Raw genomic sequence first — 57,671 nt, forward strand, 5'->3', positions numbered from 1 at the left:
CTGGTGGATGAAGGTGCATGTGCCGGCCAACTTCATCGGCTACGGCGGCTTTGCCATTGCCGCCATGCTGGGCGTGGCCTACCTGATGCGGGCTCGCGGTGAGCGCCGTCGCCCCGATGGTCTGCTGGCCACTCGTCTCCCCGGGCGGCAGGTTCTTGACGATGTGATGTACAAGTCCATTGCCATCGGCTTCGCCTTCTTCACCATCGCCACGGTCCTGGGGGCCATGTGGGCCGCGGAGGCCTGGGGCGGTTACTGGTCATGGGATCCCAAGGAGGTCTGGGCCCTGATCGTCTGGCTCAACTATGCGGCCTGGCTACACATGCGCTTCACCAAGGGATGGCGCGGAGTGCCCATGGCCTGGTGGGCCATCATCGGCTTGTTCCTCACCACTTTTGCCTTCGTGGGAGTGAACATGTTCCTCGGCGGGCTGCATTCTTACGGGGCCATCTGATCCATGGCACCGGTGCTTGCCGAGCGATACCTTGAACGGCTGGGGCTGGATCATCGTGACCAGCCCGGGATCACCCTGGACGGTCCCCTGGCTTCCAGTCTCTCCATGGGGCCGAGCACGCCGCCGGTCCAGGGTCAGCGGCTGCGCATTCTCAGCTACAACGTCCAGGTGGGCATTGCCTCGGGCCGCTTCCACCATTATCTGACCAACAGCTGGAAGCACGTCCTGCCCTACGGCGGGCGCATGGGCAACCTGGACAGCATCGCCCGGTTCATTGCCGGCTTTGATCTGGTGGGCCTGCAGGAACTGGACGCTGGCAGCCTGCGCAGCAACTTCGTCAATCTGGCCGAGTACCTGTCCCGCCAGAGCCAGCTGCCCTACTGGTACAGCCAGACCAACCGTAATCTGGGCAAGTTCGCCAAGCACAGCCTGGGGTTGTTGTCCCGCTATCAGCCCCACTCGGTGATGGAGCACCGTCTGCCCAGCCGAATCCCGGGCCGGGGGGCGCTGGAGGCCCATTTCGGGGCCGAGAGCGGCGAGGATTCCCTGGTGATCATGCTGGTGCACCTTTCCCTGGGGCGCAAGACGCGCATGCGTCAGCTGCAGTACATCGGTGAAGTCCTGCGGGATCACGAGCACGTGGTGGTGATGGGGGATCTGAACACCCCGACCCATTCAGACGAAGTGCGCCGGCTGGTGCGCAACACGCGCCTGCAGGAGCCCCTGGACAGTGCCAAGACCTACCCGAGCTGGCGACCCATGCATGCCTTCGACCACATCCTGGTCACGCCGGGCCTCGGTCTTGAACAGGTGCATGTCTATAACCTCAACTATTCCGATCACCTGCCGGTGGGCGTGGAGCTGGTCATTCCGGATTCCGTGAAGCTGGCCCAGTTCCACGCTGAGGGTCAGGCGGGCGGACACGTGAGAAGAGGCCCTGTGGGTGAACACTGATGAGGCACGCCGCAAGTGCCTGGAGACCATTCGGCAGCTGGAACAGGAACTGGATGATCGGGCAGTCCTAGAGGCCAATTTGCGGCGCCTGCTGAACCGTTTGTGCATGGCCGCCGAGGGCGGACATCCGCATCTGGACCCGATCCTCAACCGCCTGCAACTGGATGTGCAGGCGGAAGCCGCGCTCACACCGGCGCAGCTGGAGGCCTACCTGAACGAGTTGTCCGGTCTGTTGCATGACCGTGTTCGAGGGGGCATTCCGGCGGCCCACCTGTCCCCCATTGCCGGCGATGCGGCGGAGATTCGCTCCCTGGGTCTGCAACTGCTGGTGGAACTGGCCTCGCTGCCCCGACTGCAGGATGCCATGAATCGTCTGCGCCAGGAATTGCGTGTGAGCGAGCGTGTGCCCCCCTGGTCGGAATGGGTCTCCCGCGTGGCCCAGGCAGTGCATCAGTGCCTGAGCGACCTTCATCATCAGCGGGAGGAGATGGAAGACTTTCTGCAGGATATCACCCGGGAACTGGCCAGCTTCGATGGCTATCTGGCCGGCCAGGGCGACCACCTGCGTGACTCGCAACGCAACCGCGAGGCGTTCCAGGGCAACGTGGAGCGGGAGATGTCCCGACTGGATAACGGATTATCGGACGGGACCCTGGATCTTGCCCATCTCAAGGAACTGGTACGGGGGCGCATTCGGGCCATCGGCCAGCACATGGAGACCTATCGGGAACAGGAGGGCCTGCGGGACCAGGGGGCCCGCATCGAGGCCGAACGCCTGCGTCAGCGGGTGGCAGACCTGGAGCAGCAGTCAGCGCAGTTGCGCGAGGCCTTCCTTTGGCAGCAGCGCCGTGCCCACCTGGACAGCCTGTCCGGCCTGCCCAACCGTGAGGCCTTCGATGAACGCATTCGTGATGAACTGAGCCGCTGGGCCCGCCTCGGTACTCCCCTGAGCCTGGTGGTATGGGACATCGATCACTTCAAGCAGGTGAACGATACTTATGGTCATAGCGCCGGTGACCGGGTGATCACGGCCGTGGCCCACTGCCTCAAGGAGCGCGCCCGGCGCACCGACATGGTGGCCCGTTACGGAGGCGAGGAGTTCGTCATGATCCTGGTGGGCACGCCCGCCACCGAGGCATTGGCCTTCTGCGACTCTCTGCGCCAGGTAGTGGCCGATCTGGGTTTTCATTTCGACGGCGATCCGGTGGCCATCACCCTGTCCGCCGGTGTGACTGAGGCCCGGGTAGGGGATACCCCGACGACCCTGTTCGATCGTGCCGACAAGGCGCTCTATCAGGCCAAGCACCAGGGGCGCAACCGCTGCGTGCAGGGTTGACCGGCCTGGTCGGCCACTTGCCAAGCCCTTTTCGCGCTGGGTAACCTCGAAGTCTTCCACACCATCGCAGGAGGCCGACGTGACAGCCAATCCCGAACCCGTGATCTTCGGGGAAGTGCTCTTCGACTGCTTTGCAGAACGCTCCGTGCTGGGCGGCGCTCCCTTCAATGTGGCCTGGAACCTCAAGGGGCTGGGGCGCGATCCGTTGTTCATCGGCGCGGTGGGCGAGGACGAACTGGGTGTGCGGGTGCAGCAGGCCCTGTCGGCCTGGGGAATGCGCCCCGAGGGCCTGCAGGTGGAGCCGGATCACCCCACGGGGCAGGTTCAGGTCACATTGAGCGGCGGCGAGCCCCAATACGAGATTCTGGCGGATCAAGCCTACGATCATGTGGACGTGACGCACGCCCTGGGGGGGCTCCCCCGCGGCGGCATCCTCTATCACGGCAGTCTGGCGCTGCGCGAGCTGGCGTCGCGCCGGGGCCTGGAGACCCTGCGGGATCACATGGGTGCCCGGGTCTTCATGGATGTGAATCTGCGCGCACCCTGGTGGGAGCGTGAAGTGGTGCATGACCTGATGGGTCGAGCCACCTGGGTGAAGCTGAATCAGGATGAGTTGTCGGCATTGGCGCCCGAGCCTGCGGACGATCCGGAAGTGCAGGCGCGCCTGACCCTGGCCTGTTTCGATCTGGAGGCCATCATTGTCACCCGCGCTGCTGACGGGGCCATGGTACTCACGCGTGACGGTGCCGTGCACGCCATGCACGCCCCGAAGGTTGAGGGGCTCAAGGACACCGTGGGGGCAGGGGATGCCTTCAGCGCGGTCACTTTGCTGGGGTTGCTGGAGGGGTGGCCGTGGGATGTGATCCTGCATCGTGCTGCCGGGTTTGCAGCCAGGGTGTGCACCCTGCATGGGGCCACCACGGAGGATGCGGGGTTCTATGCGTCGGCTCACGACGCCTGGAGATCCCCCTAGGGGGAGAAGGCCGGGGGATGAGGGGAAGGATCGCACCCAACCCCTCTCCCCAGGGGGGAGAGGGGCTTATGACCTCAGGGATGCCACCCCAGGGCCTCGGCCCGCTTGCGGGCCACTCGGGGAATGTCCTGGGCCACGAAATGACTGTGCAGCACCTGCACACCGATCATGTGGTTGATCACGGCATCCAGCTGCACCTGGGTTGAGGGGGTGGTGTCCGGCGCATCATGCAGGTCGAACAGGGCCTGCACGCCAGCCGGGTCCAGCAGGCCCGCCTCTTTCACCGCGTCATCCGACAGATACTGATCCGCCAGCGCCCGCATGGCCGCCCACTTCTTGGGGTCGGTATGGGCCGGCGGCGCCATGAAGGCGAACTTCTCACGCTCGTACAGCACCTTGGGAAGCAGTCCCTTCATGGACTCGCGCAGCACGTATTTCTCCGTGCGTCCCTTGATACGCATGGACGGGGGCAGCTGGGTGGCGAACTCCGCCAGGTGATGATCCAGGAACGGCGGACGGGCTTCCATGGAATTGGCCATGTCCACGCGGTCGCCACCCCAGGTGAGGATCTGGCCTTCCAGCATGGTCTTGATCCACACGTACTGGGCCTTGTCCAGCGGGTGACGGCCTTCGATCATGTCCCTGTCCAGTGCGTCGGCGATGGCCCGGCCTGGCTCATAGCCTTTCACCTGCTCCCGCATGTGGGGAGCCATCAGGCCCGGGGCGTGTTCGGCGCTGGCCAGCCAGGGCTGCAGACAGGAGGGCGTGAAACCCACCAGGGCGTCCAGGGCCGGATCGTGGAGTTCGTTCTCCGCCAGCATGGCCCCCTGGAAGAGCTGATTGCTCTCCGACAGCATTTGTTGCCAGCTGGCCCGCTCGGCTGGGGACAGGGTGTCCAGGCCGTGGAGGAACATGTCCCGGCGGAAGGAGGGGTAACCGCCGAACAGCTCATCGGAGCCCTCGCCGGTGACCACCACCCGGTAGCCGGCCTTGTTTACGTGGCGGCTCATGAGCAGCTTGGCCACGCCCAGGGTGTTGTAGATGGTGCGCTCGGCGTGCCACAGGGTCTCCACCAGGTTGTCGTAGAGATGATCCGCGTTCAGGGTCATCACGTCCTGATCGGCACCCACGCTTTCGGCCATTTCGGTGGCGATGGCCGTCTCGTCGTAGTCAGCATTGTCGAAGCCGATGGTAAAGGCCTTCACCGGGGATTGCTGATGGGCCGCCGACAGGCCCAGGGTGATGCACGAGTCGATGCCACCGGAGAGGTAGCAGGCCACGGGCACGTCGGCTTCCAGGCGCAACTGCACCGCTTCCATGAGCCTGTCGCGCACGCCCTCGATGTAATAGGACTCGTCCTTTTCCTCACCCCGCTCGGACATCAGCGGGAAGTCCATGTCCCAGTAGCGGTCGTCGCGGATCTCGAACTTGCCATGACGCCGCTCAATGGTGACCACATGACCGGGCTTCACCTGGTTGATGCCCTCGAAGGCGGTCTGACCGGGCACCATGGTCTGCATCAGCTGATGATAAAGACCCCTGGCCTCGAAGCGGCGCGGCACTTCAGGGTGGGCAAACAGCACCTTGAGTTCCGAGCCGAACACCAGGGTGCCATTGACCTGGGTCCAGTACAGGGGCTTCACGCCGAAACGGTCGCGAATGAGCATCAGGCGGTCGTGCCGGCGGTCGTACAGGGCCATGCCGAATTCACCCCGCAGATGCGGCAGCATGTCCTCCAGGCCCAGGTCCTGGTACAGATGCAACACCATCTCCGAGTCACTCTTGGTGCGGAACCTGGCGCCCCGGGAGGTGAGGTCGGTGCGGATGCGCTTGTAATCGTACAACTCACCGTTCACCGCCAGCATGAGGTTGTTGTCCGGCGACATGAACGGCTGCCGGCCGCGGTTCTCATCCAGGTCGATGATGGTCAGACGGGCATGGGAGAAGCCCACGCCGCGGTCGTCCTGCACCTTGTAGCCGAAGCCGTCGGGGCCACGGTGGTACTGGATGGCCGCCATGGCCACCAGGGTTTCGGGATCCACCGGTTGATGGGGATCGGCGTGCATGACGCCGGCGATGCCGCACATAGGAAACTCCTCGTTAATGAATTCGTATCAGCTGATGCCTGGGATCGAACGGGCAGGAAGCAGGTTCAGGTGTCCATCACTTCGCTCACACGGCGCACCATGCAGGTGAGCAGGGCCATGCGCACGAACACCGCGCCCCTGGCCTGGGCGAAGTACCAGTTGTGGCGGGTGGGGTCCAGATCCGTGTCCAGCTCCTTGCCCCGGGCAAGGGGGTGCAGGATGATGGAGTCCTTCTTCAAGGGGGAGGCGGTGGAGAGTTTCAGTTCTGCGCCCATCTGCTCGAAGCTGTCACCCACCCAGGCAATGGCGTTGATGTACACCACGTCCAGGTCGGGAAGCTCCGGTTCCAGCTGGTTGGACACGCGTACCGACAGCCCTGCCTCGCTCAGTTCCTCCGCCTGACCCTCGTCGAAGGGGGCCTCCTGGTCCGTGAAGATCACCACTTCCTCAATGGCCGTGTGAAAGCGTGCCAGCAGGAGCAGCAGACTGCGCACGGTGCGCATGCGATTGGGCACGCCGATGATGCCCACGCGGATACGCTTGTGGCGGGGCAGGTCCGGGTCCAGCAGCTCGGGGCGCCACTTGAAGATGGTATACACGTCCGCCATCGCCTGGGTGGGGTGCTCGTCAATGCCGTTGCCGGCATTGACGATGGGGATGCGCAGCGCATCCAGCATGTCGTAGACGGAGCGGTCCTCGTTGTTGCGCAGGACGATCACATCGCCGTAGTTGTTGAACATCTCGGCGATGTCCTGGATGGATTCGCCCTTGGCCATGCCCGTGCTCTTGGGATCGGTGATGGACATGATGTCCCCCCCAGGCGGTGCCAGGCACTCTCGAAGGAGAGGCGTGTGCGGGTGCTGGGTTCGTAGAAGGCACTGATCAGGATCTTGCCTTGCAGCGGCAGGTGCATGAGCGCCGGTGTGCTCTCGTACTGGGCCGACAGGCGGAACAGCTGGGTGAGGGTGTCCCGGTCAAACTGCCGCGAGGACACCACGTGCCGACTGGCCAGGGCCAGCAGCGGGCCGGGATCTTCGGGGATGCTCTCTGCCAGGGCTCGGGGCCGCTCGATGCCGGCGGTACCGTCCTTGGGGCGAAGCGGCTTTTGAAGCTGCGAGTCGACTACCATGACTAATGCCTCTTTGACTGGGAAAGACAACGGTTCAATCGGCGATCCCTTCCACCTTGGAGATCTCTGCCAGGGCCTGGTCAGTACTCATCACTCGGGCGTAGCGGTCCTTCATGGTGAGTATCGTGGCCCGCTGCAGTTCGGGGGTCACCGTGGCGCTGGCGTCTTCGATCAGGGTGACGTAAAAACCCAGGTCGCACGCATCCCGAATGGCCGTGGAGACGCATTCGTTGCTGTAAACCCCCACCACGAACAGGGCGGTTATATTGAGGTTGCGCAGCACATACTCGATGTTGGTGGCCGTGAAGACGCCACTGGCCGTCTTGTTGATGATGATCTCGTCACCCTGAGGCGCCACGATCTCAAGGAAATCCGCCTCCTTGGACCCCGGCGCCGCATGCAGGCCCAGGCGCTTGTGACCCGGACCCCGGTCCCGGCCGTCCTGGGTGAGGGACTGGATGCGGGTGTGGATCACCTCCAGGCCCAGGGAGCGGAAGCCGTCCTGCAGACGGCGCACATTGGGCAGGACCGTGTTCTCCAGGCGATCGAAGTAGTAGTCCTGGGACTCGGGGGGCAGACCGGAGCGTTCCGCGTCGGCAAACACCCCCCAACCCCGGGCGGCATCCAGATATTGCAGGTCAATGCAGAGCATCGCTGCATGGTGGGTGCCCAGGGCCCGGGTCAGGGCCCGGTTGGTGATGAGGGTCTCCCGGTACTGCTCGCGCAGCGGGTCGACGTTTTCGTAGGTGGCGCTGGGTGCCGTGTTCTGGGTCTTGTTATTGCTCACTTGAGTTCCCCTCCGCTCTCGGTGGCCAGCGACAGGATGGCCTGCAGCATCAGGTTGGCCCCGCGTTCGATGTCTTCCCAGTTGGTCCACTCTGCCGCCGAATGGCTGCGCCCCTCCAGGCTGGGCACGAAGATCATCCCGGTGCGGGTGAGCGAGGCCATGATCTGGGCATCATGGGCGGCGCCGCTGGGCAGGCGAAGGTCTTTCAGGTCCAGTGCGCGCGCCTTGTCCTCCAGCAGTTGCACCAGCGCCGGGTCGCAGCGTTGCGGAGGCAATTCCGAGAGCACTTCGAACTCGAACATCAGCGAACGTCGCCGGGCCATGGTCGAGAGGGTGCGACGGAAGGCATCCGCCAGGTTGGTCAGGGTGTCCGGGTCCGTATCCCTCACGTCCAGGGAAAAGCTGGTGTAGCCGGGCACGGTATTGGCGGCACCGGGCTTGAGTTCCACGCGGCCGATGGTGGCGCGGCTGTGGGGGCTGCCGTGTTCTTCCAGAATGCGTTCGATCTCGCCGGCAAATTCGGCCAGCCCCTGGAAGGTGTCGTTGCGCATGTCCATGGGGGTGGTGCCGGCGTGATTGGTCTGCCCCTTGAGTTGCACGTCCCACTTGAACAGGCCGGTGATGGCTTCCACCACGCCGACGCTGATCTTGCCGCGATCCAGTACCGGACCCTGCTCGATGTGCAGCTCCAGATAGGCGTGGATGGAATCCCTGGGTCGACGGGCGAACAGGGCGGCATTGGCATCCAGCCCCCAGGCGGCCATGGCTTCGGTGAGGGTGATGCCATCCAGGTCCCGGGCCGCATGGATCATGGCCGGGGTCAGTTGGCCCGCCACCGCCTGAGAGCCGAACAGACCGCCGAACCGACCTTCCTCGTCGGTGAAGTTCACTACTTCCAGAGGGTGGCGCAGGGGCAGGCCCGACTCCTTCACAGTGCGCAGCACCTCCAGCCCGACGAGTACACCCAGGGCCCCATCCAGGGGGCCTCCACCCGGCACGGTGTCCAGATGGGAGCCCATCATCACGCTGGGACGCTGACCATCCCAGTCCAGGCGACCATGCAGATTGGCGGCGCCATCCTCGTAGAAGTCCAGGTCCGCCTCAAGAATGCGCTCCCGAAACCACTGACGCCCGGCGAGATCCCCTTCGCTGAAGGCCATGCGATGAATGCCGCGGTCGGCATCCCGGCCAATGGCTGAAAGGGCCTCGATGTCGTGCTGCAGGCGTTGGAAATTGATTCGGATGGGCGTCATTCAGTCCCCTCTCTGCTATGCATATGACCTTTGGATGGTACTAGGCCGGGTGGCTGCAAGGCCAGCGATGCCCCGGGTCGAGGATGGCACCGTCAATCGTCGGCGATGGGCTTGAGTGCCGCCTTTTCGTCCGGGGTTTCCATGATCTCCAGCAGATCCCCCAGGCCCGCCTCCAGGGCGGCAAGGCTTTCGGCGGGCAGCGCCTGCAGGGCCCGGTTGAGTTCACCCTGGGCCGGAGCGGGGGCGTTGTCCAGCAGGCTTTGCCCCGCTGGCGTCGTGAACAGCCGGACCACCCGCTGATCGCGACCGGCCCTGCGACGCTCCAGCAGGCCCTTGCGTTCCAGCTTGTCCAGCATGTTGGAGGCCGTCGACACGTGTATGGAGAGTCGCTGGGACAGATCTCCCACGCTCAAACCGGGCTCCAGTTGAACCTCCCAAAGGGCCCACAGCTGTGCGGCACTGACGCCGCAGTCTTCCTGGATGCGTCGGGAGTGCCCCTGCAGCGAACGGAACAGCACCCGCAGTCGCTGGATGACCGCCTGCACGCGCATCTCTTCGGCGCGAACGCCGCTGCCATGCTGTTCGGCAGGTGGGGAGTGAACTCGTGTCTGAAGGCTGGCCATGGCATGTTCTTTTTGCACAAATCCTTTTTGTACAATAGCATTAAGGCGAACAGCCCACAAATGGGCTTGCCGGTCGGCCTTGCTACACTGAGCAGGCCACGTATCACCTGCCATCCGATGCGCACCAGGGGGACACAGCATGTTGGAAGCCTTGCGGGAAAACATTACCCAACACCGGGAATTCACCTACCTGTTGCTACGTCGCTATCAGAATTTCGGGCGCGCCTTCGTGCTGCGCTCGGACCTGCAGGATGCCTTCCGGGAACTGGAGGCGGAGCATGACAGCCCACCCCCGGACACCTCGGCCCTGGCACAGATGGTGGAGGATGTGCAGGAGGCGGTGATCACTCCGCCCTGGGTCGCGTTCTCCGTGCGCCCCCGCGTAGGCCGCTGGGTCTACCTGCGCATCCATGCCGATGAGCTGGCGGTGGAGCCGCTCAGCGTGAGCGAGTTCCTGGGCTCGAAGGAGCGCATGGTGGCCCCTCACCTGGAGGAAGACCGCCCCCTGGAGTTCGACATCGGTGCCTTTCAGCGCAACTTCCCCAACATGCGCGAATCCCGATCCATCGGCCAGGGCGTGGAATTCCTCAACCGCAAGCTCTCCAGCCAATTGTTCGACGGCCAGGGCCAGGGTTTCGACAAGCTGTTCCAGTTCCTGCGGGAGCATCGCTGCAACGGCCAGCAACTGATGATCAATGATCGGGTGCGGGATGTGGATGGCCTGCGCAGGGCCATTCGCTCCGCCGAGAAGATGCTCGCCCGCAAGGACCGACAGACCCCCTGGGCAGAGGTGGCTCACGCGCTGCAGGACCTGGGCCTGGAGGCTGGCTGGGGCAAGGACGTGGGCCGGGTGATTGAAAGCCTGCAACTGCTCTCGGAGTTGCTTGAGGCGCCCTCGCCCAAGACCCTGGAGCACTTCCTGGCGCGTATCCCCATGATCTTCAGCATGCTGATCCTCTCGCCCCATGGGTTCTTCGGGCAGTCCAATGTGCTGGGGCTGCCCGACACCGGCGGGCAGGTGGTCTACATCCTGGACCAGGTGCGGGCCCTGGAGCGGGAGATGCACGACCGACTGGCCGAGCAGGGCCTGGACATCCAGCCCCGCATCCTGGTGGTGACTCGCCTCATTCCCGAGGCCCGGGGCACCACCTGCGACCAGCCCGAGGAGATGATTTCCGGCACCCAGAACGCCAAGATCCTGCGCGTGCCCTTCCGCGGCCGCGATGGCGAAGTGGTGCCCCAGTGGACTTCCCGTTTCGAGATCTGGCCTTATCTGGAGCGTTTCACCAATGACGTGGAGACCCGGGTGCGTGCGGAACTGGGAGGGCGTCCCGATCTGATCGTGGGCAACTATTCCGATGGCAATCTGGTGGCCACCCTGCTGTCGGCGCGCATGCACGTCACCCAGTGCAACATCGCCCACGCCCTGGAGAAGACCAAGTACCTGTACTCGGATCTCTACTGGAAGGAAAACGAGGAGCACTATCATTTTTCCTGCCAGTTCACCGCCGACCTCATTGCCATGAACGCGGCGGATTTCATCATCACCAGTACCTACCAGGAGATTGCTGGCACCGATCACGCCATCGGCCAGTACGAGAGTTATGGTTCGTTCACCATGCCGGACATGTATCGCGTGGTGAATGGGATTGATGTGTTCGATCCCCGATTCAACATCGTTTCACCGGGGGCGGATTCCGAGGTGTATTTCTCCCATCAGAAAGGCGAGCGGCGCATGAAGGGGCTGCATGAGGAGCTGCACGAGATGGTCTTCGGCGGCCCGCACCCGGAGGGGCGCGGCGTGCTGGCGGAACCGGACAAGCCCATCATCTTCACCATGGCCCGTCTGGACCGCATCAAGAACATCACCGGCCTGGTGTCCTGGTATGCGGCCAACCCGGAACTGCGCAAGCGGGCCAACCTGGTGGTGGTGGCCGGTTACACCGATGCCTCCCGTTCCTCCGATCGGGAGGAGCAGGAGCAGATCGCGCACATGCATCATCTGTTCGATGAATATGGTCTGGAGGACCAGGTGCGCTGGTTGGGGGTGCGCCTGGACAAGGTGCTCTGCGGCGAACTCTACCGCTATATTGCCGATCACCGCGGCGTGTTCGTGCAGCCGGCCCTGTTCGAGGCCTTTGGTCTGACGGTGATCGAGGCCATGGTGTCGGGGCTGCCCACGTTTGCCACCCTCTACGGGGGGCCGCTGGAGATCATCGAGCATGGGCATTCCGGGTATCACATCGACCCGAACCACGGGGACGAGGCAGCCGAAACCCTGATGGAATTCTTTACCCGCTGCGAGCGCGACCCGGGCCACTGGAACCGCATCTCCCAGGCCGGTATGGACCGGGTGGAGGCCCGCTACACCTGGAAACTCTATGCCGAACGCATGATGACCCTGTCCCGTATCTACGGGTTCTGGAAGTACGTCACCAACCTGGAACGGGCCGAGACCCGGCGCTATCTGGAGATGTTCTACGCCCTCCAGTACCGGCCCCTGGCGGCCCGGCTGGAGGGGTGAAACTACGAGAAAACAGGTCGGATTATGAATGCCGACATCTGAAATCTCCCAAATACTGGCCCAGAAGCGGCGGGCTGTCCGAGGTTATCCCCTCTGTAAATCGCTCTGGGGGTGCCTCAGAACCGGCTCCACTCGATCTTGAGGATCTGCCCGTCGCTCACAGTGATGGTGTAGTTCAGGTCGTTGTGGCGGTAGAACCAGGTCTCAGAGACCCGCCATTCAAGGCAGCCGCGCCTTTCCTGGCGCACGCAGGTTTCCTGGCTGCTGCGATAGCGAGGCTCGCCCATGTGCTCCAGCAGCAGCCAGGCGGGACTGCCTTCGCGGATGAGCACACCGTCGAAGCGCAGGCTGGAGGCCTGGGATGTCGTGGCCACCAGGAGCAGTAGCAGAAGTAACCATGTCCAATGCTTGAGCATATGATCGCGGGCCTTGTGACGGGGGGTCGGATGACATCATAGCAGCGGACTGCGCTGCGTCCTCACCCCCACAGCAGCGGCGAAGAACCACAGCACCGGCAGGCACCTAACGCTCATGCATCACGGTGGTGAGTCACCCCAGATGATGAAAGATACGTTACAAGCCCTTCTCCCCCTCGGGGGAGAAGGGAGTGTCTGTAGCTGACCTGGTTCTTTCACGTTAAAGACGACAGATAGTCGACTTTTGTGCGGTGCCCGGGCGGGGCAGTATGACCTTGATCCGTGATCACGGCCTTCCGCCTCTGGGAGTTTCCTGCCTGCACATGGTCATTTCAGTCGCTACGGTGTCTTTCAAGCGTCCGGTCGCTGTCCTGCGCCTGGCGATGCTGTCCATGCTTCTGCTCTTTACCGGTACCGTTCAGGCACAGCCGGTACTGAGCATCCTGCCGGAATCCACCGGCTGTGTGTCGGTGCTGACCAGTCAGGCCGGCGGCTTGTATCGGGCCTGCGGACCGGACTGGCGCTTCCGGCGTGTCGCCGGTGCGCCCGATGCGTTGCCGGTGACCCTGGCCGAGAGCAACCGTTCACTGATCCTCGGCACACGCACCGGACTCTACCAGCGTCCATTCGACCAGACCGAGTGGCAACGACTCAGCGATCAGCCCACCGGCGCGCTGGCCTGTCACGGCACCCACTGCGTGGTCCGATCCTTCGGCCAGGGGCCGCAGCGGTTATCGGATGGCCGGCTCTCCCCGCTGCAGGTCCGGCGACTTCCGGATCAGCCCCTGCAACAGTTCGTCATCGCCGGAGACGGTGCCCTGTATGGCGCCGGCATGGGCGCGGGTGTCCTGTGGCTCAAGCCCGGCAGTGATACCTGGCAGCCCGTCGGCTCCGGTCTGGGCAACGGCAACGTGCTGGCTTTGGCTTTGGCGTTGGCGGATGACGGCACCCTCCATGCCGGAACCTATGGTGGCGGCCTTTACCGTCTGCGCCCCGGTGAGTCCCGCTGGCAGCGCCTGTCGGGTCTGCAGGCCATGCAGGTGACGGCCCTGGCGGTGTCCGCCGATGGTCGCCGGGTGCTGGCCAGTGTCGGTGATGGGGTGCGGGAATCGCGGGATGGTGGCGACAACTGGCGGGCGGTGCCTGAATTGGCGGGCATCCCTGTGCTCAGCCTGGCCTTCGATGGGGCGGGTCGGGCCTGGGCCGGGACCCGGGAGGGACGACTGTACCGCCGACAGGACGAGGCGTGGATGCAGGTCCGTTTCGGGGCTGACCTGATCGTCCACCAGGTGGCGTCGGCGGGGCAGGGCGGGTTGTTCATCCTCATGGGCGATCGGTTGTACCGTCGCTCCCATCCCGGCGCGGACTGGCAGCGGATCGAAACACCGTTTCCCCTCACCGATGGGTCGGCGTCCCTGGCCGTGGATGCAGTGGGCCGCCTTTATCTGGGCAGTGCACGGCAGCCGCCCCGGCGTGTGGACAGCCGGACCGGGGAGTGGCGAGTGTCGGCATCGGCATGGCCGGAGCCGGGTGGTGTACGTGCCCTGCGTACCGGCCCGGAGGGTGTCGTGTACGGGATACATGCCGACACCGGTCAGCTCCATCGCCTGGAACCGGAACAGGATCGCTGGAGGCCGGTCGAGATCGGCGAGGCCCGTCCGGGCCATCAGCTACGGGATCTGCGGCGGCTGCCGGGGGGGCATGGGGTGGCCTGGGGGGCGAATGTCCTGATGTGGCAGCGTCCCGGTGAGTCATGGCAGCACAACTGGTTTGCCCAGCTTGAACGTGGGGCGCCCGGACTGGACGCCGACGGGGTGTTGTGGACTCGTCGACAGGTGACGGTGTTTTCGCTGGCCCCCGGTGAGAACCGCTGGCGCGACGACGCCATCCGGCACCCTCTGTATGTGGAAGCCGTGGCCCTGATGGACGGCACGGAGCTGGCGCTGACCGAGGACGATCGTCTGGTACGCCTGCGGCGTCGGGAGGATGGCACCTGGGTGGAACGCAATGCCTACGCACCGCCGGGGCCGCCGCCTTACGCACTGACCGCCATGGGGGACAGAGTCTATCTGGGCACCCTGGACGGCCTTCATGAACTGGACCCGGTGCATGGCACCTGGCGGGACATCACCCCCACACACTGAGGCCGGCCATCGATATGTTGCTCATGTTTCGCAGTCTGATCGTTGCCGTGCTTGTGGCCGTGGGCGTTACCCTCTGGTGGTATCCCGCCGCCACCCTGGTGATGGTGGAACCGGTCGCCTGGGGGCAGCTGCACGAGCAGCAATATGCCCCCCGGGAGCGGGCGTCGCCATTCCTGTCTTCCGCCGTGATCGAGCAGTCCCGGCAGTCGCGTCCCTTCTTGCCGATGGCGGAGTTCATCCATGACCAGCTCGGCGGGGCGATGCGGGAGGTCGAGGCCGGTGACTGGAGTCGGGATCTACCGGGTCCCGGCGGCGGCCGTGCCTGGCTCACACCTGAGCGGGTGCCCGTCACCGATCCCCCGCGTGGCTGGCTGCATCTGGCCCTGCGGGACGGGGAGGCGCTGGATTTCTACCGCCTGCAATGGGTGGATCCGCTGCAGCGTCTGGGTGACATACCCCCAGCCCAGGCTCATCCTTTCCGGGGTGTTCCGCTGCTCTGGGTGTGCATGGGCATCGTCCTGGTGGTGATGCTTGCGCTGCCGGTTCGTGAATCGCCTGCCCAGGCCAGCAATCTGGCCCGGGGCATGCGGGCGGGACTGATCATGCTGGGCTTTTTCCTGCCGCTGACCCTGGCAGGCCTGTGGCTGTCTCAGCGTTCGGCACCGGATACGGTCTACGCCTTGATCGTGATCGGGGGCATGCTGGCAGTGGCCGGTCTGATCACGGCCCTGATCTTTGGTCGTCAGTATGCCTGGCTCAGGCGCCTCATGGCCGGCGAGGGGCTGCTGGCCCATTGGCAACTGGAACCCGGTCAGTGGCGGGATTTCCTGCAGCGGGACATGCAGCGCAGCCGGGGGGAGAAACTGGCCAGGCTGGTGATGGTGGCCGTCATGGCCGTGGTGGTGGGCCTGGGGTTTGTGCTGTTTGCACCGGACCGGGGCGCGGGTCTGGTGGTGGCGGGGGTGCTGGTGGGCATGGTGATGCTGCTTGCACTGGTCGTGCTGCTCCTGCCCCTGTGGACCCGTCGGCGCCTGTTACGGGCGGTGCCGGAGGTCTGGCTGGGGCCGGAGGGTGTCTGCATCGGCAATCAGGCCCATCACTGGTCGGGGCTGGGATCACGGCTTGAGTCGGCGCGATTGCGAAGGGGCAAGCAGGGCCTGCCTGCCCGGATCGAGCTGACCTATTCCGGATTGCGCGGTGTGAGCAGTGGTCGAGGGGTGTATGTCTATCGTGACCAGCAGAACGTGGTGGTACCGGTCCCCCCCGGCAAGGAAGCAGAGGCAGAAAGGGTCATCGCCGGGCTGCGAGCCGGCAAGGGGAAATGAGGATGGGTATGAACACCCTGTTGCTGTCCAGGCGCCGCGGAATGTCACGGCTTGTTGCCGGCATGATCGGTGCCTGCACCCTGTCCCTGCTCCTTGACTGCACGGCGCCCGCAAGGGCCGACACACCGGCTCTGGACCCGGAACTGCAGGCGCTGGCGGCCCAGGGCAAGCTGACCGTGCGTGCCCTGCGCGCCTGGGGGCTGTTGCCGGATGCCCATCAGGGGCTGGTGATGGCGCTGCATGCCCGTTCCCTGGACCTGCTGGCTGCGGATCAGGCGCAGGTTGAACGCTGGATCGAGGATGCCGATAGGGGGCGTCTGTCCTTGTCGCCGGATCAACTGGGTCATCTCAAGGACCTGCAGGCACTGATGGGTCGCATCACGACCCTGAGCATCGAGGCATCCGGTGCCGATTCCGCGCTGGCTGGTGCGCTGGATATCGAGCAGACCTGGACCCTGGAGGACTGGGAATCTCTCGACAAGGCCCCGGCCTTGATGCCGGGCGGGGCGTTCGGCGCTCTCCTGTTCGCCCAGGACCCGATGGAAGCGGCGATCCTGGCCCGGCTGGAACGCCCCGAGGGTTTTGACCCTCCGCTGCGTCTGGATGCCCGGGCCACCCGCGAGTTGCTGTTCCCACCAGAGAAGGACATCCCGGATGCCGCTGCCGCTGCCGCACCGACCCCACCCCCCGGCGTGCCTACCCTGCCCGAAGGGCTGATCCGCGCCGAATTGGCCCAGGGCGTCAATACCCTGGGGGATACCTACTGGGCAGGGCAGGTGATCTTTGCCATGCAGGGCATGCGCATGCTTTACGGCGTTCTGTCGGAAGCGGACGAGGCGGCCTTCAGCCGTCTCTGGGCGCCCTTGTTCGAGCATCCCAGTGAGACCGTGCTGGCCTGGCTGCAGGCCCTCAACCCCTTGTTGATGGAATTTCTGGCCGCACAGCAGGAAATGGCCGCCTTGCTGGAGGTGCTGGACGAGGCGGATTTTGCCGTGGAACTGGCCATGGCCTATGGCGAGGACGAAGACATTGACGCTGCCATGAATCGGGTGGGGTTGCTCAGCGCCCGTATCGGTGAAGTGAAGCAGCACATGGAACAGGTGGTGGCGGCCATTGATGCCCTTGGGAGCCCACCCGATGTGCGCCAGGAGCAGGAACGCGCCCGGGCCAGAACCCGTCAGGCCGTCGAGTTGGTGAAATCCCTTGCCCCGCCCACCGAGGTCCATCACGTCCCCCGCCCCGGCTGGTCGGCGGAAACGGCCTGCGGGTTTGCCGGTGGCTGCCCGCGTCACGAGGATTTCGGTGAATTGAGCAAGGTGTTCCACTACGCCTTCGAACATCGCCTTTTGCGTTGGGATGGTTCCATTTCCCGGGATCAGATCACCGCGCCGCTGATGCTGGTCTTTGTGATTCATGATTCGGTGCCGGCGGAGACGATCGTGCAGGGGCGCTGGGCCGGATGGCAGTGGATCGATGAATGGATGATTCCCCATTTCATAAGTCCGGACGCCGGTGACTGGGTCCGGACTGACCGGATGCAGGGAAGGTATGACGATGCCATGACCGGGCTGACGCAGACCACGGTGGATGGCCATCCCGCCTTGCGCTGGCCCTATCCATGGCTGTATCGCATTGAACTGGTGAACTATCTGATCCAGCCAGGTGGGGATGAAGATCCGCGCATCCTCGTGATCCAGGTGCCAAACTGGGCTGCCATCAAGAACGCCGATCTGAACCTTGATCTCATAGCACGCCACCAGAGCTTTGAACTCGATGCCATGATGCGCCACCTGCGGATCGGTTCCGATGAAGAAGGACATGATAGGCCCCCTGGTTTCCCGGACATTGCGCTGGAATACATTGAATTTCGCCAGCAGACCCTGGAGTGGCTGGCCGGGGTGGTGAGGAACAGTGAAGTGGTGCTGGAGGAGGAGCGTCGTGTCAATCTTCGGCAACTGGCGGAACGCGTCCTGTTGGAAAACAGGAATCGCATGGAGATCCTGCGCAGCGGGCGCTACCGTTGGACGCCGACATTCTTGAGTGAGCGCTGGGCCGAGCACGGATACGGCGATTCTGGTAGATACGGCCTGCGCGATGCCCGTCTTGGGCAGTCTCCGGAATCCTGGCTGCCCACGGCAAGGGTCGTGCTGGAGCCCGGCGCACCCCTGGATCTGCTGCCCCAGCCCATTGAGGAAGTGGGAGAATTTGCGCCTTGTGTCGAGTGTCGTGTGCTCATGCCCGAGGCGATACCGGGGCATCCCCTGAACGAACAGTATGAACATCGCACGGTGCGTGAACTGGTGGCCGCAGGCCGCCTGCGCCTGATGCCGACGGATCACGGCCTGCCGGTGGGTAATCTCTTCGGCGTGGGTGATCTGGATGTGGCGCGCATCGACATCCCGGCGGTTCCGGAGGGATCACCGGCCCCGGCGGACGATGATCCGCTGCAGGCCCGGGTGCGCTTCCACGAGAACAACATCGGCTGGCTGCAGGGTGATATCCAGCGCCTGGAGCAGGCCTTGCGCGGCAGCGGCAACGAGGATGAGCGCCGTTTTCTGGGCCATCAGCTCACCATCAAGCGGGCCGACCTGCAGGGAGAGCGGGATGCCATCACCACCCTGCGAACAGGTAACTTCGTCCGCACCCCCACCGCCTGGGACCAACTGGTCAAGGAGCAGATGCTGGCTCAGGGGCGGGAGATGGCGGCCCGGGTGGAGCGTTCACGGCGTAATCTGGACCGCATCGAGCACATGATGGATACCCTGCCGCCGGAAGAGCGCCGCGACCTGAGGGACTGGGTGGATCGTCAGTTGCGGGACGCCGGGATGGATCTGGAACGACAGGCGCAGGTGGGGCAGCTTGTGGCCAGGAACCTGCAGGCGCGGGCGGAACAGCAGCGTGCCGCCGCCCAGGAGGATGAGGCCTGGGCCCAACTGGCGGTGGACATCCTGGAGAATTATCAGCAGGCGGCCACCTACGCCATGTATGCCACCCCCTTCGTCAGCGGCGGCGGAGTGCTGTCGGTGGCCTACGGCATCACCAGCGGCGGCATCGCCGGTTATGCGGAGCAGGGTGATGTTCACGGCGCCATCCGGGGCGCGGCGCTCACCTCCCTGCGTTACTGGTCGCCCAAGGCGGACTATGCCCTGACCGCCTATGAAGGCTACCAGGCCGGCGGCGTCGAGGGCGCCGCCCGGCGCGTGGCCTCCACCTATGTGCAACGCAAGGTGGTTCAGACCGCCACCCAGGCCGCCCTGAACGTACAGGGGCAGATCCAGGCTTCCCATCGGCAGGCCCGCCGGGAGGCCTGGCGCGAGGCCCAGCGCAAGGTGAATTTCCGCGAGGAGCGGGCCGCGGGCCGCGCCCTGGCGGAGCAGCACCAGGCCCAGTTCGCGCAAGTCCGCCGTCTTGAACGGAGCATGCGGCAGCAGGGCTATATCGAAGTGGATGGCGTGCGCTACAGCGGTGACCTGATGTGGCGGACCCGCACCTGGACCGATACCAACCGGGCGCTGATGGACACCACCGCCGCCATCAAGCACTCCCCTCACGCCAAGTTCTGGATGAAGCGGGGTGCCGATCCGCTGGCCCAAAGGGACTACAACTTCACCGACCGGTTGCACACCCGCCAGGTGGTCAGGGATCTGCGTGCCGACCTGCAGGCCCAGGGGATTGCCCCCGATGCCCTGCAGTTTCGACCCATCCGCAACGCGGGCAATAGCTCGCCGGGCATGGACCTGGACCTGGCGATGCGTTTCACGGGCGATGCCAGTCATCTGCGGCGGATCGATCCCGCCACCGGGCAGGCGCAGCAACTGAGCCTGGCCGAGGCCAACGCCTTCGTGCAGGGGCGTTTCAATCGGGTCTACGCCCGCAATGCCGGGGGGCGAAGCGCCGATGGGTCCTGGCAGATGGTCACCAGCAGCGCCCACCCCGAGGCCTACCAGGACACGGCCTGGCTGCATGTGCGTGACATCGTGCGTTCCGGCGCAGATCCGAATTCGGTCATCAACCCACGGCATGCGGCCCAGGCAGGGGGCGTGACCGTGCACAAGGCCCATGAGATGCGCCGTTTCATCGGCATGGGAACGGATAACCAGAACTTCGAGATCTACCGCGGCACCGCCAAGGATATCGACTCCAAGGTGATCCCTCTGCTGCAGTCACGGGTGGAACGTGCTCCAACCCCGTCCCAGCGGCAGGAAGCCCGTGGGACACTGGATTTTTACCGTCACCTGTCACGGGCGATGAATCTGGCGGTGAACGATCCCATCAGTGCCGACAAGTCGGTACGACAACTCACGGGCATGGATACCCTGGGGGCGGTGGAATTGGTGGGTGGGGCTATCGAGGCCCTGGGGCAGGGACGATGATGTCCCTGCCCCGGGGGCATGGGTCAGTCGGCCTTCACAGTGACGTTCCGGCATCCGGTTTCCACCAGCCGCCAGGAGGCGAGGGTGGCCAGGGCGGCAAAGCCGGTGAGCAGCCACAGTCCGCGCTGGTAATCGGTGGCCGTGTACACGGGTACGCCGCCGCTCAACAGGCCCTCCCAGCCCAGGTCCATGGCCCAGCCGAACAAAGGCTGGAACAGCGCGGCCCCCAGGAACAGGCCGGTGTTGACCAGGGCGATGGCCATGCCCGAAAGGGCCGGGTCCGTCACCTCCTTGGCATGGGCGTAGGCCACCACAAAAGAGCCCGCACTCAGACCCATGAGGGTGAACAGGGTCAGTCCAGAGATCCCGGGACCCCAGGGCAGGAACAGCAGGCCCAGACAGACGCTCAGGTAGACCAGGGCGCCGGCCTGCAGCACGGGACGGCGCCGGCCCATGCGGTCGGAGAAACTGCCTGCCAGCAGGCAACCGACGGCAAAGGCCACCGTGGCCACGGTGGTGTAGATGGAGGCATCTCCCCGGCTCAGGCCATGCACGTCCCGCAGCAGGGGGATGGCCCACAGCCCCAGCATGCCGAACAGGCTGCCGGTGATGCCGAAGTCATAGACGAACCCCGGCCACAGTCGGCGGTTGGCCAGCACGGCCCGCAGGTCCTTGATCCAGTGCTGCTTTCTCGGCGCGTGGGGCGGCAGGCCTTCCATCTCCCGCACCGACGGGAACCCCATCTGTTCGGGCTTGTCACGCACCAGCCACCAGGAGAGCACGGCCAGGCCGATGGCGATGACTCCCAGGGCCACGAACAGGCTGCGCCAGTCCACCACAAGCAGCATCAAGGCGAGTGGACCGGTGGCGGCGATGGCTCCCAGGTTGCCCAGCAGCAGGGTGAGGCCGCTGATGCTGCCGTACTTGCGTTCGCTGAACCACACGGAATTGCTCTTCATGAGGCCGACGAAGACCACCGAGACCCCCAGCCCCACCAGGAAACGGCCCACGCTGGCGATGGCCAGCGTCTCCGCCAGGCCGAAGACGATGGAGCCGCACCCGGCCACTGCGTTGCCCAGCATCACCGCAAAACGCGAACCCAGGGTGTCCGCCAGCACGCCTGCCGGCATCTGCATGGCGGTGTAGATGTAGAAATACATGGCCGAGAGGGACCCCAGCGCCGCCGCCGTCACGCCGAATGCCTCGGTGAGTTCGCCGGAGACCATGGCCGGCGCAAAGCGGTGGAAGAACACCAGCATGTACGCTGCGATGAGCACGCTGTAGATGGTCCAGCGCGCCCGTTCGAAGCGGGCGGAATCGTAGGCTTGGTGCATGGGGAGTCCTGGGTCGGAGATGTTGTCGCCGGGGTGTTAAGTTACAGGGCCCGCGGTGCGAGGTCACGCATGGTGCCCGCCGCGCCCCCAGACCAGGACACACCGCTTCGTTCACAGGACTTGCCCTTGCCGACAAGGTAGAATCCCCCCATGCCACTCACCGAAAAGAACATCCTGCTGGGCGTCAGCGCCGGCATTGCCGCCTACAAGAGCTGTGAACTGGTGCGACTGCTCACCGGGGCCGGGGCGCAGGTGAGGGTGGTCATGACCCCCCGGGCCACGGAATTCGTCGCGCCTCTCACCTTCCAGGCCTTGTCCGGCCACCCTGTACGCACGGCGGTGTTTGATGCCGAGGCGGAGGCCGGGATGGACCATATCAGCCTGGCCCGCTGGGCCGACGCCATTCTGGTGGCGCCGGCCACGGCAGATGTCATGGCCCGCCTGGCACACGGCATGGCCGATGACCTGCTCAGCACCCTGTGTCTGGCCACCGAGGCCCCCGTCTGTCTGGCCCCGGCCATGAACCGGGTCATGTGGGGCCACGTGGCCACCCGCGACAATGCCCGCCTGCTGGTCTCCCGTGGCGTACACCTCTTCGGTCCGGGCACCGGTGGGCAGGCCTGTGGCGAGACCGGGGCAGGGCGCATGCTCGAGCCCGCCGAGCTGGTGCAGTCTCTCCGGTCCCTGTTCGAGGCCCCGCGCCTTGAAGGGCGCCATGTCCTGGTCACTGCGGGCCCCACCCGGGAGCCCATGGATCCGGTGCGCTACATCACCAACCGCAGTTCCGGACGCATGGGCTATGCCGTGGCCGCCGCCGCCGCGCTGGCCGGCGCCCGGGTCACCCTGGTGAGCGGTCCGGTGGCACTGGAGTCCCCTGTGGGTGTCGAACGCCTGATGGTGGAGACGGCCGAACAGATGCAGGACACGGTGATGGCCCACGTGGCGGGTGCCGACATCTTCATCGCCACCGCCGCCGTGGCCGATTACCGTGTGGCGCAACCGGCACGGCAAAAGATCAAGAAGCAGGGCGACACCCTGGACCTGCAATTGGTGAAGAATCCGGACATCCTCGCCCAGGTGGCCGCCTCCCCAAATCGACCCTTCACCGTGGGTTTTGCCGCCGAGACGGATTCCCTGGAGAAGCACGCACGCGCCAAGCTGGAGAACAAGCGCCTGGACATGATCGCCGCCAATGACGTGTCCGACGGTCAGGGGTTCGATGTGGACGACAACGCCCTGCGGGTGTTCTGGAGCGATGGGGGCTGCTCGCTGCCGCGACAATCCAAGATGACGCTGGCGCGGGCGCTGGTGCAGGTGATCGCGGATCGATTCCAGGTGGCCCGTGAACAGGACTAAGCCGAACATGCAGACCATACAGATCAAGATCCTCGATGCCCGCCTGGGCCGCGATTTTCCACTGCCCACCACGGCCACGGAGGGCTCCGCCGGGGTGGATCTGCGCGCCTGCCTGGATGCGCCCTTGACGCTGCTCCCCGGTCAGGCTGAACTCGTTCCCACGGGCATGGCCATGCACATCGCTGATCCGGGCCTGGCGGCCATGATCCTGCCCCGGTCGGGGCTGGGTCATAAACAGGGGATCGTGCTGGGCAACCTGGTGGGCTTGATCGACTCCGACTACCAGGGACCGCTGATGGTCTCCTGCTGGAACCGGGGAGCGGAGCCCTTCGTGATCTCGCCGGGGGAGCGCATCGCCCAGATGGTGGTGGTGCCCGTGGTGCAGCCCCACTTTCAGGTGGTGGAAGAGTTCGAGGCCACGCAACGGGGAACCGGCGGTTTCGGCTCCTCCGGCCGAATCTGAGACGAACCCATCCTCGCGCCGGCATCCATGGCCCCTGCGGTTTTGACAGGTCAGAGGTTTTAACAGGCCCAAGGTTCTCTACAGGGAGTACCCGCATGAGTGTTCAGGTGTCGCCTTCCATCTTCCGGGCCTACGATATCCGCGGGGTGGTGGAGGCTGGCCTGGACCCTGGGGTGGCCGAGGCGGTGGGCCGGGCCTACGGGGCCGAGGCCCGCGAGCAGGGCGGCAAGCGGGTTGCCGTCGGCCGCGATGGCCGCCTCTCCAGCCCGGCACTGGAGGCCGCCCTGGTGAAAGGACTCATGGCCACCGGTCTGGAGGTGATCCTGCTGGGATGCGTGCCCACCCCAGTGACCTATTTCGCTGCCCTGGAGCTGGCCGATGGCAACGGCGTGATGGTCACCGGGAGTCATAATCCGCCCCGGTACAACGGTTTCAAACTCATGCTGGGAAGGCGCACCCTGCACCGGGAAACGGTGCAGCGGCTGCGTCGCCGCATCGTCGAGGATCGCTTGCCCGAAAGCCCGGGTGGTCGCTGTGTCGAGGCGGAGGTGACCCAGGACTATCTGCAGCGACTCTGCAACGACATTCATCTGCACCGCCCCCTGTCGGTGGCCGTGGACTGTGGCAATGGTGCTGCATCGGGCATCGCTCCCGAGGTTTACCGGCGCCTGGGCTGCCGGGTGGAGCCTCTGTTCTGCCAGGTGGATGGTCATTTTCCCAATCATCACCCCGACCCCTCGCGCCCGGAGAACCTGGCCCACCTGGCCGATGTGGTGCGCCGGCGGGGCCTGGATCTGGGCCTGGCCTTTGATGGCGACGGCGATCGCCTCGGTATGGTGGACGGCCAGGGACGCATCCACTGGCCGGACCGCCTGATGATGTGTTTTGCCGACGATGTGCTGGCCCGTCATCCCGGTGCCGGCGTGGTATTCGACGTGAAATGCACCCATCACCTGGGCCAGGAGGTGCGTCGCCGGGGCGGAGTGCCGGATATGTGGTGCACCGGGCACTCCCTGCTCAAGGCGCGCATGGAAGAAACCGGGGCGTTGCTGGCGGGAGAGATGAGCGGGCATGTATTCTTCCGCGATCGCTGGTTGGGGGTGGATGACGCCCTCTACGCCGGGGCCCGCCTGCTGGAATGGTTGTCGCGGGATGATCGTCCGCCAGCGCGTGTGCTGGATGATCTGCCCCAGGGCTGTCACACCCCGGAGATCCTGGTGAGTCCCGAAGGGGTTGAGGATGCCCATGATGTGTTCATGGCCCGTCTGCTGGAGGCGGTGGAAGGGCAGGACGAGCTGGAAGGCGGGACGATCACCCGCATCGATGGCCTGCGAGTGGATTTTCCCGATGGCTGGGGCCTGGTGCGCGCCTCCAACACCACCCCTTGCCTCACCCTGCGCTTCGAGGGCGACACCCCCGAGGCCCTGGCACGGATCCAGGCCCGATTTCGGGCACTGGTTCACCAGGTGGATGTCACGCTCGGGTTGCCCTTCTGAGGCGGGCTGCCACCCATGTCACCCATATGTACATAGTATTGTCTTGATCTGTAAAACCGGAGAAATGCCCCATGTCCGAGTCCACCGCCATGGACCAAATCAGTGTGCACACCATCGCCCGGGTGCTGACCGAGGCGCTGCCGTATATCCAGCGGTTTTCCCGCAAGACCCTGGTGATCAAATATGGCGGCAATGCCATGGTGGACGAGGAACTCAAGCGGGGCTTCGCCCGGGATATCGTCCTGCTCAAGCAGGTGGGCATGAACCCGGTGGTGGTCCACGGCGGCGGACCGCAGATCGGCAAGATGCTGGAGCAGCTGGGCAAGGAGTCCCGCTTCATCGACGGCCTGCGGGTGACGGACCGGGAGACCATGGATGTGGTGCAGATGGTCCTGGGGGGGCTGGTGAACAAGGAGATCGTCAGCCTCATCAATCAGTTCGGTGGGCGCGCCGTGGGGCTGACCGGCAAGGATGGCGGTTTGATCCGTGCCAGGCGCTTGAGCCATCGGCGCGCGAAGGCAGACCCCGAGGCCTCGGAGATCATCGATCTTGGGCATGTGGGGGAGGTGGCCTCCATTGATCCGGCGGTGGTGCACATGCTGGACTCCGGGGATTTCATCCCGGTGATCGCGCCGGTGGGGGTGGGCGAGGATGGTGTGGCTTACAACATCAACGCCGACCTGGTGGCGGGCAAGATGGCCTCCGTGCTGGCCGCTGAAAAGCTGATCCTGCTCACGAACACCCCCGGCGTTCTGGATGACGCGGGCAATCTGCTCACCGGGCTGACTGCCCGGGAAGTGGACGAGCTGATCGCCTCGGGCGTGATCCACGGTGGCATGATCCCGAAGATCCAGTGCGCCCTGGATGCGGTCAAGTCGGGGGTGAAGAGTGCCCATATCATCGACGGGCGCGTGGCCCATGCGGTGATGCTGGAATTGCTGACCGATAAGGGGGTGGGGACCCTGATCCGTGGGTAACGGATCTGGGGCGGCGGACTCGGTTACAGGTGGTGCCTGGCTGTGTTAACGATGCCTAGGATGCAGGGTCCTCCCGCTCCTGACGCAATTGCCGCAGGCGTTGCAGGTCGCGATTGAAGCGCTCCACCAGGGCCTCGCGTTCCTGCTGGCGAGCGACCAATTGCTCCTCCTGGCGAAGGATCTGGCGCTCCAGCGAGCTCAGGCGCCGCTGCAGGTTCTCCGGCAATTCACGATCCTGGGCCTGGAGGCGCTGGGCCCGGCCAAGCGCCTCCTCGTGCTGTTCCTGGAGGGATGAGAGCTTGTTGCGGACCAGGTTGATGTTGCCATCCACCATGGCCAGGCGGTCATCCCGGGCGTGCAGCAATTCCCGTTCCGAGCCGAAGGACTGCAGCAGGATGCGATCCGCGCGGGCCTGCTCTGCCTCGCGGCGGGTGGTCTCGGCCTCCGCGGCCTGGCGGGCCTGCTCCCGTTCCCGCTCCTCGGCCGTCTGGGCACGCTCCAGTCGCTCCACCACCAGCCCGCGCCGATCCAGGACCTCGCGGTCATAGCGGCCTGCTTCGGTGGGCGGGGCGTCGCTGAAGTGCACCTGACCATCCTCGTCCACCCAGCGATACATCTGTGCCCCGGCTCCCGAGGCCATGGCCACCAGCAAGGAGCCCGCCAGCAGTTGTGTGGGCCATCGCGCGGGGTGGTGGATCACGGCGGTACCCGTTCCTAAATCCGGATCCCGAATTCCTTTCGATAGGCTTCCACGGCATCCCGATGCCGGGCCATGTCGGGCAGTTCGCCCAGGAATTCCACCAGGTCGGAGAGGGTGGCGATGGCATGCACCTGCAGGCCGAAGTCACGCTCCACTTCCTGGATGGCGGACAGTTCACCCTGCCCCCGTTCCTGGCGATCCAGCGCGATCAGCACGCCGGCGGGTTCGGCGCCGGCGGCGCGGATGATCTCCACGGACTCGCGGATGGCGGTGCCGGCGGTGATCACGTCGTCCACGATGAGCACCCGGCCCGTGAGCGGCGAGCCCACCAGGCTGCCTCCCTCGCCATGGTCCTTGGCCTCCTTGCGATTGAAGCAATAGGGATAATCCCGGTCATGTTGCTGCGCCAGCGCGATGGCCGTGGCAGCCGCCAGGGGGATGCCCTTGTAGGCCGGACCAAAGAGCATGTCGATGTCGGCGTTGGCATCCACCAGCGTGCGGGCATAAAACGCCCCCAGCCGGGACAGGTCCCGGCCGGTACTGAACAGGCCAGCGTTGAAGAAGTAGGGGCTGACGCGCCCGGACTTGAGCGTGAACTCGCCGAAGCGCAGTACGCCCCGCTCCAGGCAGAACTGCAGAAATTCAGTGCGGAATGTGTTCATGGGCTTGAAGTTACAAGGATCCCTTGGGGTTCACAAGGCCGGCGGGCGGCCCCTGTGGTAAGTTCGTCGGCTTGGCCTGAAACCTTCATCAAACCGATTCAGCTATGCGCATTGTCAATTTTAACGCCAATGGTATCCGTTCCGCCGCCCGCAAGGGCTTTTTTCAGTGGCTTGAGGCCTGTGAGGCGGATGTGGTGTGCATCCAGGAGACCAAGGCCCAGGTGCACCAGCTCAGCGATGAGATCTTTCATCCCCGGGGCTACCACTGCCACTACTTCGATGCCCGGAAGAAGGGCTACAGCGGCGTGGCCCTGTACGCCCGTCAAGCGCCCGATGAGGTGGTGATCGGTATGGAATCGGCGGAGTTCGACCCTGAAGCCCGCTATATCGAGGCGCGCTTTGGTGGCTTGTCGGTGGCTTCCGTGTATCTGCCGTCCGGCTCCTCCGGCGAGGCCCGGCAGCAGGCCAAGTACCGCTTCATGGATGCCTTCATGGAGCGCCTGCGCGGGGCCCGCCAGGATGGTCGCGAATACATCCTGTGTGGCGACTGGAACATCGCCCACAAGGCCATCGACCTGCGCAACTGGCGCAGCAATCAAAAGAACTCCGGGTTTCTCCCCGAAGAGCGTGCCTGGCTGGATCAGCTCTATGACGACGTGGGCTGGGTGGACACCTTTCGTCGAGTCAATCCGCAGCCCGATGAATACACCTGGTGGTCGCATCGGGGCCAGGCCTGGTCCAGGAATGTGGGCTGGCGTCTGGACTATCAGGTGGCTACCCCGGGGGTGGGGAACAGCGTGCGCGCGGCCTCCGTACATCGGGAGGATCGCTTCTCCGATCATGCTCCCGTGATCATGGATTACGACTGGCCCGCACGGCGCTGATACGGCTCAGGGTCGCCTCAGCGGGCGCTTTTGTGTTAGCTTTCTCGATGATACCGTGACACGACCCTCCCGAGGGTGCCAGGCTCGCCGCAAGGCGCTGGCCGACGCATCAAGACAAGAACAGCCGTCGGGAACGGGTTTGGAATCAGACGACCATGAGTGGTAACCGCCACGGCCCGTCGCGGCCGGGTTGGCCTGGCGGCGCCGAATGGCTCGTCAGGCCGGGTGCCTGAATCCCGGGCATGGACGTACTCAGGTGACCTGGGTGTCCGATGGCCACCCGTTGCCGGGCTGCGTCTGGTGTGAACGTCCGGCATGGGTGCCGGTGCTCAGAGCCAATTCAAACAGGAGGGTCCATGGCCGAAAACAATGATGCGTCAACGCGTCCGCCGCGTATGCAGATCAATCCGCCGGTGTTCATCGCTTCTGGGCTCATCGCCCTGTTACTGGTGTTGTTTGCCACCATATTCACCGATCTGGCGGGGGATGTGTTCAGTGCCGTCCTGGGCTGGGTCACCGATAAGGTGGGATGGTTCTATGTCCTGTCGGTAGCCGGGTTCGTGGTGTTCATGTTCGCCGTGGCCATATCCAGTTATGGAGGGATCAAACTCGGGCCCGACCATAGTGAGCCGGATTACAGCTATCTCTCCTGGTTTGCCATGCTGTTCTCCGCGGGCATGGGTATTGGCCTCATGTTCTTCGGCGTGGCCGAGCCGGTGATGCACTACGTGTCGCCGCCCACCGGCGACCCGGAAACGGTTCAGGCCGCCCGCGATGCCATGAGCATCACCTTCTTCCACTGGGGCGTGCATGCTTGGGCCATCTATGGTGTTGTGGCGCTCTCGCTGGCCTATTTTGCCTTCCGTCAGGGATTGCCCCTGACCATCCGTTCCTCCCTGTATCCCCTGATTGGTGATCGCATCCATGGTGGCATCGGCCATACGGTGGACACCTTCGCCGTGCTGGGCACCCTGTTCGGTGTGGCCACCTCCCTGGGCTTCGGGGCCATGCAGATCAACTCCGGCATCGAATACCTCTTCGGTGTGCCCAATACCCCCATGGTGCAGGTGATACTGATTGCCGTCATCACGGCCATCGCCACGGTCTCCGTGGTGCTGGGTCTGGACGGAGGCATCCGCCGGGTCTCCGAGTTCAACATCATTCTGGCCGTGGGTCTGCTGATCTTCGTGCTCGTGGCCGGCCCCACCGTGTTTCTCCTGCAGACCGTGGTGCAGAACACCGGCAACTATGTCTCCAGTGTGTTCAGCATGACCTTCAACCTCTATGCCTACGAACCCACGGACTGGATCGGTGGCTGGACGCTGTTCTACTGGGGGTGGTGGATCGCCTGGGCGCCCTTTGTGGGCATGTTCATCGCCCGCGTCTCACGGGGTCGTACCATTCGCGAGTTCACCTTCGGTGTGCTGCTGGTGCCGGTGGGTTTCACCATCATGTGGATGACCTTCTTCGGCAACACGGCCCTGCACATGATCATGGAGCAGGGCATCAGCGATCTGGCAGACCAGGTGTCTGCGGATACCTCCGTGGCCCTGTTCCAGTTCTTTGAGCACCTGCCGTTTTCCACCATCACCGCATTTCTGGCCACCCTTCTGGTCGTGACCTTCTTCGTCACGTCCTCGGACTCCGGGTCGCTGGTGGTGGATATCCTCACCTCCGGTGGCAAGGAAGACTCCCCCACCTGGCAGCGCATCTTCTGGGCCATCCTGGAGGGTGTGATCGCCGCGGCCCTGCTGCTGGCCGGCGGTCTGGCTGCCCTGCAGACGGCGACCATTGCCAGTGCACTGCCCTTCACCATCATCATGATCATCATGTGCTGGGGCCTGCTCAAGGCGTTGCGCATCGACCGGATGAAGAGGGTCAGTCTGCTGGAGGCCCGGGTCTCGCCGGTGGGGCCGCATGCGGCAGTGAGCTGGCAGCGGCGTTTGCGGTCCATCGTGCATCAGCCGCGGCGCAACGAGGTGATCCGCTACATCCAGGAAACGGTCAAGCCTGCGCTGAATGCGGTGGCCGAGGAACTGCGCAAGCAGAACCTGGATGCCGTGGTGGGCGAGCGTGAAGACGGTCGGTGCTGGGTGGAAGTGCGTCACGGCGAGGAGATCGACTTCTTCTACTCCGTGCGCGCCCGCGCCTATGAGCCGCCGTCCTTCGTCATGCGTGATACCCGCCCGAAACGGGCTGAGGCCCTCAAGTACTTCCGGGCCGAGGTGCACCTGAGCGAGGGTGGCCAGGATTACGACGTGGTGGGCTGGAGCCAGGAGGCCCTCATCAACGACGTGCTGGAGCACTATGAGCGGCACATGCACTTCCTCGACGCTGTGCGTTGAGGCCGTGACATGGCACAGGCCCGGGCTGCATGGCGGCCCGGGCCTGGCCTGAAGCTCACTGCGCCCCGAGCCTGAACAGGCATCGGGGCGCAGTGTTTTCATTTTTCCGAACTTTCACCGGTCCTTCGAGGGGCCCAGGCAGGACAAGACCTTGCAACCGAAAATCCAGGTAAAGAACGTCACCAAAGTGTTTGGCGACCACCCCGAACGTGCCTTGGAACTCCTGGACGAGGGCCTGGACAGAAAGGAAATCCTTCAACGCACCGGGCAGACCGTGGGGATCCAGAATGTCTGCTTCGATGTGGCCCAGGGCGAGATCCTTGTGGTCATGGGGCTCAGTGGCTGCGGCAAGTCCACGCTGATCCGTTGCCTCAACCGTCTCATCGAGCCCACCGCCGGCGAGGTGGTGATCGACGGTGAAGACATCCTCAAGCTATCCAACGATCAGGTCCTGGAGCGACGCCGTCGCAAGTTCGGCATGGTGTTCCAGAACTTTGCCCTGTTCCCCCACCGCACCATCATCGAAAATGCCGCGTTTGGGCTGGAGATCGGGGGCACTGACAAGGAAACCCGCGACGCCAAGGCCACCGAGGCGCTCAAGCTTGTAGGTCTGGATGGCTGGGAGCAGTCCTATCCCTCGCAATTGTCCGGCGGCATGCAGCAGCGCGTGGGCCTGGCCCGGGCCCTGGCGGTGGACCCGGACATCCTGCTCATGGACGAGGCCTTCAGCGCCCTGGACCCCTTGATCCGTCGCGATATGCAAAATGAATTGCTGGCCCTGCAGTCCCGGGTGAAAAAGACCATCGTCTTCATCACCCACGACCTGGACGAGGCCTTGCGACTGGGCGATCGCATCGTGCTCATGAAGGATGGCGTCGTGGTGCAGATCGGCACCCCCGAGGACATCCTCACGTCCCCCGCCAGCCGCTACGTGGAGCGCTTCGTCGAGGATGTGGACAAGACCCAGATCCTGACCGCCGGCGCCATCATGCATGATCCCCGGATCCGTGTGACGCCCAACGACGGGCCTCGCACCGCCTTGCACCGGATGGATCAGGAGAGCTTCTACAGCATCTTTGTCACCCAGCGCGACGGCACCCTGGAGGGCTACGTCTGGGCCGAGGACGCCGCCGAAGCGGTCAAGCGCAAGGAAAAGACCCTGGAGGGCATCATCCAGCGCGACCACTACGCGGTGAAACCCGACGAGAGTATTGGCACGCTGTTCCAGATGCTGGTGGATACGCGCATCCCACTCGCCGTGGTGGACGACAACGGCAAGTTGCTGGGTACCATCGTCAAGACCCAGGTCCTGGCTGCACTCGCCGATGCCCAGCCCGACAGGGAGGACGCCGAAGCCGGCAATGGCGAAGGCGAAACTGAACCCGCACAGGCCCAGGAACCCTCGGAAGCCAAGGTCGGCGCCTAACGGTATGTGTCTTCGGGTGCGGGCCTGTTGGGCCCCACACCCGGATGGCAAGGCCACTCCCATGACCCCCGTTCAAGCCCGGATCACCATACAATGAGTCACGATTTTCCCTTCGTAGGCAAGTTCCCGTTATCGGATTACATCGATGACGGCCTGGACTGGCTGACCACCACCTTCTCGGGTGTCACCCGAGCCATCAGTACCGTGCTCGGCAACGGCGTGGAAGGTGTGGTGGGTATTCTCAGCTTTCCACCCCCGTGGGTAGTCATCCTGTTGTTCGCCGCCCTTGCCTGGTATCTGGCGGGCCGGCGCGTGGGCATCGGCACGGCGGCCGGCCTGCTGTTCCTCTGGAACCTGCAGCTCTGGCAGGCCACCATCGAGACCTTCACCCTGGTCCTGTTCGCCACTGCGGTGGCCGTGGCCATCGCCCTGCCGCTGGGCATACTCGGCGGCCTGTCGGACCGCTTCAAGTCGGCGGTGATGCCGGTCCTGGACTTCATGCAGACCATGCCGGCCTTCGTCTACCTGATCCCGGCCATCCCCTTCTTCGGGCTCGGGCAGGTGTCCGCCATGTTCGCCACGGTGATCTTCTCCATGCCCCCCGCCATCCGCCTCACCATCCTCGGCATTCGCCAGGTGCCCCGGGAACTGGTGGAGGCATCGGATGCCTTCGGTGCCAACTGGCGTCAGAAACTTTTCAAGGTACAGATGCCGCTGGCTGTGCCCACCATCATGGCGGGCATCAACCAGACCATCATGCTGGCCCTCTCCATGGTGGTCATCGCCGCCATGATCGGTGCCGGTGGCCTGGGTGGCGAAGTCTGGCGAGCCATTCAGCGTCTGCAGCCGGGTAACGGCTTCGAGGCGGGCATCGCCATCGTCATCCTCGCCATGATCCTCGACCGGGTGACCCAGAAGATCGGGCAGCCCAAGAAGAAGCAGCAGTAGCATCCCCCCACACAGGAGAAACACGCCGATGAGCAGTACAATAAAGACGAGATCCGCCCGCTGGGTGGGCATCATCATGATCGTCGCCATGATGGCCCTGCCCCTGGGCGTGGCTGCGGGCGACAAGGGCCGCATCAGTCTGCCCTACGTGGAATGGGCCAGCGAAGTGGCCAGCACCAACGTGCTGCGGGTAGTACTGGAAGAGGCCGGCTACGACGTCCGCATGGTCTCGGTGAGTGCCGCCGCCATGTGGCAGTCCGTCGCCACTGGCGACCAGGATGCCTTCGTGGCCGCCTGGCTGCCCACCACCCACGGCCACTACCTGGAGCAGGTCAAGGACCGGGTCGAGGACCTGGGCCCCAACATGGAAGGCACCCGCATCGGCCTGGCCGTGCCCACCTACGTGGACATCGATTCCATCGAAGAGCTCAATGATCACCGCCGCCAGTTTGGCCGTCAGATCATCGGTATTGACCCCGGCGCCGGCATCATGAGCACCACCGAGGACGCCATCGAGGAATACGGCCTCAACCTGCGCCTGGTGGAAGGCTCCGACGCCACCATGACCGGCGTGCTGGCCAACGCCATCCGCACCAACGACTGGGTGGTGGTCACCGCCTGGACCCCTCACTGGAAGGAAGCCCGCTGGGATCTCAAGTACCTGGAAGACCCCAAGGGCATTTACGGTGGTGAAGAATACGTTCACACCATCGTCCGGGCCGGGCTCAAGGACGACAAGCCCGAAGCCTACGCCATCCTCGACAACTTCAACTGGACCCCTGAGCACATGGCCGAGCTCATGGTCATGAACGAAGAGGGCGGCGATCCTTACGACAACGCCAAGCGCTGGGTCGAGCAGAACCGCGACCTGGTAGACACCTGGTTGCCGTAAGCCCCACGGGTGCCCGGTGCAAAACCCGGGCACCCGCCGATGCCAAAGGCCCCGCCGGGGCCCAAGGCATCACCTTAGTCGTGCAACACCTTTGAAACCGGCACGCTCAGCGGGTCTGAACGTGCTTTTGATCAAAACCCCGCCCAGACGGGAAAACGAGTGAACACACACGCCATGAACAGAAAGACCTTGATCGCCACCGCCGTCACCGCCGCCCTGGCCGTGCCGGCCTATGCCCAGGCCAACGACCTGAACATCGACTTCTACGGCTCCGCCCGCATCGCCGTGGAAAACGTCCGCCCGGACAACCAGAACGAAAACGACGGTGGCCTGGATTCCTACAGCGGCTTCCGTGACGCCTACTCCCGCATCGGCTTCAACGCCGACTACCAGCTGGCCCCCGGCCTGACCCTGATCGGCCAGCTGGAACTGCCCATCGACATCGCCAACAAGGCGGTGCAGGATCCTTGGGATCAGGATGCCGACATCCGTGTCGCCCAGATTGGTGTGACGGGTGACATGGGTACACTGATGTATGGGCAGATGTGGATGCCTTACTACAATGCCATCGCCTTCCCGGTGGATATGTTCAGCAGCTATTACAGTGGCTTCGCGACGCAATCCGCTTTCCGCATCAGCGATACGCTGGCTTACTATAGCCCTGATATGAATGGCCTTTCCTTCGGCTTCTCCTGGTCCGAGCGCGGCGGTGCGGCGAAGTCTTCAGGTACGGCTGATGATCGGGTTCAGCTCACCGGTAGCTATAATTTTGGTGACACCACGCTTGCTCTTGGAATGGATGACCGCCGCGGTGCGGACAATGACAGAAGCATCGGTGCTTCTCTGGCCCATACCATGGGTGACCTTTACATCGGCGCCAAATATGAACGCCGTTATCACGATGACAGTGATATTGACGGAAACACCGCCATCAACGCCTATGCTGGGTACACCATGGGTGACAATACCTTCAAGATCATGGTTGCTGAAGTGAAGGGCTATGGTGAAACTGTCGTGCATCTGGGTTATGACTACCAGTTCACCAATGCGATCAAGTTCTTTGCTGAATACTATCGTGAGCAGGAAACTGCTGCGATCACTGATAAGCGGGGCGGGGACGCGTGGGCCGAAGATAGCGGTCTCGACGCCGATGCAATCGGTGGCGGCCAGGTCTTCACCGCTGGCATGCGCTACGACTTCTAAGTCGATCGCATAATGCGGCTTGGCGCCCCGTCGGGTTGCTCATGCCAAATACACAAAGGGGGCCTCAGGCCCCCTTTGTCGTATCAGGCCCAGGCCACAAAGCAAGATGCTGTTCCAGGTACACCACGATCCAGGCGCTGTGGGGTCGGGCTGGCTGTGGGCGGGTGTTCGCCGCATGGATGCGGCGATCAAGCCTACAGGGACGTATTCACGGCGTCCCGCCGGCAGCCAGCCCGACCCCACAGCGCCGACCTCACCGCCCCCAGTCAAAGCCCCCACAGCACCGAACCGACAGCCACCAGAACAAACACCCCCAACTTTACCCCCACCCCCCCATTCACTATCCTGTCCCCACCCGCCTTCACCCGCCCACAGGCACCCCAACATGGCCCACATCCTCGGCATCGGCGTTGCCACGCTGGACATCATCAACATCGTCCACCACTACCCCGCGGAAGACGAAGAAATGCGCGCCCTCGAACAGCGCGCCTGCCCCGGCGGCAACGCCGCCAACACCCTCCACGTCCTCAAACAACTGGGCCACCACTGCGACCTCGCCACCGTCCTGGCAGAAGAACCCGACGGCGACCGCCTGAAAAACCTCCTCGCACAACGCGGCATCGGCACCGACACCTGCCAACGCCGCAGCGGCCGCACCCCCACCTCCTACATCACCCTCAACGCCACCAACGGCTCCCGCACCATCATCCACCACCGCGACCTGCCCGAACTACAAGCCAGCCACGTCGCAAGCCTCCCCCTCGACCGGTACGACTGGATCCACCTCCAGGCCCGCGACACCCACACCACCAGCCGCATACTGCAAACCCTGCGCAGCCGCCAACCCACCCACCGCCCCATCTCCCTCGAAGTGGAAAAAGACCGCGACGGCATCGACATACTCTTCGGCCAACCCGACGTCATCATCTTCTCCCGACCCTTCGTCCTCGGCCGAGGCTTCGACGAACCCGAAGCCTTCCTGCGCGGCATACACAAACGCGTACCCGGCGCCATCCTCATCTGCACCTGGGGCGAAGAAGGCTCCTGGGCCTGGGCCAGTCGCGACGGCCTCTACCACGCCCCCGCCTGCCCACCCCCCGAAGTCATCGACACCCTCGGCGCCGGCGACACCTATAACGCCGGCCTCATCCACACCCTCGCCAACGGCGGCACCGTCCCCCAAGCCCTCGCCAGCGCCACCCGCCTCGCCGGCCACAAAGTAGGCCGTCGCGGCCTCGACGGCCTGGACATCAGCATCCTGCAAGAGGACAACTGAGATCCGACACGCATACCAACCCGATGCATCACGGTGGTGAGTCATCCCCGGCCCTCCTCCCGAGGGGGAGAAGGGAGTGTTTGTAGCTGAATCAGGGTTCTTTCACATCAAGGCCCGCGAACAGCTTCACCCTCCCCAAAGGGGCGCCCCCCCAATGCTGAACGAAGGAACGCGCCCTCCACGATCCCCTGCACCCAACCCCTCAAACGGTTAAACTACAGACATATCCCAACCCCGGCCCTCAACCATGCACTACCAGGCTCAATACGACGTCATCGTCGTCGGCGGCGGACATGCCGGGACCGAGGCAGCCCTGGCGTCCGCACGCATGGGCTGCAACACCCTGTTGCTCACCCACAACATCGACACCATCGGCCAGATGAGCTGCAACCCCGCCATCGGCGGCATCGGCAAAGGCCACCTGGTCAAGGAAATCGACGCCCTGGGCGGACTCATGGCCCGAGCCGCCGACCGCGGCGGCATCCAGTTCCGCACCCTCAACAGCCGCAAGGGCCCCGCCGTGCGCGCCACCCGCGCCCAGGCCGATCGCAGCCTCTACAAGGCCGCCGTGCGCCTGGCCGTGGAAAACCAGCCCCACCTGCAACTCTTCCAGCAGGCCGTGGACGACCTCATCATCGAAGGCGAACGCATCACCGGCGTCATCACCCAGGGCGGCCTGCACTTCATGGCCCCCTCAGTGGTGCTCACCGTCGGCACCTTCCTGGCCGGACGCATCCACGTGGGCGAGGCCAACCACGCAGGAGGCCGCGCCGGCGATCCCCCCGCCACCCGCCTGGCCGAACGCCTGCGGGAACTGGCGCCGCGCGTGGGCCGCCTCAAGACCGGCACACCGCCACGCCTCGACGCCCGCAGCATCGACTTCAACCGCGTCAGCGAACAGCCCGGCGACAACCCCACGCCCGTGTTCTCCTATATCGGCAACGCCGCCGAGCATCCGCGCCAGATCAGCTGCCACATCACCTGGACCACCCCGCGCACCCTGGACATCATCCGCGAGAACCTGCACCGCTCCCCCATGTACAGCGGCGTGATCGAAGGGATCGGCCCCCGCTACTGCCCCTCCATCGAGGACAAGGTGGTCCGCTTCGCCGACAAGGAACGTCACCAGATCTTCATCGAGCCCGAAGGGCTGGATACCCACGAAATCTATCCCAACGGCATCTCCACCAGCCTGCCCTTCGACGTCCAGGTCCAGGTGGTGCGCTCCATCGAAGGCTTCGAGCAGGCCCATATCATCCGGCCCGGCTACGCCATCGAATACGACTTCTTCGACCCCCGCGACCTCAAGCCCAGCCTGGAAACCCGAGCCGTGCAGGGGCTGTTCTTCGCCGGCCAGATCAACGGCACCACCGGCTACGAAGAGGCCGGGGCCCAGGGCCTGGTGGCCGGTATCAATGCCGCCCGGCGCGTGCAGGACCAGAACGCCTGGTGCCCACGCCGGGACGAAGCCTACATTGGCGTGATGATCGACGACCTCATCACCCGCGGCACCGGCGAGCCCTACCGCATGTTCACCAGCCGCGCCGAGTACCGGCTCACCCTGCGCGAGGACAATGCCGACCTGCGCCTCACCCCGGCAGGTCGTGAGCTGGGCGTGGTGGATGACGCCCGCTGGGCCGCCTTTACCGCCAAACGCGAGGCCATCGAGCGCGAGACCGCCCGGCTGGAGCGGGTCACCCTCAAACCCGACCGTGTGCCCGAGGAGCAGGCACGGGCGCTCTTCGATGGGCCGCTGACCCGGGACTGCTCCCTGCTGGAACTACTGCGTCGCCCCGGCGTCGACTATGCCCAACTCACCGCCCTGCCGGACGCCGGCCCGCCGGTGGAAGACCCACGGGTGGCCGAGCAGGTGGAGATCCAGGTGAAATACGCGGGTTACATCGAGCGCCAGAAGGACGAAGTGGCGCGTTCCCGTCGCCTGGAGGACACCGCCCTGCCCGGGAATCTGGACTACCAGGCCGTGGCCGGGCTTTCCCACGAGGTGCGCCAGAAACTGGCCGAGCACCGACCGGCCACCGTGGGGCAGGCCTCGCGTATCCCCGGCGTGACCCCAGCTGCCGTCTCCCTGCTGCTGGTGCACCTGAAGAAACAATCCATGAGTCTCAAACGCAGTGCCTGATTCCGCCCACCTGACCCAAGATGCCGCTCACCCCTTTCCGCCCCATGTGGGAGAACGCCTGGCCCGAGGGCTGGGCCAACTGGGGCTGAACGCCGATCTGAAGGCACCCCTGCTGGCCTATGTCTCACTGCTCACCCGCTGGAACAAGGCCTACAACCTCACCGCCGTGCGCGATCCCCGGGATATGGTCAATGTCCACCTGCTGGATTCCCTGGCCGCGCTGCCCCATGCGCGTGGGCCGCGTATCCTGGACGTGGGCACGGGGCCCGGTCTGCCGGGCATCCCTCTGGCCCTGGCTCGGCCCGAGTGGCAGTTCGTGCTGCTGGACTCAGGGATCAAGAAGACCCGATTCCTGCGTCAGGTGGTCATGGAGCTGGGTCTTGAGAATGTGGAGGTGGTTCATTCCCGAGTGGAAAACTACCGTCCGGAGCAGGGCTTTGATACAGTCATCAGCCGCGCATTCTCCGCCACCGGCACGTTCACACGTGTGGCCGGCCATCTGTGCGGCCCCGGAGGGCAACTGCTCGCCATGAAGGGCCGCGACGCCGACAACGACCCCGAAGGGCTGCCCACGGGCTGGTCCGTGGTGGCGACCCATTCGCTCCGGGTGCCCGGCCTGTCCGCCGTGCGACATCTGGTCGAAATCAAAAAGGATTCCTGAGACATGGTCAGAATCATCGCCGTGGCCAACCAGAAGGGTGGGGTCGGCAAGACCACCACCAGCATCAACCTGGCTGCCTCCCTGGCGGCCGCCCGGCGGCGCGTGCTCCTGATCGACCTGGATCCGCAGGGCAATGCCACCATGGGCAGTGGTGCCGACAAGTACGATCTGGCCCATAGCGCCTGTGATGTCCTGATGAAGCGTGCATCCGCCGCCGACACCATCATGAAGATGGAGGCCGTGGGTTACAGCCTGATGCCTGCCAACAGCGACCTCACCGTGGCCGAGGTGAACCTGATGACCGCCCTGCGCCGGGAGTACCGCCTGCAGGAAGCGCTGGCCGGCGTTCAGGAAGACTACGACTTCATCATCATCGATTGCCCGCCTGCGCTGAACATGCTCACCGTCAACGCTCTGGTGGCCGCCCATGGCGTGATCATCCCCATGCAGTGCGAGTATTACGCCCTGGAAGGGCTCTCGGCCCTGGTGCAGACCATCGACAGCATCCGTGAGTCGGTCAATCATGAGTTGCAGATCCATGGCTTGCTGCGCACCATGTTCGATCCACGCAACAACCTGTCCACCGAAGTGAGCGAGCAACTCACCCAGCACTTCGGGGATCAGGTGTATCGCACCGTGATTCCGCGCAACATCCGTCTGGCGGAGGCGCCCAGCCATGGTCTGCCGGTCATCCTGTATGATAAGTCCTCTCGCGGCGCCCTGGCCTACCTGGCCCTGGCCGGCGAGATCCTGCGTCGCGAAGGTCGGGGCACCGCCCAGGAGAATGTCCCGGGCGTGGCCTGAGTGCATTCGCCGACCGCGACCGGGTGGCGCGCCCCATCCGCTTTGCAGCCCCTTACTTTCGGGTGAACAGCATCATGGCAAGAAGAAAATCGGGACTGGGTCGCGGCCTGGATGTATTGCTTTCCAGCGCCAGTCAGGCCGGGCACGAGAGGGATGGCCCTTCCGACCTGCGGCAGGTGCCGGTGGAGCAGATTCGTCGTGGCCGCTATCAGCCTCGGGTGAATATCCAGCCCGAGGCCCTGGAGGAACTGGCCAACTCCATCCGTGCCCAGGGCATGGTGCAGCCGGTGGTCATCCGGCCCGTGGGGGACGGTTTCGAACTGGTGGCCGGTGAGCGCCGCTGGCGGGCCGCGCAGATGGTCGGCCTGCACGAGATCCCCGCCGTGGTGCGCGATGTCCCGGATCGAGCGGCGGCCGCCATGGCGCTGATCGAGAACATCCAGCGGGAAGACCTCAACCCCCTGGAGGAGGCCAACGCCCTGCACCGCCTGATCGAGGAGTTCGGCCTCACCCACCAGCAGGCGGCCGACTCCGTGGGGCGCTCGCGTACCAGTGTCACCAACCTGCTGCGCCTGCAGGAGCTGGAGGACCCGGTCAAGACCCTGGTGGACGAAGGGCGCCTGGAGATGGGGCATGCCCGGGCGCTGCTGTCCCTGGTGGGGCCGGTGCAGGTGGACGCCGCGCGCCGCGTGGCCGACAAGGGGCTGTCCGTGCGCGAGACCGAGCGCCTGGTGCAATCCCTGCTCAACGAGCAGGAAAAGACCCCCGACACCGCCAGGCCCCCGCGGAACCCGGACGTGGAACGCCTGGAATCCGAGCTTTCCGATCGCCTCGGGGCACGGGTGAATATCCAGTACAACACCCGTGGACGGGGCAAGCTTGTGATTCAATACAACAGCCTCGATGAGCTGGACGGCATCCTTGGCCACATTAATTAGTGGGTCATCAAAGCTCGTGTTTGTCAATTCCAGCGTTGACCGCCCGTTAGCGGACTCTTATAATGCCGCGCTGCTGTCATCGGTGCGCGGTCTTCCGGAGCGCCGAAAAAAAAAAGGTGAAGCACCGATCGACGACATGACCCAATACCCGCTCGCCCAGGCAAGACTCTGGAACCGGGCAACCAAGCTGATCCTTGGCCTGCAGTTGCTGGTCGCTGGCCTGGGTTATCTGGGTGGCTATCTGGCGGGTGGATCGGAGACGGCGTGGGCTGCCTTGGTGGGCGGCTTGATCAGTTTCATCTCGACAGCGTATTTTGCGTTCCGCGTCTTTTCCGGCCGCAGGGGGCGGCCGGCGAAAACCATCGTAAGAAGTTTCTATGTCGGGGAGACCCAGAAAATCTTCCTGACTGTGGCCCTGTTTGTGGTCGCAATCGTGTGGCTGGAGGTTGAGTTCCTGCCCATGTTCCTGACTTACATGGCCGGACTCATGGCCTTTTGGCTGGCCCTGCTGCCGGTGATGTCCGGCGCAAACGAGTAAAAGCGAGCGAACACCATGGAATACGAGTCTGCTGGAGAGTACATCAAGCACCACCTGGGGCATCTGACCCTGGGCAACCCGGAGTCGTTCTGGTCCATCCACATGGATACCATGTTCTTCTCCATTGCCATGGGTGGTCTGTTCCTCTTCATCTTCATGCAAGCCGCCAAGCGCGTCACCCAGGGTGTGCCGGGCAACATGCAGAATTTCGTGGAGATCATTGTCGGCTTCGTGGATCAGCAGGTGAAGGACACCTTTCACGGTCGCAGTAACCTGATCGCCCCGCTGGCGCTGACCCTGTTCGTGTGGATCTTCCTCATGAACATCCTCAAGCTGCTGCCTTACGACCTGTTTCCCTACCTGGCGCACATCGTTGGCCTGGACTACATGCGCATCAACCCCACCTCGGACATCAATGCCACCTTCGGCATGTCCCTGGCGGTGTTCGGCCTGATCATCTACTACAGCATCCACATCAAGGGCGGTGCAGGTTTCGCCAAGGAAATGCTCCTGCACCCCTTCGGCAAGTGGCTGATGCCCTTCAATCTGGTCCTCAAGGTGGTGGAAGAGATCGCCAAGCCGGTTTCTCTCTCACTGCGACTCTTCGGCAACATGTATGCTGGCGGCCTGATCTTCACCCTGATTGCCCTGCTGCCCTGGTATATCCAGTGGTCGCTGGGTCTGCCCTGGTCGCTGTTCAAGTTGCTGATCATCACCTTGCAGGCGTTCATCTTCATGGTGCTCACCATCGTGTACCTGAGCATGGCCCACGAAGATCATTGACGAACGGCATTCTGGGCCGCCGGCGGCGGCCCAGAATGGATTCACCCCAAGCTGTTCTTTGTAACCTTTGACTTTTAAACTTTCTGGAGGAAGTTATGGAACTCGCCATCGCTAACGTTCAGGGCATGACCGCCATCGCTGTGGGTCTGATTCTGGGTTTGGGTGCACTCGGTACCGCAATCGGCTTCGGTCTGCTGGGTGGTCGTTTCCTGGAAGGCGCTGCGCGTCAGCCTGAGATGGTCCCCATGCTGCAGGTGAAGATGTTCATCGTTGCCGGTCTGCTCGACGCCGTGACCATGATCGGTGTGGGTCTGGCCCTGTTCTTCACCTTTGCTAACCCCTTCCTGGGCGCGGTGACCGGTTAAAGCGCGGATGCATTATCGCGCAGTCCACCCGATACAACCGTCTCTAGGGGAGGTAGCAACGTGAATATCAATCTCACGCTGCTCGGTCAGATGATCACCTTCGCCCTGTTGGTGTGGGTCACCATGAAGTATGTGTGGCCCCCCATCATCAAGGCGATGAAAGAGCGTCAGAAAGAGATCGCCGATGGCCTGGCGGCCGCCGAGCGTGGCAAGCATGAGCAGCAGCTTGCCGAAGACAGGGCCAAGAAGGTCCTTCAGGAAGCCAAGCAGCAGGCTGCGGAAATCGTCGCCACGGCTCAAAAGCGCGCCAACGAAATCGTTGAATCCTCCAAGGATACCGCTCGCCAGGAAGCCGATCGCATCAAGGACTCTGCTCAATCCGAGATCGAGCAGGAAGTCAACCGTGCCCGTGAAGAACTGCGCAAGCAGGTGGGCACGCTGGCGATCACGGGTGCCGAGCGAATCCTGAAGAAGGAAGTCGACGCCAAAGCCCACAATCAGGTGATCAAAGACCTGGTGAGCCAGATCTAGGTGAGCCGCCATGTCTGAAAAAACCACGGCCGCAAGGCCCTACGCCAAGGCGGCGTTCGAGGTCGCAAAGGACGCCGGCAATCTGGCTGGCTGGTCCGATCAACTCGCTTTCATGTCCGCTGTCGCCAGCGACGCGAAGATGAACGAGTTCCTCGATAGCCCCAAAATCACCCGCGAGACGATGGCCAAGGCCTTCCTCGAGACCTGCGAAGGCAAGGTGGACGATGGCGGACGCAACTTCATACGCCTCTTGGCGGAGAATGACCGTTTGCCGCTACTGCCCGAGATCGCCCGGCTCTTCGAGACCATGAAGGCGGAAGCAGAACGCAAGGTGGAAGCCATGGTGTTCTCCGCGCAGGATGTGGATGCGGATCAGAAAAAGGCGATCGCCGACGCGCTGAAAAAGCGCCTCGGGCGTGACGTGAATCTGGTCTGCAAGGTGGACGACAGCCTCATCGGCGGCGCCATCATCCGCGCGGGAGACCTGGTCATCGATGGCTCGGTCCGAGGGCGCCTGTCGCGCCTGGCCAGTAGTCTGAGCCGCTAAGAGGATTCGAGCTAAGAGGATTTCGAACTATGCAACTCAACCCGTCTGAAATCAGTGAACTGATCAGCCAGCGTATCAAAAGCTACGAATCGGCGGCCGAGGCTCGCACCGAGGGCACCGTGGTCAGTCTGTCCGATGGTATCTGCCGACTGCACGGTCTGGCCGATGTCATGCAGGGCGAAATGATCGAATTCCCCGGCGACACCTATGGCCTGGCGCTCAACCTTGAGCGTGACTCCGTGGGCTCCGTTATCCTGGGTGATTACAAGCACATCAAGGAAGGCGACACCGCCAAGTGCACCGGTCGCATCCTGGAAGTGCCCGTGGGCGAGGCCCTGCTGGGTCGCGTGGTGAACTCCCTGGGCATGCCGGTGGATGGCAAGGGCAGCATCGAATCCGATGGGACGGCTCCCATCGAGAAGATTGCCCCGGGCGTGATCGAACGTCAGTCCGTGGATCAGCCGGTGCAGACCGGTCTGAAGGCTGTGGATGCCATGGTGCCGGTGGGTCGTGGTCAGCGTGAGCTGATCATCGGCGACCGCCAGACCGGCAAGACCGCCGTGGCCGTGGATGCCATCATCAACCAGAAGGGCACCGGCATTAAGTGCATCTACGTGGCAGTGGGGCAGAAGGCCTCTTCCATTGCCAGCGTGGTGCGCAAGCTGGAAGAGCATGGCGCGATGGAGCACACCATCATCGTCGCTGCCACTGCGTCTGAATCCGCCGCCATGCAGTACATTGCCCCATACGCCGGTTGCGCCATGGGCGAGTACTTCCGTGACCGGGGTGAAGATGCCCTGATCATCTATGACGACCTCACCAAGCAGGCCTGGGCTTATCGCCAGGTGTCCCTGCTGCTGCGTCGTCCGCCGGGTCGCGAAGCCTACCCCGGTGATGTGTTCTACCTGCACTCCCGCCTGCTGGAGCGTGCTTCCCGCGTGAACGCCGAATACGTGGAGAAGTTCACCAACGGCAAGGTGAAGGGCAAGACCGGTTCACTCACGGCCCTGCCCATCATCGAGACCCAGGCCGGTGACGTGTCAGCCTTCGTGCCGACCAACGTGATCTCCATCACCGACGGTCAGATCTTCCTGGAGACGGACCTGTTCAACGCAGGTATCCGACCGGCCATCAACGCGGGTCTGTCGGTGTCTCGTGTGGGCGGTGCGGCCCAGACCAAGATCATCAAGAAGCTGGGTGGTGGTGTGCGTCTGGCACTGGCTCAGTATCGTGAGCTGGCGGCCTTCTCGCAGTTTGCTTCCGACCTGGACGAAGCCACCCGCAAGCAGCTGGAACGCGGCCAGCGCGTCATGGAACTCATGAAGCAGAAGCAGTATGCGCCGCTGTCCATCGGTGAGATGGCCTTCTCGCTGTTCGCCGCCGAGGAAGGTTACCTGGACGACGTGGAAGACAAGAAGGTCGTGGACTTTGAACACGCCCTGCACGATTACCTGCGCTCGAGCCAGAAGGAACTCCTGGACAAGATCGACGAGACGGGTGATTTCGGCGACGACATCAAGTCCGGCATGAAGGCCGCTCTTGATGACTTCAAGGCAAATCACAGCTGGTAATCGGGGGCTGACTTATGGCAGGCGCAAAAGAGATCCGCGGCCAGATCAAGAGTATCAAGAATACTCAGAAGATCACCAAAGCCATGGAGATGGTGGCCGCCAGCAAAATGCGCAGGGCGCAGGATCGCATGCTGGAAACCCGCCCCTACGCGGAAAAGATCCGGCAGGTGATCGGCCATGTGGCCATGGCCAACGCGGAATACCGGCATTCGTATCTGGAAGAGCGGGACGTGAAGCGTGTGGGCATCATTGTGGTGTCCACCGACCGGGGGCTGTGCGGTGGTCTGAACATCAACCTGTTCAAGAAGACCGTGCAGCAGATGCGCGAGTGGCGGGAACAGGACGTGGAGATCGATTTGTGCCTGATCGGCAGCAAGGCCCTCGGGTTCTTCCGTCGCATGGGTGGCAATGTGGTGGCCAATACGGCCAACCTGGGCGACAAGCCCCGTCTCAACGACCTGATCGGCACCATCAAGGTGATGCTCGAGGCCTATGACGAGGGTCGGATCGACCGGCTGCTGCTGGTGGAAAACGAGTTCGTGAACACCATGAGCCAGAAGCCCAAGGTCACGACCCTGCTGCCCATCGAGCCCGCTGGCGAGGACCAACTCAAGCATCACTGGGACTACATCTACGAGCCGGATACCGTGCCCGTGCTGGACACCCTGCTGACCCGTTATATCGAGTCCGTAATCTACCAGGCGGTGGTCGAAAACGTGGCCTGTGAAATGGCAGCCCGGATGGTGGCAATGAAGTCGGCCACCGACAACGCCGGGGATCTCATTGATGAACTGCAGCTGGTGTACAACAAGGCACGCCAGGCAGCCATCACCCAGGAGATCTCCGAGATCGTCGGCGGCGCCGCTGCGGTTTGAGGCCGACCCCGGTTCAAGATTCGAAAGACTAGAGGATTATCAACATGAGTGCTGGAAACATCGTTGAAATTATCGGCGCGGTGGTGGACGTAGAGTTCCCCCGTGACTCCGTGCCCAAGATCTACGATGCCCTCATGGTGGAAGAGGTCGGCCTCACCCTGGAAGTTCAGCAGCAGCTGGGTGACGGTGTGGTGCGGACCATCGCCATGGGTACAACGGACGGCCTGCGCCGTGGCATCAACGTCTCCAACACCGGCAAGGCCATCACCGTGCCGGTGGGCAAGGGCACCCTGGGCCGGATCATGGACGTGCTGGGCAAGCCGGTGGACAACGCCGGCGACGTGAAGGCGGAGGACTCCTGGTCCATCCACCGTGCGGCACCCAGCTACGAAGAACAGGCCGGTTCCACCGACCTGCTGGAGACCGGCATCAAGGTGATCGACCTGCTCTGCCCGTTTGCCAAGGGCGGCAAGGTGGGTCTGTTCGGCGGTGCCGGCGTGGGCAAGACCGTGAACATGATGGAGCTGATCCGCAACATCGCCATCGAACACTCCGGTTACTCCGTGTTCGCCGGTGTGGGGGAGCGTACCCGTGAAGGTAACGACTTCTACCACGAGATGAAGGACTCCAACGTGCTGGACAAGGTGGCCCTGGTTTATGGCCAGATGAATGAGCCCCCGGGCAACCGTCTGCGCGTGGCACTGACCGGCCTGACCATGGCGGAATACTTCCGTGACGAAGGCCGTGACGTGCTGATGTTCATCGACAACATCTACCGCTACACGCTGGCCGGTACCGAGGTGTCCGCACTGCTGGGTCGTATGCCCTCCGCAGTGGGTTATCAGCCCACCCTGGCTGAGGAAATGGGTGTTCTTCAGGAGCGCATCACCTCCACCAAGAAGGGCTCCATCACTTCCATTCAGGCCGTTTACGTGCCTGCGGATGACTTGACCGACCCGTCCCCGGCCACCACCTTTGCTCACCTGGACGCCACGGTGGTGCTGTCCCGTCAGATCGCCGAGCTTGGCATCTATCCGGCCGTGGATCCCCTGGACTCCACCAGCCGTCAGCTGGACCCGCTGATCATCGGTCAGGAGCACTACGATACGGCCCGCGCCGTGCAGAACACCCTGCAGCGTTATAAGGAACTGAAGGACATCATTGCCATCCTGGGTATGGATGAGCTGTCCGAGGAAGACAAGCAGGTGGTGTCCCGGGCTCGTAAGATCCAGCGCTTCCTGTCCCAGCCCTTCTTTGTGGCGGAAGTGTTCACCGGCTCGCCCGGCAAGTACGTGTCCCTCAAGGACACGATCAATGGCTTCCAGGCCATCGTCGACGGCGAGTACGATCACCTCCCGGAGCAGGCCTTCTACATGGTGGGCAGCATCGAAGAGGCCGTCGAGAAGGCGGAGAAGCTCAACAAGTAAGCGGGGGCAACCATGTCCATGACGTTTCACGTCGATATTGTGAGTGCGGAGGAGTCCATCTACTCCGGAACAGCTCACATGCTGGTGGCGCCGGCAGAACATGGCGAGGTGGGTGTCATGCCTCGTCACTCCCAGTACATCTCGCTGCTCAAGCCGGGCGAGATCCGGGTGAAGGTGTCGGACTCCGGTGAGGAGCACAACATCTTCATTTCCGGTGGTGTGCTGGAGGTTCAGCCCCATGTGGTGACCGTGTTGGCGGATACCGCCATCCGGGCCAGGGATCTGGACGAGGCAGAGGCCATGGAGGCCAAGCAGCGTGCCGAGGATGCACTGGCCAACCGCAAGGCGGACTTCGACTATGCCAAGGCCCAGTCGGAGCTCATCGAGGCGGCTGCACGCCTGCGCATGATCCAGAAGCTGCGTAACAGCAGTAACAAGCAGTAAGGCCGGGCGGGGCAGGTTCCCGTTCGTGATAAAGGCCCCTCGCCTTCGGGAGAGGGGCCTTTTGCCGTTCTGGCCTCTCAGATAGCGGTCTTCGGGCCCTGGCGGTTCCCCCGCCTCCGCTCATTCCGGTAGACTTTCCACACTTCATTGGAACAGATACCGGGAAGGCCCCCAGGTGAGCACCCCAACCACCGTCATCATCCTCGCCGCCGGCCAGGGTACGCGCATGCGCTCAGCCCTGCCCAAGGTTCTGCACCCTCTGGCTGGGCAGCCCTTGCTGGCGCATGTCATCCACACCGCACAGGCGCTCATGCCCGAGCGTGTCGTCGTCGTCTACGGTCATGGGGGCGATCAGGTTCGCCAGGCCCTGGCGGATGCCCCGGTCACCTGGGTGGAGCAGACCGAGCAACTGGGCACGGGGCATGCGGTGGCCCAGGCTCTGCCTGAGGCCGGGCAGGACGATCGTGTTCTGGTCCTCTATGGGGATGTACCTCTGGTTGCCCAGGATAGCCTGGCTCGGCTGCTGCAGGCCCTGGATGACCATGAACTGGCCGTGCAGACCATGATGCTGGAGGACCCCACGGGTTACGGACGCATCCTGCGCGACGCCATGGGGCAACCGGTACGCATTGTTGAACAAAAGGACGCCACCGCTGATGAGCTTGCCATCCGCGAGGTGAACACCGGCTTCATGGCCGCCCATCGCCGCCAGCTGGAAGACTGGCTGGGCCGGGTGGACCGCAACAATGCCCAGGGCGAATATTATCTTACCGACTGCATCTCACTGGCTGCCGGGGATGGTGCCCGGGTGGCGGCGGTGGTGGCCGATGATCCCGAGCAGTTCCAGGGCGTCAACGATCGGGTGCAACTGGCGGCCCTGGAGCGTGCCTATCAGCGTGGTCAGGCCGAAACCCTGATGCGGGCGGGCGTCTCGGTACGCGATCCGGCGCGCCTGGATATCCGCGGTGCGGTCATCGCCGGGCAGGACGTCACCCTGGACGTCAATGTGATCCTGGAAGGCAATGTCACCCTGGGGCAGGGCGTTTCGGTGGGCGCTCATTGCGTGCTGCGCAATGTCGTCGTGGGTCCGGGCACCATCATCCAGCCCCATTGCATCCTGGAGGATGCGAACATCGGGGCGGATGCCCGGATCGGTCCCTTCGCACGCATCCGCCCCGGCACGGAACTGGCGGCCGGGGTGCACGTGGGGAATTTTGTCGAGATCAAGAAGAGCCGGGTGGGCGAGGGCTCCAAGGTGAACCACCTGAGCTACGTGGGCGATAGCCAGGTGGGCTGCGGCGTCAACGTGGGCGCCGGGACGATCACCTGCAACTATGATGGTGCCAACAAGCATCTCACCGTGATCGGCGATGGCGCCTTCATCGGCTCCAACACCGCCCTGGTGGCCCCGGTCACGGTGGGCGAGGGCGCCACCATCGGCGCCGGTTCCACCATCAATGCCGATGCCCCGGCGGGGCAACTCACTCTGACCCGTGCGCCGCTGGAAACCCGGTCGGACTGGCAGCGCCCGACGAAGAAGGGCGGTTGACGGACTCAACACTCTTCTACCCCAGGGCGCAGGGGCTATAGCTCCCTTCTCCCCTCTGGGGAGAAGGGCCGGGGATGAGGGGCGCGGCGGGCACGAAGCCCCCAGCCTAGATACTCGCCCTTATGACATAAACAAAAGGATTCACCATGTGCGGAATCATCGGCGCCATCGCCCAACGTGATGTCCAACCCATCCTCATCGAAGGCCTCAGGCGCCTGGAATACCGAGGCTACGACTCGGCGGGCATGGTCGTCATGGACCCTCAGCGACGCCTGCAGCGGGAACGCTCCGTAGGCAAGGTGGAGGCCCTGGCGCAGCGGGTGGCCGGTAGCGGCCTGAGCGGCACCCTGGGCATTGCCCACACCCGCTGGGCCACCCATGGGGGCCCCACGGAGCGCAACGCCCATCCTCATCTGAGCGGCGAACGCATCGCCGTGGTCCACAACGGCATCATCGAGAACTACCAGGCCCTGCGGGACGAGCTCAAGGCTCGGGGCTTCGAATTCACCTCTGATACCGACACCGAGGTCATCGCCCACCAGATCATGGACTACTGCCAGCAGGGCTTTGATCTGCTGGAGGCGGTGCGCCGGTCCACCGAGCACTTCAGCGGCGCCTATGCCCTGGGTGTGATCAGCCGCGATGAGCCGGATCGGCTGATCGCCGTGCGCGAGGGCAGCCCGCTGATCATCGGTCTGGGCATTGGCGAACATTTCATCGCCTCCGACATCCAGGCGATGCTGCCGGTCACGCAACGCTTCGTGTACCTGGAGAATGGCGACATCGCAGAACTGCGACGGGACGCCTATCGGGTGATGGACCCACAGGGCCAGGCCGCCGAACGCCCGGTGACCGAGAGTTCCCTCACCGCAGGTGCCGCCGATCGTGGGCGCTTTCGCCATTTCATGCTCAAGGAAATCCACGAGCAGCCCCGCGCCGTGGCCGAAACCCTGGAGGGACGGCTGGCGCCCGACGGGGTGCTGGAGGGGATCATGGGGCCGGGCTCCGAACAGATCCTGGCCCGAGCGAAATCGGTGCAGATCCTGGCCTGCGGTACCAGCTACCATGCGGGACTGGTGGCCGGTTACTGGATCGAAGGCCTGCTGGGCCTCCCCTGCCGGGTGGAGGTGGCCAGTGAATTCCGCTACCGGCGCCATGCGGTGCTCCCCGACTGCCTGCTGGTGACCATCTCCCAGTCCGGCGAGACCGCCGATTCCCTGGCGGCCTTGCGTCAGTCCCGGGAGGATGACTATCTGGGCTCGCTGGCCATCTGCAACGTGCCGGAAAGCTCACTGGTGCGCGAATCCGACATGGTGCTCATGACCCATGCCGGCCCCGAGATCGGCGTGGCCTCCACCAAGGCCTTCACCACACAGTTGGTGGCCCTGTTCCTGCTCGTGCTCTCCCTGGGCCGCCACCATGGCCTGGCGCCCGCCCGGGCCCAGGCCTTCGTGGAGCAGCTGCGCGCCCTGCCCGCCGCCCTGGAAAAGGTGCTGGCCCTGGATACGCCCATCGAGCGCCTGGCCATGGGCCTGGCCGACAAGCACCATGCCCTGTTCCTGGGTCGGGGCTGCCACTACCCCATCGCCCTGGAAGGCGCCCTCAAGCTCAAGGAGATCTCCTACATCCACGCCGAGGCCTACCCCGCCGGCGAACTCAAGCACGGCCCCCTGGCCCTGGTGGACGCCGACATGCCCGTGGTGGTGGTGGCCCCCAACAACCACCTGCTGGAAAAGCTCAAATCCAACCTGGAAGAGGTGCGGGCCCGTGGCGGACATCTGATGGTCTTTACCGACGACGTGGCCGCCCTGGGCAGTGACGGCGCCATCCAGAGCCTGGCGGTTCCCCCCGTGGATGACTGGCTCTCCGCCATCATCCACACGGTGCCCCTGCAGCTGCTCGCCTACCACACCGCCGTACTCAAGGGCACCGATGTGGACCAGCCCCGCAACCTGGCCAAGTCGGTGACGGTGGAGTAGGGGAGCGGCGGATCCGGGGCGTCTTGCGCTCACGGTCCAGTGGGGCTTTATCGAGGGCCATGCGCGGACTAAGCAAGGCACCGGTGGCCGGCAATTCATGACGCCGACCGGCCACCGGGGGGCGGCTCAGGCCGCGTGCTGCGCCTTTGCCTCCTGGGCGACCCGGGCCTCTTCCGGGGTGTAAGCCGCGCCCGACCACAGCACCTCGTAGGCGATCTCCTCGTTGCCGTTCTCGCACAGGTCCAGCACTTCCTGGAACAGGGGCTGGAACGTCTCGCTGCGATGGGAGCGCTCATGGTCCTCGAAGGTGTTCCAGAAGGTGATGATCAGCGCCTCCTTGCCCTTGAGCGGGCTCTCCACCGCCTGGCCCACCGTGGATCCTTCATTGGAAACATTGCCGCTGTTCAGGGCCACGAACCCACCTACGAAACCAGTCTCCGAATGATAGGTCTTCACGTTTTCACAGAGCACCGCAACCCGCTCCTCCAGATCGTCCACGGTGTACTGCGGCTTGAGGATCACCCGGTTGACCGTGACCACGCCATCCATCGGAAAGTTGGGAATCAGACCACTCATCGCATGCCTCCTCCAAAACAGGAATCGAGCTGACCCGTAGTGCATCAGCAGATCCTAATGTAGAAGACTGAGCGTGATTGTCAAGTATTGCCCTTCCCAAGGCAGGGATGCCGCTCCCCTAATCAGACCGACACAGCGGCCCCTCCACCTCACGACGCTTGTCGGCCCCCGCCAGCAATTCGATCAGGGTCAGGGCGAACTCCATGGCCGTTCCCGGCCCTTGCGAGGTGGCGATGTTGCCATCCACAACCACCGATTGTTCCTTGAATCGGGTGTCGGGCAGGTCCAGGGTCTTCACCACAGAGGGGTGACCCGTGGCGTTGCGGCCCTTGAGCAGGCCGGCATTGCCGAGCACCTTCGGCGCAGCGCAGATGGCGCCCACGAGGCGGCCTTCATCGTGCAGACGGTGCAGGAGAGCATGGATGCGGGGATCGGCATCCAGGCGGTTGGCGCCTGGCAGACCGCCGGGCAGTACCATCAGATCGAAGGGATCATCCAGAACCTCGTCCAGGAGCACATCGGGTTTGAGGATCACGCCCCGGGAGCAGGTCACCGTGCCCGGTTCCAGTCCGGCGACCACCACCTGGAAGTCGGCGCGGCGCAGCAGGTCGATCAGGGTGACGGCTTCGAGTTCTTCGCTTCCATGGGTGATGGGGATAAGGACGCGTGCCATTGTTTCACCTCCTGCTTGCTTATGAGGTAATCGCTGACGGTGACCAGGCGGATACCCTGAGCCTTCAGCTCAGGCAGCATCGCCTCCAGCACCTCCAGCGTTGCCGGGTAGGGGTGCCCAATGCCCAGCGCGTGGCCGCGCATGCGTGCCATCTGAGCAAGCAGTTTCACCTGATTGCGCACGAAATCGGCGTCGTGGGGCTGGGCGTCCAGGAAGACATCCCGCTGTGTGCTGGGCAGGCCTGCCCAGGTGGAGACATGGCGCACCAGGGTCTGGGCATGGGTGCGGCTGTCCACGAAATAGAGCGCTGGATCGGTGTCGCTCACCTCGGCCATCACCCAGGCCAGATGGTGGGGCTCTCGGGATATGCGGCTGCCCATGTGATTGTTCACGCCCCGTGCGTGTGGGACGCTGGCCAGGGCCTTGCGAACCGCGTCTCTGGTCTCGTGTTCGGTCATGTGCCGGAAAATGGCCCCGGGGCCAGGATCGTGCCCGCTGTCGGCCTCCATGGGCAGGTGCAGCATCACTTCGTGGCCACGTTCATGGGCCCAGATGGCAGCGTTGTGCGCCTGGGGGGTGTGGGGCAGTACCGCCACGGTGATGGGGCCAGGAAGCGCAGCCGTGCGCCGCGCCTCCCGGGGGTCGTTGCCAAGGTCGTCGATGATGATCGCAATCACCGGCCTTGGGTTATCCCCGGCCATCACCTGGGCGACCATTCCCGTCAGGGCCCAGAGCAGCAGCCCCAATACGCTGGCCCCGGCCAGGCGCGTCACTTCAGCGTCGCGCCTGGAGGATGTCCAGCCCCTTGAGCATGTTCAGGGCCTCATAGAGCTGGTAGTCCCGCTGTGCCAGGGATTCGCGGGCCTCGACACGGTCCTCGTCCTCGGCGTCACGGTCGGCGCCACGCAGATGGCGATTCAACTGAGCCTCGGTGATGGGGCGGACGCTGGGCTCGCCGGACTCCGCCAGGGTGATCTGCTCCAGCTTGATATCCGGCTCGATGCCATCAGCCTGGATGGAGCGGCCCGCCGGGGTGTAGTAGCGCGCTGTGGTCAGTTTGAGCGCCTGACCCTTTTCCAGGGGCAGGATGGTCTGCACCGAGCCCTTGCCGAAGGTGGAGGAGCCCATGATGATGGCCCGCTCATGGTCCTGCAGGGCCCCGGCAACGATCTCAGATGCCGACGCCGAACCCGCGTTCACCAGCACCACCATGGGGGCACCGTTGAGCACATCTCCTGGGGAGGCGGTGTAGCGGAACTGGGAGTCCTTGACGCGGCCTTCGGTGTAGACGATCAGGCCATCGTTCAGGAAGGCATCGGAAACGCCCACGGCCCCGTTGAGGATGCCGCCCGGGTTGTTGCGCAGGTCCAGCACCAGGCCCTTGAGGCCGCCGCTTTCCTTCTGCAGCTTGCGCGCCTCTTCCACCAGCATCTGTGCGGTGCGGGACTGGAAGGTGGTTACCCGCAGGTAGCCAAACCCGGGTTCCAGCATCTCGCTGCGCACACTCTGCACACGGATGGTGTCCCGGGTGATCTCCACCTCGAAGGGGGCCTCGCGGCCCTCGCGGACAACCGTCAGGGTGATGTCGCTGCCCCGGGGGCCGCGCATCTTGTTGACCGCCTCATTGAGGGTCATCCCCTTCACCGGGGTGTCGTCCAGACGGATGATCAGGTCCCCGGCCTGCATGCCGGCCCGGCTGGCGGGCGTGTCGTCAATGGGGGAGATGACCTTGACGAAGCCATCTTCCATGCCCACTTCCAGGCCTAGCCCGCCGAATTCGCCCTGAGTGCCAATCTGAAGCTCGGAGAATTCATCGGAACTGAGAAAGGTGGAGTGGGGGTCCAGCCCGGAAACCATGCCCCGGATCGCATTTTGCAGCAGGTCCGAGTCCTCCACCTCGTCCACATAATTGCGCTTGATGCGCATATACACATCCGTGAATGCCCGCAGCTCCTCCAGGGGGACGGCCTGTGCGGCTTCCTTTCTGTCGGCGACCACGCCGAACGAGACGCTGAGCATCACGCCCAGTATCAGGCCCATCAGCAGGCCTGCGCCCACGCGGGTTTGGGTTTTCATATATTTTTACTCCACTACAGTCCCGGCACGCGAGGAATCCGCGGATGATCGGGATAGGGCCTCAATCGGCCAGACGGTTACTTTGGCATGCGCCGTTACCGAGAGCCTACCATTCGCTGGTTAGAGTCGCACCATCGGGCGGGGTTCACGGGTTGGCCGTCGTGGCGTATCTCGAAATACACGCCAGGGGCCTGATCCGTGCCGCTGTCACCGGCGCGGGCGATGGTGTCGCCTCTTCGCACCCAGTCGCCTGGGGATTTGTGCAGGCTTTCGTTATGGCCGTAAAGGGTCATGTAGCCATCGCCGTGATCCACGATCAACAACATGCCGAACCCGCGCATCCAGTCGGCGAAAGCCACCCGCCCATGATGCACGGCCTTTACCGCATCCCCCCGGTCGGCGGCGATCACCACGCCACGCCAGCGCTGACCGGTGCCGCTGGCGCGTGCCGTGTCGAACTCGTGCCGGATCTCGCCGGGGACAGGGTATGGCAGTTGGCCGCGATGATCGGCGAAGGCCTCGTCCATCAGGGATTCGTCGGGGATGTCGCTCAACGCCTCGTCCAGGGACTGGAGCAGTTCCTCCAGTGCCTGCTGATCGCTTTCCAGTTGGGTGAGGGTCTGGCCAGCGGCGTCGATGTCCGCCTGCAGCGCGGCGAGGGCCTCGGATCGTTCCTCCCGGCGGCTTTCCAGCTCGGTTTGCAGGCGCTGGCGGGCCGACCGCTGCCGGGCCTGATCCACCCTGACCTGATCCAGGGCCTGCCGGGTGCGTGCCAGATCGGCCAGGGCCTCGCGGGCCTCATGGATGCGCTCGCCGCGGGCCTCGTTGAAGTGGCGGTAGTACGTAAGCATACGCTCCAGCCTGGCGGGATCCTCCTGGTTCAGGATCAGCTTGAGTTGATCCTGCTGCCCCGCCTGGTAGGCGCGCCGCAATTGCAGTGCCAGGGCCTCGCGATGTGTTTCCAGGCGCGCTTCCTCTTCCCGGGCGCGGGCCTCCAGGGTGCGCAGCCGCGCCCGGGTTGCCTCCAGGTCGACCTCGCTTTCGGCCAGATCCCGTGACGCACGGCTGACGGCGCGCTCGGTCTCGCGCAGCTGCGCCTCCAGGGCGCCCCGTTGGCCCCGGGCCTTCTCCAGTTCATCCCGAACCTCTTCAATCTCCCGCTGCACCTCCTGAAGGCGCTCGCGGGCCTGTTCCCAGTCGGTCTGGTTGGCATGGGCGGCGTGGGACAGGGCCAGCAGGATGATGAGTGTGGTCGCCCTGAATATGCCTCTTGACCGCCTGCCCATTGAAATATTTTTGATAAAGATCATAATTGGATTAACCACTACTAATATACGAGATATCCGATGCCGCCGGTTCCAGTTGCCAACAATGCCGCCGAGCCCGTAAACAGGGCAGGACCCATGCCATCCGATCGTTCTGACCTCATGGATAAGGAGGAGGATATCGAGCGTGCCTCGCGTTCGCTCAAGGCCATGGCACATCCGTTGCGCCTCAAGATCCTCTGCGTACTCGGGGACCGCGAGGTGAGTGTGCAGGAGATCGTGGATCATGTGGGCACTTCCCAGAGCAATATCTCACAGCATCTGGCCATCCTGAGGGACAAGGGTATTCTCTCGGCCCGGAAGGACGCCAATCGGGTGTATTACCGGGTGGGTGATGGCCGCACCCTGCGCCTGATCGGGATGATGCAGGAGGTCTTCTGCCGGTCTGCCTGAGCCTTCTGGCTTGCCCGCGGGGCCCCAAGGGGGCAGAATGCGGACCTCCCAATGATTGACCCAGCCCGAGCGATTCATGGACCAGTACCTGGAGTTTGTTGCCAACCACCCCCTGTTGTTCGGCCTGCTGGCCGCCGTCATCGGCGCCCTGGGCTACATCGAGTTTTCCCGCCTCACCCAGAAATTCCAGGCGATGGGCCCGCAGGAGGCGGTGCGCGCCATGAATCAGGACGACTCCATGGTGCTGGACGTGCGCGAAGAGGCGGAGGCACGCAAGACCGGCAAGATCTCCGGCGCTCGCCATATCCCCCTGACCAAACTCAAGGATCGCCTGAGCGAGATTGCCAAGCACAAGGACAAGACCGTCATCGTCTACTGCGAGAGTGGCACCCGCTCCGGTCAGGCCTGCAACACCCTGGTGAAGAATGGCTTCGAGAAGGTCATCAATCTGCGCGGTGGTGTGCTGGGCTGGCAATCCGAAGGTCTCCCCCTGAGCAAGCGCTGAGCGTGATGCGATCGTGAGAGTGACGCCCGTTGACTGACTCCTCCCCCAAGCCGATGACCGTGGTCATGTATGGCACCGGCTGGTGTGCCTTCTGCATGATGGCCCGCCGCCTGCTACGCGGCAAGGGCGTGGAGTTTCAGGAGATACGCATTGATCACGACCCCGAGCAGCGCCGTGTGATGGAGGAGCGCTCCGGGCGGCATACTGTTCCGCAGGTCTTTGCCGGCGAGGATCACCTGGGCGGTTACACCGATCTGGTTGAACTGGACCAGCGGGGCGAACTGGACGAACGCCTCGGTCTTTAAAGCCCGCCCTGTCAGTCGTTGCACCCTGGGGGGGCGCACCCTATCATGCCCTCCAAATCATTCACTTGCCCGCGGAGTTATCATGTCGGAAAACCAGTCACCGAATGCAGGCGCCGACGGCGCCGCTCAGGGTCAGCCGCAGCAGGAGTTCGGGCTGCAGAAGATCTACACCAAGGACATCTCCTTTGAAGCGCCGGGTACGCCGGGCGTGTTCACCCGCGAGTGGAAGCCGGAGACCAATGTCCAGTTGAACTCCCAGGCACGCGCCCTGGATGAAAAGGGTGTGCACGAGGTGGAGCTGACCCTGACGGTGACCACCAAGTCCC

At 64.1% G+C, this 57,671-nt stretch carries 51 protein-coding genes and 1 pseudogene (2 of these 52 only partly in view); 38 read left to right on the forward strand and 14 right to left on the reverse strand.

What is annotated here, in order from left to right:
* The 4 genes from ccsB to ECTOBSL9_RS05650 form a co-directional block, all read left to right on the forward strand.
* On the forward strand, positions 1–454 hold the 3' portion of the coding sequence (gene ccsB, locus ECTOBSL9_RS05635) for a c-type cytochrome biogenesis protein CcsB (protein WP_063464247.1). The gene continues 893 nt to the left of window position 1, outside the view; only the last 454 of its 1,347 coding nucleotides appear in the window; the start codon falls outside the window, past its left edge; it ends in the stop codon at positions 452–454.
* A gap of 105 nt (positions 455–559) precedes the next feature.
* Positions 560–1,408 (forward strand): endonuclease/exonuclease/phosphatase family protein, encoded by an 849-nt coding sequence (locus ECTOBSL9_RS05640; RefSeq protein WP_063466030.1) that lies wholly within the window; start codon positions 560–562, stop codon positions 1,406–1,408.
* On the forward strand, positions 1,398–2,744 hold the full coding sequence (locus ECTOBSL9_RS05645) for a GGDEF domain-containing protein (protein WP_063464248.1): 1,347 nt from the start codon (positions 1,398–1,400) through the stop codon (positions 2,742–2,744). Before ECTOBSL9_RS05640 ends, ECTOBSL9_RS05645 begins: the two co-directional genes overlap by 11 nt.
* A gap of 79 nt (positions 2,745–2,823) precedes the next feature.
* On the forward strand, positions 2,824–3,717 hold the full coding sequence (locus tag ECTOBSL9_RS05650) for a carbohydrate kinase (RefSeq protein ID WP_063464249.1): 894 nt from the start codon (positions 2,824–2,826) through the stop codon (positions 3,715–3,717).
* Positions 3,718–3,791: 74 nt separating this feature from the next.
* Here ECTOBSL9_RS05650 and asnB read toward each other — a convergent pair whose 3' ends face one another.
* From asnB to ECTOBSL9_RS05675, 5 genes and pseudogenes are all read right to left on the reverse strand, one after another.
* Positions 3,792–5,804, reverse strand: a complete 2,013-nt coding sequence (gene asnB / locus ECTOBSL9_RS05655) for an asparagine synthase (glutamine-hydrolyzing) (RefSeq protein WP_063464250.1) — start codon at positions 5,802–5,804, stop codon at positions 3,792–3,794.
* 65 nt (positions 5,805–5,869) lie between these two features.
* A pseudogene (locus ECTOBSL9_RS05660) lies at positions 5,870–6,933 on the reverse strand (aspartate carbamoyltransferase).
* A 34-nt stretch (positions 6,934–6,967) separates the two neighbouring features.
* On the reverse strand, positions 6,968–7,720 hold the full coding sequence (locus ECTOBSL9_RS05665; protein WP_063464251.1) for a cysteine hydrolase family protein: 753 nt from the start codon (positions 7,718–7,720) through the stop codon (positions 6,968–6,970).
* Complete coding sequence (locus ECTOBSL9_RS05670) at positions 7,717–8,973, reverse strand: Zn-dependent hydrolase (protein ID WP_025280248.1); 1,257 nt, start codon at positions 8,971–8,973, stop codon at positions 7,717–7,719. Before ECTOBSL9_RS05670 ends, ECTOBSL9_RS05665 begins: the two co-directional genes overlap by 4 nt.
* Positions 8,974–9,065: 92 nt before the next feature.
* Complete coding sequence (locus ECTOBSL9_RS05675; RefSeq protein WP_063464252.1) at positions 9,066–9,596, reverse strand: MarR family winged helix-turn-helix transcriptional regulator; 531 nt, start codon at positions 9,594–9,596, stop codon at positions 9,066–9,068.
* A 139-nt stretch (positions 9,597–9,735) separates the two neighbouring features.
* Here ECTOBSL9_RS05675 and ECTOBSL9_RS05680 point away from each other — a divergent pair, with 139 nt between their 5' ends.
* Positions 9,736–12,120, forward strand: coding sequence for a sucrose synthase (locus ECTOBSL9_RS05680; protein ID WP_063464253.1), 2,385 nt, complete (start codon positions 9,736–9,738; stop codon positions 12,118–12,120).
* A gap of 116 nt (positions 12,121–12,236) precedes the next feature.
* Here the strand turns inward: ECTOBSL9_RS05680 and ECTOBSL9_RS05685 are convergent, their stop codons facing one another.
* Positions 12,237–12,536, reverse strand: a complete 300-nt coding sequence (locus ECTOBSL9_RS05685; RefSeq protein WP_063464254.1) for a hypothetical protein — start codon at positions 12,534–12,536, stop codon at positions 12,237–12,239.
* Positions 12,537–12,859: 323 nt separating this feature from the next.
* On the opposite strand from ECTOBSL9_RS05685, the gene ECTOBSL9_RS05690 reads away from it, so the two are divergent.
* Genes ECTOBSL9_RS05690 through ECTOBSL9_RS05700 form a run of 3 tightly spaced genes read left to right on the forward strand, consistent with a single transcriptional unit; the run spans position 12,860 to position 20,378 of the window.
* Entirely contained in the window at positions 12,860–14,680 is a 1,821-nt protein-coding gene (locus ECTOBSL9_RS05690) for a hypothetical protein (protein WP_156500046.1), read from the forward strand.
* Positions 14,681–14,703: 23 nt separating this feature from the next.
* Positions 14,704–16,005 (forward strand): hypothetical protein, encoded by a 1,302-nt coding sequence (locus ECTOBSL9_RS05695; protein ID WP_156500047.1) that lies wholly within the window; start codon positions 14,704–14,706, stop codon positions 16,003–16,005.
* Between the two features lie 8 nt (positions 16,006–16,013).
* Positions 16,014–20,378: a hypothetical protein gene (locus ECTOBSL9_RS05700; RefSeq protein WP_063464257.1), complete on the forward strand. Its 4,365-nt coding sequence runs from the start codon at positions 16,014–16,016 to the stop codon at positions 20,376–20,378.
* Positions 20,379–20,401: 23 nt separating this feature from the next.
* Here ECTOBSL9_RS05700 and ECTOBSL9_RS05705 read toward each other — a convergent pair whose 3' ends face one another.
* Positions 20,402–21,712 (reverse strand): MFS transporter, encoded by a 1,311-nt coding sequence (locus tag ECTOBSL9_RS05705; protein WP_063464258.1) that lies wholly within the window; start codon positions 21,710–21,712, stop codon positions 20,402–20,404.
* Positions 21,713–21,862: 150 nt separating this feature from the next.
* Between ECTOBSL9_RS05705 and coaBC the strand changes: the two genes are divergently transcribed.
* The 4 genes from coaBC (at position 21,863) to argB (ending at position 26,004) form a co-directional block, all read left to right on the forward strand.
* Positions 21,863–23,068 (forward strand): bifunctional phosphopantothenoylcysteine decarboxylase/phosphopantothenate--cysteine ligase CoaBC, encoded by a 1,206-nt coding sequence (coaBC, locus tag ECTOBSL9_RS05710; protein WP_063464259.1) that lies wholly within the window; start codon positions 21,863–21,865, stop codon positions 23,066–23,068.
* 7 nt (positions 23,069–23,075) lie between these two features.
* Entirely contained in the window at positions 23,076–23,531 is a 456-nt protein-coding gene (gene dut / locus ECTOBSL9_RS05715; protein WP_063464260.1) for a dUTP diphosphatase, read from the forward strand.
* Positions 23,532–23,626: 95 nt separating this feature from the next.
* The gene (locus ECTOBSL9_RS05720) at positions 23,627–25,027 is read left to right on the forward strand and encodes a phosphomannomutase/phosphoglucomutase (protein WP_063464261.1); all 1,401 of its coding nucleotides are present in this window, start codon (positions 23,627–23,629) and stop codon (positions 25,025–25,027) included.
* Between the two features lie 89 nt (positions 25,028–25,116).
* Entirely contained in the window at positions 25,117–26,004 is an 888-nt protein-coding gene (gene argB, locus ECTOBSL9_RS05725) for an acetylglutamate kinase (RefSeq protein WP_063466031.1), read from the forward strand.
* 55 nt (positions 26,005–26,059) lie between these two features.
* On the opposite strand, the gene ECTOBSL9_RS05730 is transcribed toward argB, so the two are convergent.
* Both ECTOBSL9_RS05730 and pyrE read right to left on the reverse strand, forming a co-directional pair.
* On the reverse strand, positions 26,060–26,704 hold the full coding sequence (locus ECTOBSL9_RS05730; protein ID WP_240481065.1) for a DUF4124 domain-containing protein: 645 nt from the start codon (positions 26,702–26,704) through the stop codon (positions 26,060–26,062).
* Positions 26,705–26,718: 14 nt separating this feature from the next.
* Positions 26,719–27,366, reverse strand: a complete 648-nt coding sequence (gene pyrE / locus ECTOBSL9_RS05735; RefSeq protein WP_063464262.1) for an orotate phosphoribosyltransferase — start codon at positions 27,364–27,366, stop codon at positions 26,719–26,721.
* Positions 27,367–27,470: 104 nt separating this feature from the next.
* On the opposite strand from pyrE, the gene ECTOBSL9_RS05740 reads away from it, so the two are divergent.
* The 22 genes from ECTOBSL9_RS05740 (at position 27,471) to glmS (ending at position 51,492) form a co-directional block, all read left to right on the forward strand.
* Positions 27,471–28,250 carry an exodeoxyribonuclease III gene (locus tag ECTOBSL9_RS05740; protein WP_063464263.1) on the forward strand — a complete coding sequence of 260 codons (780 nt, stop codon included), beginning with the start codon at positions 27,471–27,473 and terminating at the stop codon, positions 28,248–28,250.
* A gap of 356 nt (positions 28,251–28,606) precedes the next feature.
* Positions 28,607–30,595, forward strand: a complete 1,989-nt coding sequence (locus tag ECTOBSL9_RS05745) for a choline BCCT transporter BetT (RefSeq protein WP_063464264.1) — start codon at positions 28,607–28,609, stop codon at positions 30,593–30,595.
* 151 nt (positions 30,596–30,746) lie between these two features.
* Positions 30,747–32,021: a glycine betaine/L-proline ABC transporter ATP-binding protein gene (locus tag ECTOBSL9_RS05750; protein ID WP_240481066.1), complete on the forward strand. Its 1,275-nt coding sequence runs from the start codon at positions 30,747–30,749 to the stop codon at positions 32,019–32,021.
* 93 nt (positions 32,022–32,114) lie between these two features.
* Positions 32,115–32,969: a proline/glycine betaine ABC transporter permease gene (locus tag ECTOBSL9_RS05755; RefSeq protein ID WP_063464265.1), complete on the forward strand. Its 855-nt coding sequence runs from the start codon at positions 32,115–32,117 to the stop codon at positions 32,967–32,969.
* Positions 32,970–33,045: 76 nt separating this feature from the next.
* Positions 33,046–33,861: a glycine betaine ABC transporter substrate-binding protein gene (locus ECTOBSL9_RS05760; protein WP_156500179.1), complete on the forward strand. Its 816-nt coding sequence runs from the start codon at positions 33,046–33,048 to the stop codon at positions 33,859–33,861.
* A 174-nt stretch (positions 33,862–34,035) separates the two neighbouring features.
* Positions 34,036–35,064: a porin gene (locus tag ECTOBSL9_RS05765; protein ID WP_063464267.1), complete on the forward strand. Its 1,029-nt coding sequence runs from the start codon at positions 34,036–34,038 to the stop codon at positions 35,062–35,064.
* A gap of 385 nt (positions 35,065–35,449) precedes the next feature.
* Entirely contained in the window at positions 35,450–36,340 is an 891-nt protein-coding gene (locus tag ECTOBSL9_RS05770) for a PfkB family carbohydrate kinase (RefSeq protein ID WP_063464268.1), read from the forward strand.
* A gap of 247 nt (positions 36,341–36,587) precedes the next feature.
* A complete protein-coding gene (mnmG, locus tag ECTOBSL9_RS05775; protein WP_063464269.1) occupies positions 36,588–38,480 on the forward strand; it encodes a tRNA uridine-5-carboxymethylaminomethyl(34) synthesis enzyme MnmG in 1,893 nt (630 codons plus the stop codon).
* Complete coding sequence (rsmG, locus tag ECTOBSL9_RS05780) at positions 38,473–39,141, forward strand: 16S rRNA (guanine(527)-N(7))-methyltransferase RsmG (protein ID WP_371259003.1); 669 nt, start codon at positions 38,473–38,475, stop codon at positions 39,139–39,141. Before mnmG ends, rsmG begins: the two co-directional genes overlap by 8 nt.
* A gap of 3 nt (positions 39,142–39,144) precedes the next feature.
* Positions 39,145–39,945: a ParA family protein gene (locus ECTOBSL9_RS05785; RefSeq protein ID WP_063464270.1), complete on the forward strand. Its 801-nt coding sequence runs from the start codon at positions 39,145–39,147 to the stop codon at positions 39,943–39,945.
* Positions 39,946–40,019: 74 nt separating this feature from the next.
* A complete protein-coding gene (locus ECTOBSL9_RS05790) occupies positions 40,020–40,883 on the forward strand; it encodes a ParB/RepB/Spo0J family partition protein (RefSeq protein WP_063466035.1) in 864 nt (287 codons plus the stop codon).
* Positions 40,867–41,421 carry an ATP synthase subunit I gene (locus ECTOBSL9_RS05795; RefSeq protein WP_240481067.1) on the forward strand — a complete coding sequence of 185 codons (555 nt, stop codon included), beginning with the start codon at positions 40,867–40,869 and terminating at the stop codon, positions 41,419–41,421. Before ECTOBSL9_RS05790 ends, ECTOBSL9_RS05795 begins: the two co-directional genes overlap by 17 nt.
* Before the next feature lie 15 nt (positions 41,422–41,436).
* Positions 41,437–42,204, forward strand: a complete 768-nt coding sequence (gene atpB, locus ECTOBSL9_RS05800; protein ID WP_063464272.1) for a F0F1 ATP synthase subunit A — start codon at positions 41,437–41,439, stop codon at positions 42,202–42,204.
* A 95-nt stretch (positions 42,205–42,299) separates the two neighbouring features.
* Positions 42,300–42,569 carry a F0F1 ATP synthase subunit C gene (gene atpE, locus ECTOBSL9_RS05805; protein WP_025283074.1) on the forward strand — a complete coding sequence of 90 codons (270 nt, stop codon included), beginning with the start codon at positions 42,300–42,302 and terminating at the stop codon, positions 42,567–42,569.
* Between the two features lie 60 nt (positions 42,570–42,629).
* The gene (locus ECTOBSL9_RS05810; RefSeq protein WP_063464273.1) at positions 42,630–43,100 is read left to right on the forward strand and encodes a F0F1 ATP synthase subunit B; all 471 of its coding nucleotides are present in this window, start codon (positions 42,630–42,632) and stop codon (positions 43,098–43,100) included.
* A gap of 10 nt (positions 43,101–43,110) precedes the next feature.
* Entirely contained in the window at positions 43,111–43,647 is a 537-nt protein-coding gene (locus ECTOBSL9_RS05815; protein ID WP_063464274.1) for a F0F1 ATP synthase subunit delta, read from the forward strand.
* 29 nt (positions 43,648–43,676) lie between these two features.
* Entirely contained in the window at positions 43,677–45,218 is a 1,542-nt protein-coding gene (gene atpA / locus ECTOBSL9_RS05820; RefSeq protein ID WP_063464275.1) for a F0F1 ATP synthase subunit alpha, read from the forward strand.
* A gap of 14 nt (positions 45,219–45,232) precedes the next feature.
* The gene (gene atpG / locus ECTOBSL9_RS05825; RefSeq protein ID WP_063464276.1) at positions 45,233–46,093 is read left to right on the forward strand and encodes a F0F1 ATP synthase subunit gamma; all 861 of its coding nucleotides are present in this window, start codon (positions 45,233–45,235) and stop codon (positions 46,091–46,093) included.
* A gap of 44 nt (positions 46,094–46,137) precedes the next feature.
* Positions 46,138–47,520 (forward strand): F0F1 ATP synthase subunit beta, encoded by a 1,383-nt coding sequence (atpD, locus tag ECTOBSL9_RS05830; RefSeq protein ID WP_063464277.1) that lies wholly within the window; start codon positions 46,138–46,140, stop codon positions 47,518–47,520.
* A 12-nt stretch (positions 47,521–47,532) separates the two neighbouring features.
* The gene (locus ECTOBSL9_RS05835; RefSeq protein WP_063464278.1) at positions 47,533–47,964 is read left to right on the forward strand and encodes a F0F1 ATP synthase subunit epsilon; all 432 of its coding nucleotides are present in this window, start codon (positions 47,533–47,535) and stop codon (positions 47,962–47,964) included.
* 175 nt (positions 47,965–48,139) lie between these two features.
* Positions 48,140–49,513 (forward strand): bifunctional UDP-N-acetylglucosamine diphosphorylase/glucosamine-1-phosphate N-acetyltransferase GlmU, encoded by a 1,374-nt coding sequence (glmU, locus tag ECTOBSL9_RS05840; RefSeq protein ID WP_063464279.1) that lies wholly within the window; start codon positions 48,140–48,142, stop codon positions 49,511–49,513.
* Between the two features lie 146 nt (positions 49,514–49,659).
* Complete coding sequence (gene glmS / locus ECTOBSL9_RS05845; protein ID WP_063464280.1) at positions 49,660–51,492, forward strand: glutamine--fructose-6-phosphate transaminase (isomerizing); 1,833 nt, start codon at positions 49,660–49,662, stop codon at positions 51,490–51,492.
* Positions 51,493–51,618: 126 nt separating this feature from the next.
* Here the strand turns inward: glmS and ECTOBSL9_RS05850 are convergent, their stop codons facing one another.
* The 5 genes from ECTOBSL9_RS05850 to ECTOBSL9_RS05870 form a co-directional block, all read right to left on the reverse strand.
* Positions 51,619–52,068, reverse strand: a complete 450-nt coding sequence (locus ECTOBSL9_RS05850; protein ID WP_063464281.1) for a hypothetical protein — start codon at positions 52,066–52,068, stop codon at positions 51,619–51,621.
* A 118-nt stretch (positions 52,069–52,186) separates the two neighbouring features.
* Positions 52,187–52,741: a DJ-1 family glyoxalase III gene (locus ECTOBSL9_RS05855; protein ID WP_063464282.1), complete on the reverse strand. Its 555-nt coding sequence runs from the start codon at positions 52,739–52,741 to the stop codon at positions 52,187–52,189.
* Positions 52,681–53,514 (reverse strand): divergent polysaccharide deacetylase family protein, encoded by an 834-nt coding sequence (locus ECTOBSL9_RS05860; RefSeq protein ID WP_063464283.1) that lies wholly within the window; start codon positions 53,512–53,514, stop codon positions 52,681–52,683. Before ECTOBSL9_RS05860 ends, ECTOBSL9_RS05855 begins: the two co-directional genes overlap by 61 nt.
* A 1-nt stretch (position 53,515) precedes the next feature.
* Positions 53,516–54,817 (reverse strand): S41 family peptidase, encoded by a 1,302-nt coding sequence (locus tag ECTOBSL9_RS05865; RefSeq protein ID WP_063464284.1) that lies wholly within the window; start codon positions 54,815–54,817, stop codon positions 53,516–53,518.
* 95 nt (positions 54,818–54,912) lie between these two features.
* Positions 54,913–56,103 carry a murein hydrolase activator EnvC gene (locus ECTOBSL9_RS05870; protein ID WP_063464285.1) on the reverse strand — a complete coding sequence of 397 codons (1,191 nt, stop codon included), beginning with the start codon at positions 56,101–56,103 and terminating at the stop codon, positions 54,913–54,915.
* A gap of 117 nt (positions 56,104–56,220) precedes the next feature.
* Between ECTOBSL9_RS05870 and ECTOBSL9_RS05875 the strand changes: the two genes are divergently transcribed.
* The 4 genes from ECTOBSL9_RS05875 to secB form a co-directional block, all read left to right on the forward strand.
* Positions 56,221–56,535: a helix-turn-helix transcriptional regulator gene (locus ECTOBSL9_RS05875; protein WP_025283060.1), complete on the forward strand. Its 315-nt coding sequence runs from the start codon at positions 56,221–56,223 to the stop codon at positions 56,533–56,535.
* A gap of 76 nt (positions 56,536–56,611) precedes the next feature.
* Positions 56,612–57,040, forward strand: coding sequence for a rhodanese-like domain-containing protein (locus tag ECTOBSL9_RS05880; RefSeq protein ID WP_025283059.1), 429 nt, complete (start codon positions 56,612–56,614; stop codon positions 57,038–57,040).
* Positions 57,041–57,069: 29 nt separating this feature from the next.
* Positions 57,070–57,345: a glutaredoxin 3 gene (gene grxC, locus ECTOBSL9_RS05885; protein ID WP_371259004.1), complete on the forward strand. Its 276-nt coding sequence runs from the start codon at positions 57,070–57,072 to the stop codon at positions 57,343–57,345.
* Between the two features lie 82 nt (positions 57,346–57,427).
* Positions 57,428–57,671: the 5' portion of a protein-export chaperone SecB gene (gene secB / locus ECTOBSL9_RS05890; protein WP_063464287.1), read on the forward strand. 284 nt of this gene lie beyond the right edge of the window; only the first 244 of its 528 coding nucleotides appear in the window; its start codon is at positions 57,428–57,430; its stop codon lies beyond the right edge, outside the window.

The organism is Ectothiorhodospira sp. BSL-9, from assembly GCF_001632845.1.
In the GTDB taxonomy this organism is placed as follows: domain Bacteria; phylum Pseudomonadota; class Gammaproteobacteria; order Ectothiorhodospirales; family Ectothiorhodospiraceae; genus Ectothiorhodospira.

Bases quoted from the DNA above. Each gene is read 5' to 3' on its own strand.
- ECTOBSL9_RS05640 (WP_063466030.1), top strand. From the start codon at position 560: ATGGGGCCGAGCACGCCGCCGGTCCAGGGTCAGCGGCTGCGCATTCTC.
- asnB (WP_063464250.1), bottom strand. From the start codon at position 5,804: ATGTGCGGCATCGCCGGCGTCATGCACGCCGATCCCCATCAACCGGTG.
- ECTOBSL9_RS05670 (WP_025280248.1), bottom strand. From the start codon at position 8,973: ATGACGCCCATCCGAATCAATTTCCAACGCCTGCAGCACGACATCGAG.
- ECTOBSL9_RS05675 (WP_063464252.1), bottom strand. From the start codon at position 9,596: ATGGCCAGCCTTCAGACACGAGTTCACTCCCCACCTGCCGAACAGCAT.
- ECTOBSL9_RS05680 (WP_063464253.1), top strand. From the start codon at position 9,736: ATGTTGGAAGCCTTGCGGGAAAACATTACCCAACACCGGGAATTCACC.
- ECTOBSL9_RS05685 (WP_063464254.1), bottom strand. From the start codon at position 12,536: ATGCTCAAGCATTGGACATGGTTACTTCTGCTACTGCTCCTGGTGGCC.
- ECTOBSL9_RS05690 (WP_156500046.1), top strand. From the start codon at position 12,860: ATGGTCATTTCAGTCGCTACGGTGTCTTTCAAGCGTCCGGTCGCTGTC.
- ECTOBSL9_RS05695 (WP_156500047.1), top strand. From the start codon at position 14,704: ATGTTTCGCAGTCTGATCGTTGCCGTGCTTGTGGCCGTGGGCGTTACC.
- ECTOBSL9_RS05700 (WP_063464257.1), top strand. From the start codon at position 16,014: ATGAACACCCTGTTGCTGTCCAGGCGCCGCGGAATGTCACGGCTTGTT.
- ECTOBSL9_RS05705 (WP_063464258.1), bottom strand. From the start codon at position 21,712: ATGCACCAAGCCTACGATTCCGCCCGCTTCGAACGGGCGCGCTGGACC.
- coaBC (WP_063464259.1), top strand. From the start codon at position 21,863: ATGCCACTCACCGAAAAGAACATCCTGCTGGGCGTCAGCGCCGGCATT.
- dut (WP_063464260.1), top strand. From the start codon at position 23,076: ATGCAGACCATACAGATCAAGATCCTCGATGCCCGCCTGGGCCGCGAT.
- ECTOBSL9_RS05720 (WP_063464261.1), top strand. From the start codon at position 23,627: ATGAGTGTTCAGGTGTCGCCTTCCATCTTCCGGGCCTACGATATCCGC.
- argB (WP_063466031.1), top strand. From the start codon at position 25,117: ATGGACCAAATCAGTGTGCACACCATCGCCCGGGTGCTGACCGAGGCG.
- pyrE (WP_063464262.1), bottom strand. From the start codon at position 27,366: ATGAACACATTCCGCACTGAATTTCTGCAGTTCTGCCTGGAGCGGGGC.
- ECTOBSL9_RS05740 (WP_063464263.1), top strand. From the start codon at position 27,471: ATGCGCATTGTCAATTTTAACGCCAATGGTATCCGTTCCGCCGCCCGC.
- ECTOBSL9_RS05745 (WP_063464264.1), top strand. From the start codon at position 28,607: ATGGCCGAAAACAATGATGCGTCAACGCGTCCGCCGCGTATGCAGATC.
- ECTOBSL9_RS05755 (WP_063464265.1), top strand. From the start codon at position 32,115: ATGAGTCACGATTTTCCCTTCGTAGGCAAGTTCCCGTTATCGGATTAC.
- ECTOBSL9_RS05760 (WP_156500179.1), top strand. From the start codon at position 33,046: ATGATCGTCGCCATGATGGCCCTGCCCCTGGGCGTGGCTGCGGGCGAC.
- ECTOBSL9_RS05765 (WP_063464267.1), top strand. From the start codon at position 34,036: ATGAACAGAAAGACCTTGATCGCCACCGCCGTCACCGCCGCCCTGGCC.
- ECTOBSL9_RS05770 (WP_063464268.1), top strand. From the start codon at position 35,450: ATGGCCCACATCCTCGGCATCGGCGTTGCCACGCTGGACATCATCAAC.
- mnmG (WP_063464269.1), top strand. From the start codon at position 36,588: ATGCACTACCAGGCTCAATACGACGTCATCGTCGTCGGCGGCGGACAT.
- ECTOBSL9_RS05785 (WP_063464270.1), top strand. From the start codon at position 39,145: ATGGTCAGAATCATCGCCGTGGCCAACCAGAAGGGTGGGGTCGGCAAG.
- ECTOBSL9_RS05790 (WP_063466035.1), top strand. From the start codon at position 40,020: ATGGCAAGAAGAAAATCGGGACTGGGTCGCGGCCTGGATGTATTGCTT.
- atpB (WP_063464272.1), top strand. From the start codon at position 41,437: ATGGAATACGAGTCTGCTGGAGAGTACATCAAGCACCACCTGGGGCAT.
- atpE (WP_025283074.1), top strand. From the start codon at position 42,300: ATGGAACTCGCCATCGCTAACGTTCAGGGCATGACCGCCATCGCTGTG.
- ECTOBSL9_RS05815 (WP_063464274.1), top strand. From the start codon at position 43,111: ATGTCTGAAAAAACCACGGCCGCAAGGCCCTACGCCAAGGCGGCGTTC.
- atpA (WP_063464275.1), top strand. From the start codon at position 43,677: ATGCAACTCAACCCGTCTGAAATCAGTGAACTGATCAGCCAGCGTATC.
- atpG (WP_063464276.1), top strand. From the start codon at position 45,233: ATGGCAGGCGCAAAAGAGATCCGCGGCCAGATCAAGAGTATCAAGAAT.
- atpD (WP_063464277.1), top strand. From the start codon at position 46,138: ATGAGTGCTGGAAACATCGTTGAAATTATCGGCGCGGTGGTGGACGTA.
- ECTOBSL9_RS05835 (WP_063464278.1), top strand. From the start codon at position 47,533: ATGTCCATGACGTTTCACGTCGATATTGTGAGTGCGGAGGAGTCCATC.
- glmS (WP_063464280.1), top strand. From the start codon at position 49,660: ATGTGCGGAATCATCGGCGCCATCGCCCAACGTGATGTCCAACCCATC.
- ECTOBSL9_RS05850 (WP_063464281.1), bottom strand. From the start codon at position 52,068: ATGAGTGGTCTGATTCCCAACTTTCCGATGGATGGCGTGGTCACGGTC.
- ECTOBSL9_RS05855 (WP_063464282.1), bottom strand. From the start codon at position 52,741: ATGGCACGCGTCCTTATCCCCATCACCCATGGAAGCGAAGAACTCGAA.
- ECTOBSL9_RS05865 (WP_063464284.1), bottom strand. From the start codon at position 54,817: ATGAAAACCCAAACCCGCGTGGGCGCAGGCCTGCTGATGGGCCTGATA.
- ECTOBSL9_RS05870 (WP_063464285.1), bottom strand. From the start codon at position 56,103: ATGGGCAGGCGGTCAAGAGGCATATTCAGGGCGACCACACTCATCATC.
- ECTOBSL9_RS05875 (WP_025283060.1), top strand. From the start codon at position 56,221: ATGCCATCCGATCGTTCTGACCTCATGGATAAGGAGGAGGATATCGAG.
- ECTOBSL9_RS05880 (WP_025283059.1), top strand. From the start codon at position 56,612: ATGGACCAGTACCTGGAGTTTGTTGCCAACCACCCCCTGTTGTTCGGC.